General features: G+C 66.4%; 48 protein-coding genes and 1 tRNA gene (2 of these 49 cut by a window edge). 28 read left to right on the top strand and 21 right to left on the bottom strand.

Annotated elements, in window-relative coordinates; all coding sequences use genetic code 11:
• From metZ to C0V75_RS16575, 4 genes are all read left to right on the top strand, one after another.
• Positions 1 to 785 carry the 3' portion of an O-succinylhomoserine sulfhydrylase gene (metZ, locus tag C0V75_RS16590; RefSeq protein ID WP_101922073.1) on the top strand. The gene continues 394 nt to the left of window position 1, outside the view, so 785 of the gene's 1,179 nt are visible here — the last part of the coding sequence; the start codon falls outside the window, past its left edge; its stop codon occupies positions 783 to 785.
• Between the two features lie 200 nt (positions 786 to 985).
• Positions 986 to 2,077 carry a GTP cyclohydrolase FolE2 gene (gene folE2 / locus C0V75_RS16585; RefSeq protein WP_101922072.1) on the top strand — a complete coding sequence of 364 codons (1,092 nt, stop codon included), beginning with the start codon at positions 986 to 988 and terminating at the stop codon, positions 2,075 to 2,077.
• A gap of 55 nt (positions 2,078 to 2,132) precedes the next feature.
• Positions 2,133 to 3,581 carry a TrkH family potassium uptake protein gene (locus C0V75_RS16580; RefSeq protein ID WP_101922071.1) on the top strand — a complete coding sequence of 483 codons (1,449 nt, stop codon included), beginning with the start codon at positions 2,133 to 2,135 and terminating at the stop codon, positions 3,579 to 3,581.
• A 75-nt stretch (positions 3,582 to 3,656) separates the two neighbouring features.
• Positions 3,657 to 5,105: a TrkH family potassium uptake protein gene (locus tag C0V75_RS16575; protein WP_101922070.1), complete on the top strand. Its 1,449-nt coding sequence runs from the start codon at positions 3,657 to 3,659 to the stop codon at positions 5,103 to 5,105.
• 46 nt (positions 5,106 to 5,151) lie between these two features.
• Here the strand turns inward: C0V75_RS16575 and C0V75_RS16570 are convergent, their stop codons facing one another.
• The gene (locus C0V75_RS16570; protein ID WP_101922069.1) at positions 5,152 to 6,909 is read right to left on the bottom strand and encodes a serine protease; all 1,758 of its coding nucleotides are present in this window, start codon (positions 6,907 to 6,909) and stop codon (positions 5,152 to 5,154) included.
• Between the two features lie 140 nt (positions 6,910 to 7,049).
• Between C0V75_RS16570 and C0V75_RS16565 the strand changes: the two genes are divergently transcribed.
• The 9 genes from C0V75_RS16565 (at position 7,050) to glmM (ending at position 18,578) form a co-directional block, all read left to right on the top strand.
• Complete coding sequence (locus tag C0V75_RS16565; RefSeq protein WP_101922068.1) at positions 7,050 to 8,003, top strand: glycine--tRNA ligase subunit alpha; 954 nt, start codon at positions 7,050 to 7,052, stop codon at positions 8,001 to 8,003.
• Positions 8,000 to 8,527 (top strand): DUF6446 family protein, encoded by a 528-nt coding sequence (locus tag C0V75_RS16560; RefSeq protein WP_101922067.1) that lies wholly within the window; start codon positions 8,000 to 8,002, stop codon positions 8,525 to 8,527. Before C0V75_RS16565 ends, C0V75_RS16560 begins: the two co-directional genes overlap by 4 nt.
• Before the next feature lie 7 nt (positions 8,528 to 8,534).
• A complete protein-coding gene (locus C0V75_RS16555; RefSeq protein WP_101922066.1) occupies positions 8,535 to 9,224 on the top strand; it encodes an FkbM family methyltransferase in 690 nt (229 codons plus the stop codon).
• A 3-nt stretch (positions 9,225 to 9,227) separates the two neighbouring features.
• The gene (gene glyS / locus C0V75_RS16550; protein WP_101922065.1) at positions 9,228 to 11,543 is read left to right on the top strand and encodes a glycine--tRNA ligase subunit beta; all 2,316 of its coding nucleotides are present in this window, start codon (positions 9,228 to 9,230) and stop codon (positions 11,541 to 11,543) included.
• 171 nt (positions 11,544 to 11,714) lie between these two features.
• On the top strand, positions 11,715 to 14,279 hold the full coding sequence (locus tag C0V75_RS16545; protein WP_371410696.1) for a putative PEP-binding protein: 2,565 nt from the start codon (positions 11,715 to 11,717) through the stop codon (positions 14,277 to 14,279).
• Positions 14,280 to 14,509: 230 nt separating this feature from the next.
• Positions 14,510 to 15,157, top strand: coding sequence for a cell wall hydrolase (locus tag C0V75_RS16540; protein WP_371410695.1), 648 nt, complete (start codon positions 14,510 to 14,512; stop codon positions 15,155 to 15,157).
• Positions 15,158 to 15,271: 114 nt separating this feature from the next.
• Complete coding sequence (locus C0V75_RS16535; protein WP_101922063.1) at positions 15,272 to 16,180, top strand: dihydroneopterin aldolase; 909 nt, start codon at positions 15,272 to 15,274, stop codon at positions 16,178 to 16,180.
• Positions 16,181 to 16,227: 47 nt separating this feature from the next.
• On the top strand, positions 16,228 to 17,235 hold the full coding sequence (gene folP, locus C0V75_RS16530; protein ID WP_101922062.1) for a dihydropteroate synthase: 1,008 nt from the start codon (positions 16,228 to 16,230) through the stop codon (positions 17,233 to 17,235).
• A complete protein-coding gene (gene glmM, locus C0V75_RS16525; RefSeq protein WP_101922061.1) occupies positions 17,232 to 18,578 on the top strand; it encodes a phosphoglucosamine mutase in 1,347 nt (448 codons plus the stop codon). Before folP ends, glmM begins: the two co-directional genes overlap by 4 nt.
• Before the next feature lie 210 nt (positions 18,579 to 18,788).
• Here glmM and C0V75_RS23025 read toward each other — a convergent pair whose 3' ends face one another.
• Positions 18,789 to 18,965: a hypothetical protein gene (locus tag C0V75_RS23025; protein ID WP_158241862.1), complete on the bottom strand. Its 177-nt coding sequence runs from the start codon at positions 18,963 to 18,965 to the stop codon at positions 18,789 to 18,791.
• A 219-nt stretch (positions 18,966 to 19,184) separates the two neighbouring features.
• Here C0V75_RS23025 and C0V75_RS24205 point away from each other — a divergent pair, with 219 nt between their 5' ends.
• Both C0V75_RS24205 and C0V75_RS22770 read left to right on the top strand, forming a co-directional pair.
• Positions 19,185 to 19,673, top strand: coding sequence for a DUF4365 domain-containing protein (locus tag C0V75_RS24205; RefSeq protein WP_101922060.1), 489 nt, complete (start codon positions 19,185 to 19,187; stop codon positions 19,671 to 19,673).
• Positions 19,673 to 20,833: a hypothetical protein gene (locus C0V75_RS22770; RefSeq protein ID WP_143710440.1), complete on the top strand. Its 1,161-nt coding sequence runs from the start codon at positions 19,673 to 19,675 to the stop codon at positions 20,831 to 20,833. Before C0V75_RS24205 ends, C0V75_RS22770 begins: the two co-directional genes overlap by 1 nt.
• Positions 20,834 to 20,899: 66 nt before the next feature.
• Here C0V75_RS22770 and ilvC read toward each other — a convergent pair whose 3' ends face one another.
• Positions 20,900 to 21,922 (bottom strand): ketol-acid reductoisomerase, encoded by a 1,023-nt coding sequence (ilvC, locus tag C0V75_RS16515; protein WP_101922059.1) that lies wholly within the window; start codon positions 21,920 to 21,922, stop codon positions 20,900 to 20,902.
• Between the two features lie 129 nt (positions 21,923 to 22,051).
• Between ilvC and C0V75_RS16510 the strand changes: the two genes are divergently transcribed.
• The 3 genes from C0V75_RS16510 to C0V75_RS16500 all read left to right on the top strand — a co-directional run bounded on the left by C0V75_RS16510 (position 22,052) and on the right by C0V75_RS16500 (position 24,213).
• Positions 22,052 to 22,507: an Lrp/AsnC family transcriptional regulator gene (locus C0V75_RS16510; RefSeq protein ID WP_101922058.1), complete on the top strand. Its 456-nt coding sequence runs from the start codon at positions 22,052 to 22,054 to the stop codon at positions 22,505 to 22,507.
• Positions 22,504 to 22,962, top strand: coding sequence for an Lrp/AsnC family transcriptional regulator (locus C0V75_RS16505; RefSeq protein ID WP_101922057.1), 459 nt, complete (start codon positions 22,504 to 22,506; stop codon positions 22,960 to 22,962). Before C0V75_RS16510 ends, C0V75_RS16505 begins: the two co-directional genes overlap by 4 nt.
• 123 nt (positions 22,963 to 23,085) lie before the next feature.
• The gene (locus tag C0V75_RS16500) at positions 23,086 to 24,213 is read left to right on the top strand and encodes an aminotransferase class V-fold PLP-dependent enzyme (RefSeq protein ID WP_101922056.1); all 1,128 of its coding nucleotides are present in this window, start codon (positions 23,086 to 23,088) and stop codon (positions 24,211 to 24,213) included.
• A gap of 93 nt (positions 24,214 to 24,306) precedes the next feature.
• Here the strand turns inward: C0V75_RS16500 and C0V75_RS16495 are convergent, their stop codons facing one another.
• The 3 genes from C0V75_RS16495 to C0V75_RS16485 form a co-directional block, all read right to left on the bottom strand.
• Positions 24,307 to 25,506, bottom strand: a complete 1,200-nt coding sequence (locus C0V75_RS16495) for a UbiH/UbiF family hydroxylase (RefSeq protein WP_101922055.1) — start codon at positions 25,504 to 25,506, stop codon at positions 24,307 to 24,309.
• A 76-nt stretch (positions 25,507 to 25,582) separates the two neighbouring features.
• The gene (locus tag C0V75_RS16490) at positions 25,583 to 25,831 is read right to left on the bottom strand and encodes a hypothetical protein (RefSeq protein WP_101922054.1); all 249 of its coding nucleotides are present in this window, start codon (positions 25,829 to 25,831) and stop codon (positions 25,583 to 25,585) included.
• Positions 25,832 to 26,013: 182 nt separating this feature from the next.
• On the bottom strand, positions 26,014 to 26,664 hold the full coding sequence (locus C0V75_RS16485; protein ID WP_101922053.1) for a pyrimidine 5'-nucleotidase: 651 nt from the start codon (positions 26,662 to 26,664) through the stop codon (positions 26,014 to 26,016).
• A gap of 134 nt (positions 26,665 to 26,798) precedes the next feature.
• On the opposite strand from C0V75_RS16485, the gene C0V75_RS16480 reads away from it, so the two are divergent.
• Positions 26,799 to 27,434, top strand: coding sequence for a GntR family transcriptional regulator (locus tag C0V75_RS16480; protein ID WP_101922130.1), 636 nt, complete (start codon positions 26,799 to 26,801; stop codon positions 27,432 to 27,434).
• Here the strand turns inward: C0V75_RS16480 and C0V75_RS16475 are convergent.
• Positions 27,376 to 29,358 (bottom strand): glycosyltransferase family 2 protein, encoded by a 1,983-nt coding sequence (locus C0V75_RS16475; protein ID WP_101922052.1) that lies wholly within the window; start codon positions 29,356 to 29,358, stop codon positions 27,376 to 27,378. The two genes, C0V75_RS16480 and C0V75_RS16475, sit on opposite strands and share 59 nt — an antisense overlap.
• A 124-nt stretch (positions 29,359 to 29,482) precedes the next feature.
• On the bottom strand, positions 29,483 to 30,637 hold the full coding sequence (gene carA, locus C0V75_RS16470) for a glutamine-hydrolyzing carbamoyl-phosphate synthase small subunit (RefSeq protein WP_101922051.1): 1,155 nt from the start codon (positions 30,635 to 30,637) through the stop codon (positions 29,483 to 29,485).
• Positions 30,638 to 30,818: 181 nt separating this feature from the next.
• Between carA and C0V75_RS16465 the strand changes: the two genes are divergently transcribed.
• On the top strand, positions 30,819 to 31,277 hold the full coding sequence (locus C0V75_RS16465; RefSeq protein ID WP_101922050.1) for a GatB/YqeY domain-containing protein: 459 nt from the start codon (positions 30,819 to 30,821) through the stop codon (positions 31,275 to 31,277).
• Between the two features lie 60 nt (positions 31,278 to 31,337).
• Here C0V75_RS16465 and C0V75_RS16460 read toward each other — a convergent pair whose 3' ends face one another.
• The 7 genes from C0V75_RS16460 to lipB all read right to left on the bottom strand — a co-directional run bounded on the left by C0V75_RS16460 (position 31,338) and on the right by lipB (position 38,533).
• Complete coding sequence (locus C0V75_RS16460) at positions 31,338 to 32,219, bottom strand: bile acid:sodium symporter family protein (RefSeq protein ID WP_101922049.1); 882 nt, start codon at positions 32,217 to 32,219, stop codon at positions 31,338 to 31,340.
• 3 nt (positions 32,220 to 32,222) lie between these two features.
• On the bottom strand, positions 32,223 to 33,932 hold the full coding sequence (locus tag C0V75_RS16455; RefSeq protein WP_101922048.1) for an AMP-binding protein: 1,710 nt from the start codon (positions 33,930 to 33,932) through the stop codon (positions 32,223 to 32,225).
• A 129-nt stretch (positions 33,933 to 34,061) separates the two neighbouring features.
• Positions 34,062 to 34,568, bottom strand: coding sequence for a DUF2244 domain-containing protein (locus C0V75_RS16450; RefSeq protein ID WP_101922047.1), 507 nt, complete (start codon positions 34,566 to 34,568; stop codon positions 34,062 to 34,064).
• Between the two features lie 97 nt (positions 34,569 to 34,665).
• Entirely contained in the window at positions 34,666 to 34,917 is a 252-nt protein-coding gene (locus C0V75_RS16445) for a hypothetical protein (RefSeq protein ID WP_101922046.1), read from the bottom strand.
• A 138-nt stretch (positions 34,918 to 35,055) separates the two neighbouring features.
• The gene (ctaD, locus tag C0V75_RS16440) at positions 35,056 to 36,735 is read right to left on the bottom strand and encodes a cytochrome c oxidase subunit I (protein ID WP_101922045.1); all 1,680 of its coding nucleotides are present in this window, start codon (positions 36,733 to 36,735) and stop codon (positions 35,056 to 35,058) included.
• 291 nt (positions 36,736 to 37,026) lie between these two features.
• Complete coding sequence (locus tag C0V75_RS16435; protein ID WP_101922044.1) at positions 37,027 to 37,824, bottom strand: LytTR family DNA-binding domain-containing protein; 798 nt, start codon at positions 37,822 to 37,824, stop codon at positions 37,027 to 37,029.
• A 7-nt stretch (positions 37,825 to 37,831) separates the two neighbouring features.
• The gene (gene lipB, locus C0V75_RS16430) at positions 37,832 to 38,533 is read right to left on the bottom strand and encodes a lipoyl(octanoyl) transferase LipB (RefSeq protein ID WP_101922043.1); all 702 of its coding nucleotides are present in this window, start codon (positions 38,531 to 38,533) and stop codon (positions 37,832 to 37,834) included.
• A gap of 215 nt (positions 38,534 to 38,748) precedes the next feature.
• Here lipB and C0V75_RS16425 point away from each other — a divergent pair, with 215 nt between their 5' ends.
• The 8 genes from C0V75_RS16425 to C0V75_RS16390 all read left to right on the top strand — a co-directional run bounded on the left by C0V75_RS16425 (position 38,749) and on the right by C0V75_RS16390 (position 51,909).
• Positions 38,749 to 39,741: a bifunctional 2-polyprenyl-6-hydroxyphenol methylase/3-demethylubiquinol 3-O-methyltransferase UbiG gene (locus C0V75_RS16425; protein WP_158241861.1), complete on the top strand. Its 993-nt coding sequence runs from the start codon at positions 38,749 to 38,751 to the stop codon at positions 39,739 to 39,741.
• Positions 39,742 to 39,829: 88 nt separating this feature from the next.
• Positions 39,830 to 39,916, top strand: a tRNA-Leu gene (locus C0V75_RS16420).
• 297 nt (positions 39,917 to 40,213) lie between these two features.
• Positions 40,214 to 43,582, top strand: a complete 3,369-nt coding sequence (locus tag C0V75_RS16415; RefSeq protein WP_158241860.1) for a Hint domain-containing protein — start codon at positions 40,214 to 40,216, stop codon at positions 43,580 to 43,582.
• A gap of 171 nt (positions 43,583 to 43,753) precedes the next feature.
• Positions 43,754 to 47,122, top strand: coding sequence for a Hint domain-containing protein (locus tag C0V75_RS16410; protein ID WP_143710438.1), 3,369 nt, complete (start codon positions 43,754 to 43,756; stop codon positions 47,120 to 47,122).
• 247 nt (positions 47,123 to 47,369) lie between these two features.
• Positions 47,370 to 48,479, top strand: a complete 1,110-nt coding sequence (locus C0V75_RS16405; protein WP_173861091.1) for an ABC transporter ATP-binding protein — start codon at positions 47,370 to 47,372, stop codon at positions 48,477 to 48,479.
• Positions 48,480 to 48,552: 73 nt separating this feature from the next.
• Entirely contained in the window at positions 48,553 to 49,626 is a 1,074-nt protein-coding gene (locus C0V75_RS16400) for an ABC transporter substrate-binding protein (protein WP_101922039.1), read from the top strand.
• A gap of 62 nt (positions 49,627 to 49,688) precedes the next feature.
• The gene (locus C0V75_RS16395; RefSeq protein WP_101922038.1) at positions 49,689 to 50,957 is read left to right on the top strand and encodes an ABC transporter permease; all 1,269 of its coding nucleotides are present in this window, start codon (positions 49,689 to 49,691) and stop codon (positions 50,955 to 50,957) included.
• A gap of 13 nt (positions 50,958 to 50,970) precedes the next feature.
• Positions 50,971 to 51,909, top strand: a complete 939-nt coding sequence (locus C0V75_RS16390) for an ABC transporter permease (protein ID WP_101922037.1) — start codon at positions 50,971 to 50,973, stop codon at positions 51,907 to 51,909.
• 148 nt (positions 51,910 to 52,057) lie between these two features.
• On the opposite strand, the gene C0V75_RS16385 is transcribed toward C0V75_RS16390, so the two are convergent.
• The 6 genes in view from C0V75_RS16385 to C0V75_RS16360 are tightly spaced (at most 6 nt apart) and all read right to left on the bottom strand, a layout consistent with a single transcriptional unit that may run on beyond the window.
• Positions 52,058 to 52,996: an AEC family transporter gene (locus C0V75_RS16385; protein WP_101922036.1), complete on the bottom strand. Its 939-nt coding sequence runs from the start codon at positions 52,994 to 52,996 to the stop codon at positions 52,058 to 52,060.
• Positions 52,997 to 53,000: 4 nt separating this feature from the next.
• Positions 53,001 to 53,813 (bottom strand): MBL fold metallo-hydrolase, encoded by an 813-nt coding sequence (locus tag C0V75_RS16380; protein ID WP_101922035.1) that lies wholly within the window; start codon positions 53,811 to 53,813, stop codon positions 53,001 to 53,003.
• Positions 53,813 to 54,637, bottom strand: coding sequence for a TatD family hydrolase (locus tag C0V75_RS16375; protein ID WP_101922034.1), 825 nt, complete (start codon positions 54,635 to 54,637; stop codon positions 53,813 to 53,815). The genes C0V75_RS16380 and C0V75_RS16375 overlap by 1 nt, the downstream gene beginning before the upstream one ends.
• A 6-nt stretch (positions 54,638 to 54,643) precedes the next feature.
• A complete protein-coding gene (locus C0V75_RS16370) occupies positions 54,644 to 55,783 on the bottom strand; it encodes a DNA polymerase III subunit delta' (protein WP_101922033.1) in 1,140 nt (379 codons plus the stop codon).
• Between the two features lie 3 nt (positions 55,784 to 55,786).
• Positions 55,787 to 56,404, bottom strand: a complete 618-nt coding sequence (gene tmk / locus C0V75_RS16365; RefSeq protein ID WP_101922032.1) for a dTMP kinase — start codon at positions 56,402 to 56,404, stop codon at positions 55,787 to 55,789.
• On the bottom strand, positions 56,404 to 56,968 hold the 3' portion of the coding sequence (locus tag C0V75_RS16360) for a D-alanyl-D-alanine carboxypeptidase family protein (protein ID WP_101922031.1). It continues 620 nt past the right edge of the window; 565 of the gene's 1,185 nt are visible here — the last part of the coding sequence; its start codon lies beyond the right edge, outside the window; the stop codon is at positions 56,404 to 56,406. The genes tmk and C0V75_RS16360 overlap by 1 nt, the downstream gene beginning before the upstream one ends.

The raw sequence follows: 56,968 nt of genomic DNA, 5'->3' as shown, positions 1-56,968 counted from the left end.
ATGGGGCCGATCTGGACCAGTGGCGGGCCGCCGTGGTGCCGGGTACGAAGGCGGTGTTCTTCGAATCCATGTCGAACCCGACGCTGGAGCTGGTGGATATCCGTTCGGTTTCCGAGATTGCCCATGCGGTGGGTGCGGTTGTGATCGTGGACAATGTCTTTGCCACGCCGATCTTTTCCCGCGCGGTGGAGCAGGGGGCGGATGTGGTGGTCTATTCCACCACCAAGCATATCGACGGGCAGGGGCGCGCGCTGGGCGGGGTGGTCTGCGGGTCGAAGGAGTGGATCCGCAAGGTGCTGGAACCCTATATGAAGCATACCGGCGGGTCGATGAGCCCCTTCACCGCCTGGATGCATCTGAACGGGATGGCGACGCTGGATCTGCGCTGCCGGGCGATGGCGGAGGCGGCCTTGCAGGTGGCGCGGGCGCTGGAGGGGGAGGGCCGCGTGTCGCGGGTGATCTATCCGGGGCTGGAAAGCCATCCGCAGCATGATCTGGCCATGGCGCAGATGGGATCGGGCGGGACGCTGGTGACCTTTGAGGTCAAGGGCGGGAAAGAGGCGGCGTTCCGTTTCATGAACGCGCTTGAGATCGCCAAGATTTCCAACAATCTGGGCGATGCCAAGACGATTGCCACCCATCCGGCCACGACCACCCATCAACGGCTGCCGCAGGAGCAGAAGGACAAGCTGGGGATCACGCCCGGCCTGATCCGGCTGTCGGTGGGGCTGGAGGATGCCGAAGACCTGATCGCGGACCTGCGGCAGGCGCTGGCGCGGGCCTAGTCTCCGAAAGGGGTAGGTCAATGTCGGAAACGGGTGCAATCTGTGCGTCCGTCGTCATTTCATTGTGATGGCGGAACGCCTATATTCGACCTTCGTCCGGGCCTTCGGGGCGCGGGCGCGGTGATCCGAAGGGCCCTTGGCTGCGTAAAACCTGTTGACATTGACGGCGGGGGAACCCGCCCGAACCGAAAGGCAAGACCATGAATATCCATACCCCCGAACTTGACCGCCAGCCTTCCCGCGAAGAGGCGGAGGCGGCACTGGCCGTGCTGCGGCGCTGGGCGGGGAAGGCCTCGGATGCCGAGATCGCGACGCTGGATTCCTCGGTCGCCTATCTGATTCCGGGCGAGGGCTATCCGGCGCTGTCGCGCGCCTATCCGTCTGATTTCGTGGTGGATTCCGTCTACAAGGACAGCCTGCCCGACTTGCAGAACGGGCCTGCAAGCCTGATCCGGGGCGAGAAGGCGCTGATCCAGCATGTGGGGATTTCGAATTTCCGCCTGCCGATCCGCTATCGCACCCGCGACAATGGCGAGATCATGCTGGAGACCAGCGTGACCGGGACGGTCAGCCTTGAGGCCGAGAAGAAGGGCATCAACATGAGCCGCATCATGCGGTCCTTCTATGCCCATGCCGAACGGGATTTCAGCTTTGCCGTGATCGAGCACGCGCTGGAGGATTACAAGCGCGATCTGGAAAGCTTTGATGCGCGCATCCAGATGCGGTTCTCCTTCCCGGTGAAGGTGGGGTCGTTGCGGTCGGGTCTTTCCGGCTGGCAGTATTACGATATCGCGCTGGAACTGGTGGACGTGGCCGGGGTGCGCAAGAAGATCATGCATCTGGACTTTGTCTATTCCTCGACCTGCCCCTGTTCGCTGGAACTGTCGGAACATGCCCGCCGCACGCGGGGACAACTGGCCACGCCGCATTCGCAGCGGTCGGTGGCGCGGATTTCGGTGGAGGTGAAGCCGGGCAAGCGGCTGTGGTTCGAGGACCTGATCGACCTGGCGCGCGAGGCGGTGCCGACCGAGACGCAGGTGATGGTGAAGCGCGAGGATGAGCAGGCCTTTGCGGAGCTGAACGCCGCGAACCCGATTTTCGTGGAGGATGCGGCGCGGTCCTTCTGCCAGGCTCTGAAGGGCGACGGGCGGATCGGCGATTTCCGCATCGTGGCCAGCCATCAGGAAAGCCTGCACAGCCATGACGCGGTGAGCGTTCTGACCGAAGGCCCGACCTTTGCGGCGGAAAGCCTTGATCCGCGCCTGTTCCAGACGCTGTATCACGTCGGCTGATCCGACGCGTTGTCGTTGACCGGGGGCGGGCAGGGGCTGTAGCACTTGGCCCACCATGGTTGATTTCCGGCCCATCGCCTATGTTTTCGGTCGCATCCTGATCGTGCTGGCGATCCTGATGCTTGGGCCTGCCGCCATTGACTGGAGCGCCGGGGATGAGAATGCCTCGGCGCTGTTGTTTTCGGCGGTGATTACCGGGGGGATCGGGGGGCTGATCGCGCTGGCGACGGCCAATGGGCTGCGCGGGTCTTTCGATGTGCGGCAGGCCTATCTTCTGACGGCGGTGATCTGGTTCGGGCTGCCGGTCTTTGCCGGGCTGCCCTTCATGCTGGGCGTGCCGAACCTGCATTTCACCGAAGCCTATTTCGAGGCGGTGTCGGGCATCACCACCACGGGGGCGACGGTGATCTACGGGCTGGACGGGATGCCCGCGGGGATGAACCTGTGGCGGGGCCTGCTGAACGCGGCCGGGGGGTTGGGGATCGCCTTCGTGGCGATGATCTTCCTGCCGGTGATGCGGGTGGGGGGGATGCAGTTCTTCCGGACCGAAGGGTTTGACACTTTCGGCAAGGCGGTGCCGCGGGCGACGGACCTCGCCAAGCAGTTGCTGGGGGTCTATCTGGGGCTGATCGTGATTGCGGGGCTGACCTTCGCGGCGATCGGGATGAATGCGCTGGATGCGACGGTGCATGCGATGGCCGCCATCGCGACGGGCGGGTTTTCGCCGCGCGATGGGTCTTTCAACGAGTATATCGGGGCGGGGGAGTATCTGGGGGCGCTGTTCATGTTCCTCGGGAGCCTGCCCTATGTGCGCTATGTGCAGCTTGTGAACGGGGATTCGCGGCCGCTGTGGCAAGACAGTCAGGTGCGGGCCTATGTGAAGGTGCTGGGCCTTGCCGTGGGAACCGTCACGCTCTGGCGGTGGTTCACCTCGGACATGGAGTTCGAGGATGTCTTCCGGGAAAGCCTGTTCAACCTGACCTCGATCATGTCTTCTACTGGCTTCTTCTCGGGGTCCTTCCCGCTCTGGGATGGCTACATGCTGATCGTGGCTTTCGTGATCGGGATCATCGGGGCCTGTTCGGGGTCGAGTGCGTCCGGGCTGACCGTGTTCCGGGTGCAATTGGCCGCGGCGGCGCTGATCCAGCAATTGCGCCAGATCGTGACTCCGGGGCGGGTGAGCCCGGTGAAGTATGACGGGCGGACGGTCGGGGCGGATGTTCTGGATGCGCTGATGCTTTATGTTGCGGGCTTCATCCTGACTTTGGGCGTCCTGACCGTGGCCATGACCCTGACGGGGGTCGATACGACATCCTCGCTTTTCGCGGTTTGGACGGCGCTGGGGAATATCGGATACGGTTTCGGGCCCATGGTGGAGCGGACGGGGACCTTTGTCGATTTCCCGGATGCGGCGAAGTGGATCATGACGCTGGCGATGCTGCTGGGTCGGCTCGGGTTGCTGACGATCTTCGTGCTGGTGCTGCCGCGGTTCTGGCAGAGATAAAATTACGTAATTTACGTAATCAAATCACCCGTTCCCTGTGTTGACAGAGGCGGGGGCAGACCGCACTTTCGCCCCATGATTGATTTGAGACCCGTCGCCCATGTCTGCGGTCTGGTGACCGTCGCGCTGGGCGGGATGATGGGCTTTCCCATGATCCTTGACTGGACGGCGGGGGACCCGAACTGGCGGGCCTTCCTTCAAGCGGGGCTGATCTGCGTGCTGGTCGGGGGCGCAGTGGCCCTTGCCACGGCGAATGCGTTGCAGGCCGCGCTGACGGTGCCGCAGGTCTTTCTGATGACGGTGCTGACCTGGGTCGCGGCCTGTTTCTTCGGGGCGCTGCCCTTTGTTCTGGGGGCGCCGGGGGTCGGCTGGCTGGACGCGATCTTTGAGGCGACGTCGGGGCTGACGACGACGGGGGCCACGGTCTTTGTCGGCATTGATGACCTGCCGATGGGGGTGAACCTGTGGCGGGTGATGCTGCACTGGCTGGGGGGGCTTGGCATCGTCATCGTGGCGATGCTGTTCCTGCCGGTGATGAAGGTCGGCGGGATGCAGTTCTTCCGGTCGGAAGGGTTTGACACGCTGGGAAAGGTGCTGCCGCGCGCCCTCGATATCTCGGCCGCGCTGGTGCAGATCTATGTGGTGATTACGGTGGCCTGCGCGCTGACCTATGCGGTCTTGGGGATGAGCGGGTTCGATGCGGTGGCCCATGCGCTTTCGACCGTATCGACGGGGGGATTTTCGACCTCGGACCAGTCTTTTGCGAAATTCGCGGGGCCGCTGGAATATGCCGCCATCGTCTTCATGCTGCTGGGCAGCCTGCCCTTCATCCGCTTCATCCAGGCCTGGCAGGGGGATTGGCAGCCCTTGTGGAAGGACCGGCAGGTGCGGGCCTATCTGCGCTGGAACGCCTATGCGATCGGGGTGATCGTGGTCTATGAGGTGATGACGCATGACCTGCCGCTGGAGGTGGTCTTGCGGGAAGCCGCCTTCAACGTGGTGTCGATCTTTTCCGGGACAGGGTTCACGAGCGCCGATCTTTCGGGCTGGGGGGCCTTTCCCTTTGCGGTGCTGTTCATCACCGGGCTGATCGGGGGCTGCACCTCTTCGACGGGCTGTTCGGTGAAGGTGTTCCGCTGGCTGATCCTGCTGGAGGCGGCGAGGTTGCAGGTGCGGCGGCTGTTCGAGCCGAACCTGGTGGCGCGGCTGCGCTATGACGGGCGGGCGGTGGACGAGGATGTGCTGAATGCGGTGATCGCCTTCTTCACGCTGTTCATGCTGAGCTTCGGTCTGTTGGCGGTGGCGCTGTCGCTGGCGGGGCTGGAGGTGAAGACGGCGGTGACGGCGGCCTGGACGGCGATTGCCAATGTCGGCCCCGCCTTCGGGCCGGAGGTGCATCCGACCGGCGCGCTGCTGGAGTTTCCGGCGGCGGCGAAGGCCATCATGATCTTTGGCATGCTGATGGGGCGGCTGGAACTGGTCGCCGTCTATATCCTGTTCCTGCCGCGTTTCTGGCGGGGGTGAGTGAGGCCCGGCAGAAGCTGGCCCGGCAGGGTCAGGACCGACAGCATCAGTCCCAGCAGGAGACGAGGACCGTCATCCGTGCCGTCTGGCGGGCCAGGTCTTCGGGCGGGAGCGCGCCGCGGCGGGCGGATTGCGCCAGCGTGACGCCCTGCGTGGCCAGCGCTGCGGCAATGGCCGGGCCGGTCGCGGCGAAGGAGACGCCATCGGGCAGGATGCGGGCGGGGTCGTCGGAGGCGGGCAGGAGAAGCCCGAGGACGGCGCCGGTATTGTCCACCACAGGGCCGCCTGCATCGCCGGGAAGGGCGGTGAGGGCGAGGCGTTTCAGGCCCTGTTCGCCTTGCAGGCCTTGGCCTGCCTCCAGCGTGCCGAAGGTCAGGACGGGGGCGGGGAGCGCCTCGCCATAGCTGTAGCCGGCGACGGCGATCTCGGCCCCGATGCGATCGGGGGCAAGCTGGAATTCGGCAGTGGCGGGGGGCGAGACCGGGGTGGCGGGGGTCAGGAGGGCGATGCCTGTCGCGGGATCGGAGAGGGCGACGCGCGCCTCGGTCGTGGTGTCGAGCGTGATGCGGGCGCATTGCGCGACGGTGGCGGCGCTGGTCAGGACGCGGCCTTCGGCATCGACGAAGAAGCCGGAGGCGGAGAGGCGGGGCTTGCGCACCTCGAGCCCGGCGAGGAGCCCGGCCTTCGTGGCATCGTCCATCGGCACGATGCCGGGGTCGAGGGCGCGGTCGCCGACGGGGCGGAAGCTGGCCTCGACGGCGGGGAGGATGCGGTCGATGGGCAGGTCGGCGGCGGGGTTCCAGGTCACGATCCAGCCCTTGACCAGACCGCGCGACAGTTCGGCATAGGCTTGCGATACCACGGTCGCGCTTTCGCCCCGCAGGGTGAAGCTGCGTTCGCCGCGTTCGCGCGGGCCGGTGGTGGGCATGATGGTAAGGGTCTGGAGCGTGTCATAGAGCGCGTAGAGCGCGGCCTGGTCGCCGGGAAGCGAGATCAGCGTGATGCGCAGGTCATCCGACCCGTCCTTGGCGGTGAAATGGACGAAGGGCGGTTCGTAATGGTCGAAGGCGAGGAGGGCGGTGGGAAGGGTGACTTCGATGCCGGCCTCGGCCTCGGTGATCGTGTCGAGGCCGAGCGCGGCCTGTTCGGCCTGGTAATTGGCGACGAGGGTGCCGCGCTGGAGCGTGGTGAGGATGCCCGTCGGTTCGAACCCGTTCGCCTCTTGCCAGCCCTGCATGGAGGCGCGGGTGCCGCGCCCGAAGGCGCCGTCTATGGTGCTGTCGTAGAAGCCGAACCATTTGAGCGCGGTCTGGATCAATTCGCGTTCCTGCTGGGTGAGCAGGGATTCGGAGGCGCGGGCCTCTTCCACGCTTTCATCGGGCAGGGCCGGGTTCTGCGGGGCGGGGTCGGCTGCTGCCGCGTCTGCGGCGGTCGTATCGGGGGCGGGTTCGGGGGCGGGCGTCACGCTGCCTTCGGGGGGCCAGAACCGCGCGCGGTAATTCGACCCGTCGCTGACGAAACTGTCACGCGGAACGAGGTTTTCGCGTTTCAGGCTGTCGAGCCGCAGGGCGGCATCGGCGCGGTCGAAGGGGCCGAGCGCGATGACATGCCAGCCGGATGGCACCACGAAACCCTGCACATTGTCGAATAAGGCGGTCCAGGCCTCGGCCCGGTCGCGCGCCTGGGCGAGGTCGGGCTTGGCTTCGATCTGGAGATAGACCTCGCCGGCCTCTTGGGCAGATGCCGGACCCGGGGGGAGAAGAAACAGACCGAGGGTCAGGACGGCAAGAGCCAGACGGAGCATTCGACAATTCCATGTTCAGGGCGGGCCGGAGCCTAGCAGAGCAGCCACCGGATGCACGTGCTTTCCGGGACGGGTTTGCAAGGATTGACCCCTGTCAGCCTCTTGCCTATGGAGGGGGCGGTTTTCAAGAGGGCCCGGTCATGGCTGACAGCGCGACGCTTCCCCGCAGCTTTCAGGAGATCATCCTGCGTCTGCAAGCCTATTGGGCCGCCAAGGGCTGTGCGGTGCTGCAACCCTATGACATGGAGGTGGGGGCGGGGACCTTCCATCCGGCGACCACGCTGCGCGCGCTGGGGTCGAAGGCATGGGCCGCGGCCTATGTGCAGCCGTCGCGCCGCCCGACGGACGGGCGCTATGGCGAGAACCCGAACCGGTTGCAGCATTACTATCAGTATCAGGTCATCATCAAACCCTCGCCCCCGGATTTGCAGGAGCTGTATCTGGGGTCGCTGCGGGCGATCGGGCTTGATCCGGCGGTGCATGACATCCGCTTCGTCGAGGATGACTGGGAAAGCCCGACGCTGGGCGCCTGGGGCCTGGGCTGGGAGGTCTGGTGCGACGGGATGGAGGTGAGCCAGTTCACCTATTTCCAGCAGGTCGGCGGGCATGACTGCCGCCCGGTTTCGGGCGAGCTGACCTATGGGCTGGAGCGGCTGGCGATGTATGTGCTGGGGATCGACCATGTGATGGAGATGCCCTTCAACGATCCGCAATCGCCCATCCCGTTGAAATACGGCGACATCTTCCGCCAGACGGAAGAGGAATACAGCCGCCACAATTTCGACGGGGCGACGACCGAGATGCTGTTCCAGCATTTCAAGGATGCCGAGGCCGAATGCGAAAGGCTGCTGGCCTTCGACGCGATTGACCCGAAGAACGGCAAGCGGATCGTGATGGCGCATCCGGCCTATGACCAGTGCATCAAGGCCAGCCATCTGTTCAACCTGCTGGACGCGCGGGGGGTGATCTCTGTCACCGAGCGGCAGGCCTATATCGGGCGGGTGCGGGCGCTGGCCAAGAAATGCGCCGATGCTTTCGTGACGACCGAGGCCGGTGGCGCATCTGGGGGCGCTTCGGGGGGGGCGGCGGCGTGAATGGCAAGATCGTCGGGGGCGCCATCGTGCTGATCGGGCTGGTCGCGGGGATCGCGATGTACTGGTTGCAGGTCCATGCCTTCTACGAGGAGGTGACCTTCGAGCCGGGGGCGGAAATCCGCCTGACCCTGATCGAGGGCGGGGTGGCCGAGCCGATCATCGCGGAAGAGGTGACGGGGATCGACAGCGAAAGCAGCCCGATCCGGTTCCGCGCCTGTTTCCGCACGCCGATGACGCAGGCGATGCTGACCGAGACCTATCGCATCTATGAAGATGCTGTGCCGAATGTCGCGCCGGGCTGGTTCGACTGTTTCGACGCGGCGGCGATCGGTGCGGCGCTGGAGAAGGGGGAGGCGATCGCCTTCCTCTCGGAAGCGGAGATCCATCCCGGCGTGGACCGTGTGGTCGCGGTCTTTCCCGATGGCCGGGCCTTTGCCTGGCATCAGTTGAACGCCTGCGGGCAGGCCGCCTTCAGCGGCGGGTCCGGTGCGGGCGCGTGTGCGCCTGCCAGTTCCAGTCCCTGAGGTGTTCATGCCGGACCCCGCCCCCCGCCCCCGGACGGCCATCGAACGATCCCGCGACCGGGCCTTTCGGCATCCCGGCAATGACGGGCGGCGCGCCTATGCCAAGGGGATGCTGCAAGGCATCGTGTCGATGCTGGGGCCGCGCGATGTGGTGGTGGATTGCGGGGCCAATATGGGCGCGGTGACGGAACTGCTGGCCGATAGCGGCGCGCGGGTCCATGCCTTCGAGCCTGACCCCTATACCTTTGCCAGGCTGCGGGCGGGGCTGGCGGGGCGCGACAACATCACCTTCCATCAGGCCGCCGTCGGGGCCGTGGCAGGCACGTTCCGGTTGCAGCGCGCCGAAGGCTGGGAGGCCAATCCCGATGGCGCCTCCGTCTCGTCCAGCATCGTGGCGGGCGGGCGGCGGATGGCGGATGCCGAGGGGGTGGATGTCACCGTCATCGACTTTCCCGCCTTCCTGCGCGGGCTGGTGGCCGAGCATGGCCGCGTGGCCTTTGTGAAGATAGATATCGAAGGGGCGGAACTGGACTTGCTGGAGGCGATGGAGGGGACGGACCTCTTCGACCATATCCAGCTTCTGGTGGCCGAAACCCATGAGAAGAAGTTTGCCCATCTCGCCCCCCGTTTCGCCGCCCTGCGCGCGCGGATGGCGGCGCGTTTCCCCATCACCCGCGTCAATCTCGACTGGATCTGAGCCATGCCTGACCTGCTCATCGAACTCTTCTCCGAGGAAATCCCTGCGCGGATGCAGGGGAAGGCGGCGGCGGACCTGAAGAAGCTGGTCACTGACGGGCTGGTGGAGGCGGGGCTGACCTATGCGGGGGCGGGGGCCTTTTCGACGCCGCGGCGGCTGGTCCTGTCGGTGGAGGAGCTGACGGCGGAAAGCCGCCCGGTGCGGGAAGAGCGGAAGGGGCCGCGGGTGGATGCGCCTGCGGCGGCGCTGGAGGGGTTCCTGCGGTCCACGGGGCTGACGAAGGACCAGTTGGAGATACGCGACGACAAGAAGGCGCAGGTCTATTTCGCGGTGGTGGAAAAGCCGGGGCGCAAGGCGGATGCGATCGTGGCCGAGGTGCTGGACAGCGTGATCCGCAATTTCCCCTGGCCCAAGTCGATGCGCTGGGGGGCGGGGTCGTTGCGCTGGGTGCGACCGTTGCAGTCGATCCTCTGCCTGATGGTGGATGAGGCGGGCGCGCGGGTGGTGGACCTTGAGGTTGACGGCATCCGGGCGGGGAATACGACGGAGGGGCATCGCTTCATGGGGGCGGGGCGGTTTGCCGTCGCCTCCTTCGAGGATTACCGGGTGAAGCTGTCCCGCGCCAAGGTGATGCTGGATGCGGCCGAGCGCGAGGCGCAGATCTGGCAGGAGGCCACCAACATGGCCTTTGCCGCCGGGTTGGAGGTGGTGGAGGATCGCGGCCTGCTGACCGAGGTGGCCGGGCTGGTGGAATGGCCCGTGGTGCTGATGGGGCAGATCGGCGAGGAATTCCTTGGCCTGCCGGCGGAGGTCTTGCAGACCTCGATGAAGGAGCATCAGAAGTTCTTTTCGGTGAAAAACCCGAAGACGGGGCGGATCGAGCGTTTCATCACGGTCGCCAATATCGAGGCGGCGGATGGCGGGGTGGCGATCCTGAAGGGCAACCAGAAGGTGCTGGCGGCGCGGCTGTCGGATGCGCGCTTCTTCTGGGAGAATGACCTGCGGGTGGCGAAGGGCGGCATGGGCGAATGGGCCGAGGGGCTGCGGTCCGTGACCTTCCACAACAAGCTGGGGTCGCAGGCGGAGCGGATCGACCGGATCGCGGCGCTGGCGCGGGAGATTGCGCCCTTGGTGGGGGCGGATGCGGCGATGGCCGAACAGGCGGCGCGGGTGGCGAAGCTGGACCTGCGGTCGGGGATGGTGGGCGAGTTTGCCGAATTGCAGGGCGTGATGGGGCGGTATTACGCGCTGGAGGCGGGACTGCCTGCGGCGGTGGCGGATGCCTGCCGGGATCATTACTCGCCGCTGGGGCCTTCGGACGCGGTGCCGGTGGAGCCGGTATCAGTGGCCGTGGCGCTGGCCGACAAGATCGACACGCTGACCGGGTTCTGGGCGATTGACGAGAAGCCGACGGGGAGCAAGGACCCCTTCGCGCTGCGGCGGGCGGCGCTGGGGGTTATTCGGTTGGTTTTGGGGAATGGGGTGAGGGTGCGCCTTCACGATGTGTTTGAAAATCGGTTCATGGATGCTCACGCGAGGAATTTCAAGGAAGTTCGGGAGAACATTCGCGCAAGCCTTGTCGCAGACTTGATGGCTGGACGACGTTCTGCGGCTGAAACTGAGACTGCTCTCACGAACCCGGATTGGCTGCACGCGTTCGAGTACATGGAGGCTGCCGCAGCCGTACCTGACAGTGTAAATGAACGTGACCTTGTTGCCGCAGAAAAGGTCGCTGATGCATATGTCTCTCACTATAGTGGGGTCGAATGGAGGAACAGTGAGGTTCCAAAAATTCGTGACCTTCTCGCCTTCTTCCACGACCGCCTGAAGGTCTTCCTCCGCGATCAGGGCATCCGGCATGACGTCATCGACGCCTGCCTCGCCATGCCCGGCAATGACGACCTGACGCTGCTGGTGAAGCGGGCGCAGGCGTTGCAGTCCTTCCTGTCCTCGGAGGATGGCACCAACCTGCTGCAAGGGTTCAAGCGGGCGAACAACATCCTGAGCCAGGCGGAAGCCAAGGACGGGGTGGAGTATTCCTTCGGCGCGGACCCGAAATTTGCCGAGAATGACGAGGAGCGGGCGCTGTTCAACGCGCTGGATGTGGCGGAACAGGCCATCGGCCCCGCGATGAAGGCCGAGGATTTCGCCGCTGCTATGGGGGCGATGGCGCAGTTGCGCGCGCCGATCGACGCTTTCTTTACCGCCGTGCAGATCAACACCGACAACCCCGTGGTGCGGCGCAACCGGTTGAATCTGCTGCATCGCATCCGGGCGATCTGTGCAGGGGTGGCGGATCTGACGAAGGTGGAAGGCTGAGCATCGGGGGGGATGGGCAGGATTGCCCATCCTACGGGGGCAAGGGTCGGGATGTAGGATGGGCAGGATTGCCCATCCTGCCTTACAGAATTCCGGGCAATGTCAGGCTTGATTGACAGCCCGCATGGCGTATCCTGCATGTGCAAAGGAAAGGTCGCCGCAGTGCAGAAGATGGACGTGCTTCCCGATTTCGCCGAGGTGACGCCTTCGGCGCGCATCCAGACCACGGCCCATGGCTGGCGGGCCAAATGCCTGCAACGCCTTGTGCGGCTGGACCTGCCGGTGCCCGAGACGGTGGCGCTGCCTGCCGCCACGATCCGCGCCATCGCGGCGGGGCATCCGGTGGATGTGGAGGCGATTCTGGCGCATTTCGGGGATGACACGCTGATCTCTGTCCGGCCCAGCCCGGTGAACCCCGATTGGGGTGGGCCGGCGACCATCCTGAATGTGGGCATGAATGCCGCGCGCCATGCGATGCTGGCGGAACGGCATGGGCAGGCGGCGGCGGATGCGCTCTATCTGCGCTTCGTGCAGGCCTATGCGACGCATGTGGCGCGGCTGGACCCCGACATGTTCGAGAACCGTGCGGCGAGTGCCGAGGCGCTGCGCGATGCGCTACGGGTCTATGAGCTGGAGATGGACGAGGAATTCCCGCAGGAGCCGGCGCGGCAACTGGCCGAGGTGCTGCGCTCCATGGCGCGGGCCTGGGAGGGGACGACGGCGCGGCTTCTGCGCCAGGCCAAGGGCGCGCCGGAGGATGCGGGGCTGGGCCTTGTGGTGCAGGAGATGGCGCAGGGGATCGGCAAGGGGGTGTCTGGCTCTGGCGTGATCCAGTTCGTCGATCCGGTGACGGGGCTGCCGCAGGTGACGGGGCGCTATCTGGGGCAGAGCCAGGGGCGGGATGCGCTGAAGCGGACCGAGGCCATCTATCTGACTCGCGATCCGCGCGGGCCGTCACTGGAGGAGCTGGCGCCGGGGCTGTTTGCCGATCTCCTGCGCTTTGGCGCCTCGTGCCGGGTGAAGCTGCGCGAGGAGATGCAGATCGAATTCACCATCGAGGACGGGCATCTGTCGGTTCTGGATGCGGTGAAGGTGGCGCGGTCGGCGCGGGCGGGGTTGAAGATCGCCGTGGCGCTGGCCGAGGACGGGGTGATTTCCGAGGCGGAGGCGGTGCTGCGGGTGGAGCCGCGGGCGCTGTCGGAGCTGTTGCATCCGCAGGTGGACCCGCGGGGCGGGCGCGATGTCTTCGTCAAGGGGATCGCGGCCAGCCCCGGTGCGGCGACGGGGCGAATCGTGTTTTCGTCCCAGGCGGCGCAGGCCAGTGCGGCGCGGGGCGAGCCCTGCATTCTGGTGCGGCGCGAGACGGCGCCGGAGGATATTCGCGGGATGCATTCGGCGGTGGGTGTGCTGACCGAGCGGGGGGGGATGACCTCGCATGCCGCCGTGATCGGGCGGGGGCTTGGCCTGCCCTGTATCGTGGGGGCGTCGGACCTGAAGCTGGATGCGAAGGACCGGAAGCTGACCGCGCCGGACGGGCGGGTGTTCCGCGAGGGCGACATCATCACCGTGGACGGGACGGCGGGCGAGGCGCTGGCGGGGGCGGCCGAGATGCTGGCGCCGGCGCTGGACGATTCCTTCCGCAAGCTTCTGGGCTGGGCGGACCAGCATCGCGATATCGGGGTGCGGGCCAATGCCGACACGCCGCAGGATGCGGCCACGGCGCGGCAGTTCGAGGCGCAGGGAATCGGGCTGTGCCGGACGGAACATATGTTCTTTGAGGAAGACCGCCTGATCGTGATGCGCGAGATGATCTTTGCCGATACGCCCAAGGACCGGGCGGCGGCGCTGGCGCGGCTTTTGCCGATGCAGCGGGACGATTTCGTGCAGCTTTTCGACATCATGCAGGGGCTGCCGGTCTGCATCCGCCTGTTCGACCCGCCGCTGCACGAATTCCTGCCGCAGTCGCGCGAGGGGTTGCGGGAACTGGCCGAGGCGCTGGACCGGCCCCTTTCGGAGGTGACGCGACGGGCCGAGGCCCTGGCCGAGTTCAACCCGATGCTGGGGATGCGCGGGGTGCGGCTGGGGGTCGTGCTGCCGGAAATCTATGACATGCAGGCGCAGGCCATCTTTGAGGCGACGGTGGAGGTGGGGCGGCGCGGCGCGGCGGTGGTGCCGGAGATCATGATCCCGCTGGTCAGCGCCCGGCGCGAGGTGGAGCTGGTCAAGACCCGCGTCGATGCGGTGGCGGCCAAGGTGCGCACCAAAGCGGGGGCGGATTTCGCCTACAAGCTGGGCGTGATGGTGGAGACGCCGCGCGCCGCGCTGCGGGCGGGCGAGATCGCGCAGCACGCGGCCTTTCTGTCCTTCGGGACGAATGACCTGACGCAGATGACCTATGGCCTGTCGCGCGACGATGCGGGGCGGTTCATGAATACCTATGTGCAGCAGGGCGTGTTCCCGGAAGACCCGTTCCATATCCTGGACGTGGACGGGGTGGGCGAGCTTTTGCATATCGGGGCGGAGCGGGGGCGGCGGACGCGCGGCGACCTTGTCCTGTCGATCTGCGGCGAGCATGGGGGGAACCCGGAATCCATCGCCTTCTGCCGCAAGGCGGGGTTCGACTATGTTTCCTGCTCGCCCTATCGGGTGCCGCTGGCCCGGCTTGCGGCGGCACATCTGGCCTTGCAGGAACGCATGGAGACTCCAGATACGCGAGTGCAATCGCGCAAAAAGTGATTCAAGATCATGTGGTTGCGTGGTGAAGCTGCGCTACTGCATTAAGTGATTTCGGCGGATATCCGCCGAAACTTGTCTGATTTTGGTTGCAATTTTGCCACATTGGTAGACTCGCGGTCCCTGAGTCGTTTACCCCCGCGCCTCGCCATCGGTGGCTTGACCGGTGGCGGAGGGAAACAACCGGGGCACACGAGACAATGCGCTTGCAAACAGGCTGGATCGCGGGGGCAATGGCCGCCGTCTTCCTGAATGGAGCGGCCTTCGCCGAGGTGACGGTCAGCCAGTCCAACGATCCGACCGTCGCCTTGGGCGGGACGATGAGCACGCTGCTGGGGGCCGAGAAACAGGCCCTTGCCGCCCTTCCGGGGCAACGCCTGACCGAACTTGCGGTGGGGCCGAAGGTGGAGACGCGGACGACGCCCGCCACGCCTGCGGTGCCGACCGTGATCCGCTATGACGATGCCTGGCTGGCGACGCTGCCGGCACCCCAGGGCGATGCCGAATGGGAATGCCTGAGCAAGGCCATCTATTTCGAGGCGCGGGGCGAGACGCTGCGCGGCCAGTTCGCAGTGGCGGAAGTGATCCTGAACCGGGTGGACAGCCCGGATTACCCGCGCAGCATCTGCGGTGTGGTGCAGCAGCGCGGCGGCGGCGGGTGCCAGTTCAGCTATGTCTGCGACGGCCGGGCCGACCGGATGCGGGACCCCGAAGCCGTCTGGAGGGCCGAGCGCATCGCTCGGGTGATGATGGATGGCGCGCCGCGCGCCCTGACGATGGGGGCCACGCATTTCCATACCCGCTGGGTCCGGCCCGGCTGGGCGCGGCGCTTTCCGCAGACGGCGGCGATCGGGGCGCATCTCTTCTACAAACAGCCCTGAGGGGGTGCGGACCGAGTCGCCTTGGTTGCGCATTCTGCCGGGATCGGACATGGAAGTGTGAGGGGCAGGGGCTATCCTGCCCCTGTTTCTTTGCGCGCCGAAGGAGGCGAGACCATGACCAGCGACATCCGCCTTGCCTTCGCGCATCCTGAAGAGCGGGCCGTCGCCTCGGCCAGTGCCGACCCGCGCGACCGCATCTCGCTGCGCGACCATGTGGTCGAGGTGGAGATCGGCGCCTTCCAGCAGGAGCGCGGGACGCGCCAGCGCATCCAGTTCAATGTGGTGGTCGAGGTGCGGCCGCAGCCGCAGCCGCTGGATGACGATGTGGACAAGATCCTGAGCTATGACCGGATCACCGAGGCCATCGCGGCCGAGCTGGCGGCGGAACGGCTGAACCTTCTGGAGACGCTGGCCGAGCGGGTGGCAGAGCGCATCCTGGCCGAGCCGCAGGCAATGCGCGCCTTCGTGCGGGTGGAGAAGCTGGATCGCGGTCCCGGCAAGCTGGGGGTGGAGATCGTGCGGTCGCGCGCCGAGGCGCCCTTGCGGGCGGTGGGGAAGGACGGGGTGGAGGCGGCGGTGCATCCGCTGGTCGTGTTCCTCGACAATGCGGCGATCCATGCGGCGGACCTGTCGGCGCGGCTGGACGCGTTGCAGGCGCGCGGCGTGCCGGTGATCCTGACGGTGGGGCTGCCCGATGAGGCGCGGCCCGAGACGGGGCACAAGCCGACGCAGCGGCGGATCGACCTGCTGGCCATCGAGCAGAACGCCTGGACGCTGGCGGCGCGGGATGACCGCTGCGTGGTGGTGGCGACGCGGACCGAGATCGACTGGGCGGTGAAGCGCGGGCAGATGATCGTCTGGGCGCCGTCCAAGCTGGTGCTGGATGCGGTGGACGGGCCGCAGAGCCGCGATCCGGTGGCGCTGGCGCTGTGGCTGGCCGAGGTGATGGCGGCGAGCGGGATCGTCGTTCACGGGGATGTTGCAGTCCCGGCAGGAAGCCGCGTGCCGGTGGAGCGCGGCTGAGTCGGGCAGGTCTTGCACGGGCGCGGCGCTGCGCCTAGGCAGGGCGCATGGAATATTACCGCCCGATTGCATCTGTCGATCCTTGCCGCCCTGCGGGGGCGCTGCCGCTTGCCGGCGGCTGGTGCTGGTTTGCGGAGGTGGAGGTGCTGCGGCGTGATGCGCCGCCGCGCGTGGTGCCGCTGTCGGCCCTTGCAGGTGAGGTGCGCGACCGGCTGAGCGCGCCGCGGCCGGCCTTTGGTGGCATGGAGATGGATGCGCCACGGATCATGGGCATCCTCAATGTGACACCGGACAGCTTTTCCGACGGGGGGAAGTTCCTGGCCCCCGAGGCGGCGCTGGCGCAGGCGCGGGCGATGGCCGCGGCGGCGGATATGCTGGACATCGGCGGCGAAAGCACGCGGCCCGGCGCGGCGGAGGTGGAGGTCGCCGAAGAGGTGGCGCGGACGGCGCCGGTGATTGCGGCGCTGCGCGACGGGGGCCTTGGGTGCCCCATCTCCATCGACACGCGGAAAGCGCCTGTGGCGCGGGCGGCGCTGGCGGCGGGCGCGGGCATCGTGAACGATGTAGCGGCCATGGGGTTTGATCCTGCGATGGCGTCGGTCGTGGCGGAAGCGGGCGCGCCGGTCATCCTGATGCATTCCGTGGGCACGCCCGCGACGATGCAGGATGACCCGCGCTATGAGGATGTGCTGCTGGACGTTTACGATTTCCTGAAGGCGCGGATCGCTGTGGTCGAGGCGGCGGGGATTTCGCGCGACCGGATCATGGTCGATCCCGGAATCGGGTTCGGCAAGACGGCGGCGCATAACCTGGCGCTGATCCGGCGGTTGTCGCTGTTCCATGATCTGGGGGTGCCGGTCCTGCTGGGCGCGTCGCGGAAGCGGTTCATCGGAGCGATTGGTGGCGAAGCCGTGGCGGAACAGAGGGTTGCGGGATCGCTGGCGGTGGCGCTGGCGGGGGTGGCGCAGGGCGCGCAGGTGCTGCGCGTGCATGACGTGGCCGAGACGCGGCAGGCGCTGCGGCTGTGGCAGGCGGTGAATGGAGTGGGGACATGACGCGGAAACTGTTCGGAACCGATGGCGTGCGGGGGAAGGCGAATACCTACCCGATGACGGCGGAAATGGCGCTGAAGCTGGGGGCGGCGGCCGGGCGGTTCTTTCGGCGCGACGGGAGTTCGGTGCATCGGGTGGTGATCGGCAAGGATACGCGGCTGTCGGGCTATATGCTGGAGAACGCGCTGACGGCGGGGCTGACCTCGACGGGGATGAATGTGCTGCTGCTGGGCCCGGTGCCGACGCCCGCCGTGGGGTTCCTGACGCGGTCGATGCGGGCCGATCTGGGGGTGATGATTTCTGCCAGCCACAACCCGCATTACGACAATGGAATCAAGTTCTTTGGCCCTGACGGGTTCAAGCTTTCGGATGAGGCGGAGGCGGAGATCGAGGCGATCCTTGAGGGCGAGATCCGTCCGGCGCGGCCGGAGAAGATCGGGCGGGCGAAGCGGATCGAGGATGCGAAGGGACGCTATCAGGAGTTCGTCAAGACGACGCTGCCCTCGGGCGTGCGGCTGGATGGGATCAAAGTGGTAATAGATTGCGCGAACGGGGCGGCCTACAAGGCGGCGCCGGAGGTGCTGTGGGAACTGGGGGCGGAGGTCATTCCGGTGGGGGTTTCGCCCAACGGGACGAATATCAACGACCGCTGCGGATCGACCCATGTGGAGACGGCGGCGGAGGCGGTGGTGGCCCATGGGGCGGATGTGGGCATCTGTCTGGATGGTGACGCGGACCGGGTCATGATCCTGGATTCCCACGGAAAAGTTGCCGATGGCGATCAGATCATGGCGCTGATGGCGCTGCGCTGGGCGGCGGAGGGGCGGCTGCGGGGGGGGGCTTTGGTGGCGACGGTGATGTCTAACCTGGGGCTGGAGCGGCGCTTGGGGGAGGCCGGGCTGCGGCTGGAGCGGACGGCGGTGGGGGACCGCTACGTGGTGGAGCGGATGCGCGAGGGCGGTTTCAATCTGGGAGGCGAGCAGTCGGGGCATATCGTCATGACGGACTATGCCACGACGGGGGACGGGCTGGTTGCCGGGCTGCAATTCCTGGCCGAAATGGCCCGGACGGGGGAGAGCGCGGAGCGGTTGTCGCGGCAATTCGAGACGGTTCCCCAAAGACTTAGCAATGTGCGCTATGGCGAGGGCAAACGGCCGCTGGAGGATGCGGGGGTGCAGGCGGTGATCGCGGCGATGGAGGAGAAGGTGGTCGGGAAGGGCCGCATCCTCATTCGCAAATCGGGAACCGAGCCGCTGGTCCGGGTGATGGCGGAATGCGAGGATTCCGCCCTTCTGGACGAGGTTGTGGGGACGATCGTGGCGGCGGTGGAGCGGGCGGCGGGGTGATTTCGGCCGTGCCGCAAAGCGTGCCGCAAACTGTGCCGCAAACTGTGGCCACGCAGCGCGCGGTCAGGCGGGTTTTGCGCAACGCAGGGATAGCGCTGGTTTATCGCTGCGCCTTGCACCGATAGGCGCGGTCCCGGCGGGGCCGGGCTGCGGGGTGGTGGGTGGAGGCCCCGGATCACGTCCGGGGCGGGGTCTCGGGACAGGCCCGCGTCACTCTTCCTTGGTCGCGGAACGGGAGTCTTCGCTCTCCGTCTCGGTCGCCTCGTCATTGGCGGGGGCGGCGCTGCGGGGCCGGTTCCAGGCCGGTTTGCGGCGGGAGCCGGGAGGGGCCTTCTGCGACAGGAATTCGGCGAGGTTGAACGGGGTCTTGGGGGTGGAAACGCCCATCGGTCTGTCCTTTCCGGACATTCGGGCCGGGGCTGCGGGGCGCGGGGCCCAAGGGCGGCGCATCCCGGACCCCCAACGGCCCGTCACGCCCCCCGTGTTCGGAGGGCTGTAGGGGGTATGCGCCTTTTGTGGGGGGAAAGATAGGGACTAGTAAGGGGGCTGTGCATTTGGTGAATTTGATGGCATCGTGAGTGCGTTAGACGGTTGTGGAGTGATCTCATGCTATTGGCGGAATCTGACATCCAAGAACAGCTTTCAGTCGTCTACCTGAAAGCCCTAGCGAGTGCCGCCGGATTTGTTTTTGCTGAGCAAAATCTGGACCGAACTGGAACGGACTTAATTGTGCGGGGTGGATTGCATGGTTTTCCGCAAATAGATTGGCAGATAAAGGCTACAAAAAACCTAGGATCTGAGGATAACGGGTATTTCTCGTTTCCTTTAAAGAAGCGCAACTATGACCTTTTAATTGAGCCTTCTGGTCATCCGAGACTTCTGATGGTCTACGAGATGCCCCGCGATAGATCCCAATGGCTTGAGAGTGATCGGAACCAATTGGTGATGCGAAAGTGCGCTTACTGGGTGTCATTGAGTGGTTTACCACAGAGTGAGAACGACGTAAGTGTTACGATCAGGGTCCCGAGTTCGCAAGTGTTGTCAGTGTCTGAACTAACAAGACTGATGGGCCTCGCTAAGGACGGAAGAATCTGATGCGTTCGCTGATTGTGGATGAGGACGCGATTGCTGCAGTTTCTCCTGCGGCGATTGCTGCGTTTGCGCGTAGTTTGGGTTGGGAGGTTCAAGGAAGATACCGAGATTTCGCTGATATCTATTCCAATAAGGATATGGGTGCCGAAACGCTCATTCCAAAGAGCTCAAGAATCGTAGATTATGTGTCAATCGTCTCAACGTTGCTTGAGGTCTTTTCGGAGCAGATGGGTCGCGATCAAGAGGAAGTGTATCACCGCTTGATCGATGCTGAGAACGATGTATTCCGAGTTAGAGCAATAGATGCATATGACGATGGTTCAATTGGAGTAGAGGCTGGAATCAGCATGATTGAGCAAGCGAAGGAAGCTTTGCTTGCCGCTGCATGCTCGATTTCCTCTCCGCAACCCGTTTATCGAGCGGGAGCGAATAAGGAAGCAATGGACTTTCTTAAGACGGTGCGTCTTGGGCAGACTCGGCAAGGTAGCTATGTAGTAAACTTACTAAGCAAGGTTCCGCCGACTTTGCAGCATACGCTTGTTGAAGAATGGGCGCCTTTGGCTGATGAGCCAATTGAGCGCCGTGTTTCTAGAAGGCTAGTGGATGGACTGGCGGCGCTTCGTGGCGCGGCTGAGGAAGTTGGAAGTGGCCGCGGGCTTGAAACATTTGAGGCGTCTGTTGCAAATGGAGTAAGCGCTAATCTATGTGAGGCGCTGGCAAGGATGATAGGTTCAGTTAACAGAATTGAGTTGTCATTAGAATGGGCATTTACCCGCCCAGTTCCAAAAAAGATTTCGCGCTTCAACTTTGGTGATGACGACGCTGCTATATTTAGGGAGGCGGCACGCAAGCTGAGGGAAAAACGCCCCCGCCCTTCGGTCACGTTGTATGGTGTAGTCAATAAGCTGGCCAGAAAGCAGGAAGACTATGATGGGACCGTGTCTTTGAAGGCAGACATCGACGGTCAGTTGCAGTCAGTTACGGCGTCACTTGACCAAGCGAACTATGAGGCCGCTGTGATGGCGCACAGATCTAAGTTTCCGGTTGTGGTAAATGGTGACCTTGAAAGAATTGGGTCACGCTGGCACCTTACAAATGCAAATGTGAAAGCAATAGAGGCCACTGTTGATGAAGACGCGACTGATTTAGACGCGGACTTCTGAACGTTAATATGGGCTACAGGGCGGCCCTCCCGGACCGCCCCCCCCAATCGCAACCGACGCTAAAGATCAGTTCCGTGCGCGGTCCACCATCTTGCCCTTGGCGATCCAGGGCATCATGGCGCGCAGCTTCTCGCCGACCTTTTCGATCTGATGCTCGTCATTGATGCGGCGGGTGGCCTTGAAGAAGGGCTGGCCCACGGCGTTTTCCTGCATGAAGTCGCGCACGAATTTGCCGGTCTGGATGTCGGTCAGCACGGCCTTCATGCGGGCCTTCGTTTCATCATAGGGCAGGATGCGCGGACCCGAGACGTATTCGCCATATTCGGCGGTGTTCGAGATCGAGTAGTTCATGTTCGCGATGCCGCCTTCGTAGATCAGGTCCACGATCAGCTTCACCTCGTGCAGGCATTCGAAATAGGCCATTTCGGGCTCATACCCGGCCTCGACCAGGGTTTCGAAGCCCATGCGGATCAGCTCGACCAGACCGCCGCAGAGCACGGCCTGTTCGCCGAAGAGATCGGTTTCGCATTCCTGGCGGAAGTTCGTCTCGATGATGCCCGAGCGGCCGCCGCCGATGGCGGAGCAGTAGGAGAGGCCGATTTCCATGGCCTTGCCGGTGGCATCCTGATGGACGGCGACGAGGCAGGGGACGCCGCCGCCCTTGGTGTATTCGCCGCGGACGGTGTGGCCGGGGCCCTTGGGGGCCATCATGATGACATCGACGCCCTTCTTCGGCTCGATCAGGCCGAAATGGACGTTGAGGCCATGGGCAAAGGCGATGGCGGCGCCTTCGCGGAGGTTGTCATGGACATATTGCTTGTAGGTGGCGGCCTGAAGCTCGTCGGGCATGGTGAACATGATGAGGTCGCACCAGGCGGCGGCTTCGGCGATGCCCATGACTTTCAGGCCTTCAGCCTCGGCCTTCTTGGCGGAGGGGGAGCCTTCGCGGAGGGCGACGACGAGGTTCTTGGCGCCGCTATCGCGGAGGTTGAGGGCATGGGCGTGGCCCTGGGAGCCGTAGCCGAGGATGGCGACCTTCTTGTCCTTGATGAGGTTCACGTCGCAGTCACGATCATAATAGACGCGCATTGTGGCGATCCTTTTTGCTGAAGATGGCGGCAGGATAGGGATTTTTCTCGTGGAGGCCGTGCAATGTTTGATGTTTCTGGCGGTTTGTGGGAAGGATCATGCGTTGGATGGCGGTTTGGTGGATGGATCATGCTTGACGAGACGGATCGGCGGATCCTGCGGCAGTATCTGGCGGAGCCGGGGATGGCGCGGGCGGAGCTGGCGGCGCGGGCGGGGGTGACGGTGGCGACGCTGTGGCGGCGGCTGGAGCGGATGCAGGCGGCGGGGGTGATCCGGGCGGAGCGGGCGGTGATCGACTGGCGCGCGCTGGGCTATGGGGTGGAGGTGTCGTTGCGGTTCACGCTGGACAAGACGGACCCGCGGGCCTTTGACGCCTTCATCGCGGCGGCGCGGGAGGTGCCGGAGGTTCTGGCCATCGAGACGTTTCTGGGCCGGGTGGATGTGCGGCTGAACGTGATCGCGCGGGATATGGCGCATTATCAGGAGATCTATCGGGCGCGCATCCTGACCCTGCCGCATATCGCGGAGCTGGAGGCGTTGATGCTGATTTCCACCATCAAGGAGGGGGAGGCGGTGCCGCTGTGATTGATCTGGATGATGTGGACCGGGCGATCTGCCGGGCGCTGGCGGGGGATGGGGGGCTGTCGGCGGGGGAATTGGGGCGGCGGCTGGGGTTGAGCCAGCCGGCGGCCTGGCGGCGGGTGAAGCGGCTGGAGGAGGCGGGGGTGATCGCCGGGCGGCGGGTGGAGGTGGACCGCGCGGCGCTGGGGTTCGGGGTGACGGTGTTCCTGGGGGTGAAGCTGGCGACGCGGGGGCGGGTGTCGTTGGAGGATTTCGAGCGGGCGGTGGTGGCGATCCCGGAAGTGCAGGTGGTGCAGCATGTGCTGGGGCTGTTCGATTACCGGCTGCGGGTGGTGGCGCGGGATATCGCGGATTTCGAGCGGGTGCTGCGGCGGCGGATCATGACGCTGCCGGGGGTGGGGAATGTGGAGGCGAATGTGCTTTTGACCGAAGAGCGGCGGCCGGGGCCGCTGGGCTAGGGGGCGGTCTCTGCTCTGCCTGACGGATGCGTCGGTGGGACGCTTTGCGACATGTCGGAAACAGGCTGGTTTCCGGCGCGGGGCGCGCCATATTGGGCTGGAAAGACAGGGAGTAGAGAGACCATGACCACGCTGCCGCATGCACATATCGACCCGGAGGGATTGCAGGAGTTTTCGGTCGTCTTCACCGACCGGAGCCTGAACCACATGTCGGCGCGGTTCCAGGGGGTGATGAGGGATGTGTCGGGCCTGCTGAAGGAGGTCTATCACGGATCGGCCGTGGCGCTGGTGCCGGGCGGCGGGACCTATGCGATGGAGGCCGTGGCGCGGCAGTTCGGCAAGGGGTCGGTGCTGGTGGTGCGGAACGGCTGGTTTTCCTTCCGCTGGACGCAGATCTTCGAGGCGGGCGGGTTCACCGCGCAGACGACGGTGGTGATGGCCCGGCAGACCGGGAACGATCCGCGCGCGCCCTATGCGCCGCCGCCGGTGGAGGAGGTTGTCGCGAAGATTCGCGAGGTGAAGCCCGAAGCCGTCTTTGCCCCGCATGTGGAGACGAGCGCGGGGATCATCCTGCCCGACGACTATATCGCCAAGGTGGCCGCTGCCGCGCATGAGGTGGGGGCGATCATGGTGCTGGATTGCATCGCCTCGGGCTGCATCTGGGTGGATATGGTGGCGACGGGGGTGGATGTGCTGATTTCCGCCCCGCAGAAGGGATGGTCGGCCTCGCCCTCGGCCGGGGTGGTGGTGCTGTCGCCGTTGGGCGAAGAGCGGCTGGCGGCGACGGACAGCAATTCCTTTGCCCTCGACCTGAAGAAATGGCGGGCGATCATGGCGGCCTATGAGAATGGCGGCCATGCCTATCATGCCACCATGCCGACCGATGCCATTCTGGGTTTCCGCGACGCGATGCTGGAAACCAAGGCCATGGGCTTTGCCGCCGCCAAGGCGGCGCAATGGGAATTGGGGCAGGCGGTGCGCGGGCTGCTGGCGAAGAAGGGCGTGCCTTCGGTCGCGGCGGAGGGCTATCAGGCCCCCGGCGTGGTGGTGAGCTATACCGACCAGCCCGAGGTGCAGAACGGCGCGAAATTCCGCGCCGAAGGCTTGCAGATCGCGGCGGGCGTGCCCTTGCAAGTGGGCGAGGGGCCGGAGTTCAAGACCTTTCGCCTTGGGCTCTTCGGGCTGGACAAGCTGAAAGACGTGCCGGCCACGGTGGCGCGGCTGGAGCGGGCTGTCGAAGCGGTTCTTTGACCCTCGCGCCTGCGCGGCTTGCCGCGCGGGGCGAAAAATCTTCGTACGAAGATTTTTCGGAGGGGAAGAATTTTCGGATGAAAATTCTTGCGCTTAGCGGACGCCGAGCCCTGCGCGCATGAGCGTCTTGCGCACCGGGGCGACGGAGTAGAGCGCGTTCAGCACCGTCGCCCGCAGGTCGCGCAGGCCTTGCGCGCCCATCATCGAGGCGCGGTTGAGCGCGTCGATCCCCGTGACGCGGGCCTGCACCTCCAGATGGCGGGCGCGGTGATAGGCGTCGAGCATCCTGGCGCTGCCAAGCTGCGCGCGGTCGGCCTGTGCGAGGTCCAGAAGGACGCGCAGATCGGCGAGTGACATGTTCAGCCCCTGCGCCCCGATGGGGGGCACGACATGCGCGGCCTCGGCCATCAGGGCGGTGCGTTCGCCCGCCATGCGGTCGGCGATCTGGCTGATGATGGGCCAGACCGAGCGGCGGCTGACCAGTGTCAGCGGCCCGAGGATATGGCAGGAACGGGTGTTCATCTCGGCCTCGAATTCCGCCACCGGGAGCGCGGCGAGGCGTTCGACATTCGGCCCCGTCTCCATCCAGACGATGGCGGAACAGGGCAATCCGTCCCGATCCGGCAGGGGGACGAGGGTGAAGGGGCCGCCGGAGCGGTGGATTTCGGTCGAGATATTGCGGTGGGGGATCGGGTGGGTCACGGCGAAGGCGAGCGCCTTCTGGCCATAGCGGGTGGTTTTCACCGGGATCTCCAGCGCCTCGCGCATGGCCGAGTTGCGGCCATCGGCGGCGATGACGAGGCGGGCGGCGATGCGGCTGCCGTCGGAGAGGGTGGCGAGCGCCTCGCTCTCGCGCGTCAGGAGGCGGGTGGTGGCGAGGCCGGGGCGGAAGGAGACGTTCGGGAGGTCGGCAAGGCGGGCGACCATCTCGCGCCGCAGGAGCCAGTTGGGCAGGTTCCAGCCGAAGGGTTGATCCGAGATGTCGGCGGCGTCGAAATCCTTGACGATGCGGGGGTCGGGATGTTCGCCGCCCGCGTCGATGATGCGCATGATTTGGAGGGGGGCCGCGTAGGGGGCGAGGCGGGCCCAGAGGCCGGCTGCTTCCAGCACGGGGAGGGAGGGTTGCAGGATGGCGGTGGTGCGGAGGTCGGCACCGTCATCCTCCATCCGGGTGACGGGCGGCTCGGGATCGACGCAGATCACGGAGAAGCCGGCAGAGCCGAAGGCGGCGGCGGCTGTGAGGCCGGCCACGCCGCCGCCGGAGATCAGGATATCGGTCGTTTCGCGGGTCATGCGCGCCTCCGTCTTGTCCCTGAGAGATACGCCTGTGGCGCGGGAAGGCGAAGCGACAAAGTGCCCCTGCGGCGGATCAGGGCAGGGTGATCCAGATCAGCAGCGTGAACATCACCGGCACGAAGGCGACGGCGGTGAGGACGAGGGCGGCGAGGCCCCAGGTCTGGATCGCGAGGACAAGGAGGGTGAGGAGGATGGTCAGCACATAGTAGATCGTGCTGATGTCGCGCGAGATGTCGCGGGCGATATGGCCGATCACGGGGGTGGCGTGGAGGATGCGGCTGGCGAGGCTGGGCTGGGCGGGGGCGGCAATGGCAAGGGACATCTGGGACTCCGGTTTTACTTTCGGGTATCTGGGGCGGATCGGGTGGAAGTCCAAGACATTCTTGCTGCGGTGCGGCGTCGCAGGGGGCGACATCTGACGCAAGTGTCGCGCCGATTTCCGGCACTGACGTCGGTGGGGGCTGGGGGCAGGGCGGGTGGGCGGGATCTGGGTCAGAACTCGTGTCAGCGGCGGATGAGCTGCCCGAGGAAATCCGACAGGTCGGGGCTGTGGTGGTGGATGTGGTCCGCCGGTTCGGGTTCGGGCGCGATATGGACGGTGCGCATGCCCATGGCGTGGGGGGCGGCGAGGTTGCGGGCGTCATCTTCGAACATCGCGGCTGTGGCGGGATCGAGCCGGTCGAGCGCGAAGACCGTCTCGAAGGCCTGACGTTCGGGCTTTGGCCGGTACTTGGCGTGTTCCACGCCATAGACCGCGTCGAAGAGGCCGGTGAGGCCGCGGGCGGCCAGAACGCGATGGGCATAGGGCGTGTCGGCATTGGTATAGACGATGCGGCGGCCGGGCAGGGCGGCGATGTGTCGGGCCAGAACGGGATCGGGGGAGAGGACGGAGAAGTCGATGTCATGGACATCGGCCAGGTAGGCCTCGGGGTCGATGCGGTGTTCGGCCATGAGGCCCGCGAGGGTGGTGCCGTAGCGCTGCCAATAGGAGGCGCGCAGATGGTCGGCATGGGCGCGGTCCACGCCGAGGGCCTGCATCACCCAATTGGTCATGCGGACCTCGATCTGGTCGAAGAGGCGCATGTGGGGCGGGTAGAGGGTGTTGTCGAGGTCGAAGACCCAGGTGCGGATGTGGCGGAACTGTTCTGCGGGCATGAACCCTAGCTAGCCCGAAGGGGCGGGCGCGGCAATGGGGGCGGTTGAAAGGGGCGGGGACGGGGGGTAGTGTCACAAACGGTATACAATCGTATCCGGGCCGGATGGCCCGGCTGAAGCGGGACGGAGGCGACGTGCAGAAGGATGCCTATACGCTGATCCTCGAGGCGATCGAGGCGGGGCTGTACAAGCCCGGCGATCGGCTGGTGGAATCGGAACTGGCGGAGCGGCTGGGCGTGTCGCGGACGCCGGTGCGCGAGGCGCTGCAACGGCTGGAGACGCAGGCGATGCTGACGCGGGACGGGCGCAGCCTGATCGTGGCCTCGCTGGACCATAACCAGTTGGCCGAGCTTTATGCGGTGCGGACAGAGCTGGAGGGGCTGGCGGCGCGGCTGGCGGCGCGGCATGCGACGGAAGAGGAGATCCGCGTCCTGAAGGGGATGGTGGAGGATGACCGCGCGCTTCTGGGCGGTGATCCGAAGCTGTTGAGCCGGGCGAACAAGCGGTTTCACAAGCAGATTCATCTGGCGAGCCACAACCGGTTCCTGGTCCAGCAGCTTGACCTCGTGCATCGGTCGATGGCGTTGATGGCCAATACCTCTTTCGCCGCCGAAGGCCGGGACGAGGTGGCGCTGGCCGAGCATGACCAGATCGTCAAGGCGATCGAGGCGCGGGATGGCGATGCGGCCTATCAGGCGCTGCGCCAGCATATCAGCAAGGCCTTCGAGACCCGGCTTCGGGTGGAGGCGGGCGAGATACGGATGCGCTGAGGGCGGTCGTTGGCGGAGCCGGGGCGCGGGCGCTGTCGGGCGGGGTGTCCGGTTGGGCCGCGCCTGCCGGATGGACAGGGATGGTGTCATCGTCATGGAACTGTCCGTGGCGCGTCTTGTCCCAGTGGAAGGGGCGGAGGGGCGCCTCGCCGATTGCCTTGATCGCGGCGATGGTGGCGAGCAGGCCGTAGGGTTTGAGGAGGAGAAGCCACCAGCCCGGCCCGCCATGCCGGGTGCGGCGCATGGCGAGGATGACGAGGGCATATTCCGTCAGCCGGATCAGCAGGAGCGAGAGCGACACCTGCGGCGGCACGTCGAGCGGCAGCCAGTCGCGCCCGAGGAGGGGCAGGCTGTAGAGCCAGAGCAACAGGATCAGCGGCCCGAGCGCGCCATGGATCAGCGAGCCGAGCAGCAGGGCCTGCACGGCGAGGAAGCGGCGCAGCCCCAGATCGCGCAGGAGCCTGCGGGGCGCGCGCATGTGGACGAGCCATGTCATCAGATAGCCCTTGGTCCATCGGGAGCGCTGCTTGATCCAGGGGCGGATGCGGCAGTTCGCCTCTTCCATCGTGCTGCTGTCGAGCGTGGCGGTGCGGAAGCCCATCCGGGCGAGGCGCAGGCCGAGATCGGCGTCTTCGGTCACGTTATGGGCATCCCAGCCGCCTGCGGACTCGATCCGGTCGCGGCGCAGGAAAAGGGTGGTTCCGCCAAGGGGCATGGGCAGGTTCAGCCGTTCCAGCCCCGGCAGGAAGAGGCGGAACCAGAGCGCGTATTCCATGGTGAAGCAGCGCGCCATCCAGTTGGTGCGGGGGTTGTAGAAGTCGAGCGCGCCTTGCAGGCAGGCCAGATCGGGCGGGGCTGCGGCAAAGGCGGCGGCCACCTTGCGGAGTTGGTCGGGATCGGGGGCATCTTCGGCATCCCAGATGCCGACGATCCCGCCCTTGCAGAAATCGAGGCCGAAATTCAGGGCGCGCGGTTTGGTGCGGACCTGGCCCTGCGGCACGGCGAGGACGCGCACCCCCTGCGGGAGGGTGGAGGCGGCCAGGATGGCACGGGTGGGGTGATCATCGGCCTCGGTCAGGATGAGGATGTCGAGCCGGTCGGCGGGATAATCGAGCCGGGCGAGGCGGCGCAGGAGGCGGGTGGCAATCTCGGCCTCGCCATAGAGGGGGATGAGGACGGAGATCATGGGAAGCAGGTCATCGGGCAGGGCGTCTGGCGCGCTGGGCGGGGGGCGGCGGAGGGTAGCGATACAGGCCAGAAGCTTGAGCGCGAAAAGCGCATAAAGGCTGCAAAGGCCGAGAAGCAGCAGCGCAGTGGCGGCGGCGAGAGGGGCGAGGAGGAGGCCGGTCAAGGTGGCAAGGAAGGCCCCGGCCATGACGAGGGCGATGCTGCGATGAGGCAGGCTGCGGGCGCTGTGTTGCGGGGGCAGGGCATATTCGGCGGAATGAGCGAGGGCGGCGCCGCCATGGGCCAGAAGTGCGGCCTCGATCCGATGGCGGGGGCAGGGCAGGGGGCGGGTCTTCGGGCCGAAGCAGGCGGAAAGGGCGGCGCGGTGGGTTTCGAAGGCCATGGGGGTGGCGGTCAGGATCAGGATTTCGCCGTCGCGCGACTGCCAGGGAAGAAGGCCCTGCCGCAGGCAGAGATGGGCGCCGTAGCGCGTGACGAGGGCGATGTCGGGCGGGACGGCGAGCGGATCGAAGACGGGGGCGGGGACGGAGGCGGGTACGGGGGCCGGGGCCAGGGTCGCGGGTGGCAGACGCGGCGCGGCAGGGAGGAAGGCGGCGGCGGCTTCGGCAAGGCCGGAGGCGGTGGGGTGCGGATCGGGCAAGGCGGGGCCGCCGAAGGGGGGGCGGTCGGCATTGCGGCGCGATGGGCGCGGCGAGGCAGCCGCGCCGACCGGGCGGTCGGGTGGGGGGGAGGGCATGGGGTCTGGCTCCTGCGAGGCGGGGCCAGACTGGACCGGAGTGGGTTAAGGGGGGATTAAGCGAAACCGGTTAATTCGCGCAAAAGTTGCGCGACTGTCCTGCCTTGCGGGAGGTGCGGGCGAGTCAGGCGGCGCGGCGGTCGCGCAGCGCGGCGGCGAAGCGTTCGAAGAGGTAATAGCTGTCTTGCGGGCCGGGCGAGGCTTCGGGGTGGTATTGGACCGAGAAGATGGGTTTCCCATCCACGGCGATGCCGCAATTGGACCCGTCGAAGAGGGAGACATGCGTCTCGCTGACGCCTTTGGGGAGGGTCTGGCTGTCCACGGTGAAGCCGTGGTTCATCGAGGTGATCTCCACCTTCCCGGTGGTGAGGTCTTTCACGGGATGGTTCGCGCCGTGATGGCCGTGGTTCATCTTGACGGTCTTGGCGCCGAGCGCGAGGGCCAGCATCTGATGGCCAAGGCAGATGCCGAAGAGGGGCAGGTCCTTGGCGAGGACGCCCTGGATCATCGGAACGGCATAGGCGCCGGTCGCGGCGGGGTCGCCGGGGCCGTTGGACAGGAAGACGCCTTCGGGGTTGAGCGCCAGCACATCCTCGGCCGTGGCGGTGGCGGGCAGGACTGTGACGTCGCAGCCCGCCGAGGCGAGGCAGCGCAGGATGTTGCGTTTCGCGCCGTAGTCGATGGCGACGACGCGGAAGCCATCGCCCTTGCGTTCGCTATAGCCTTCGGGCCAGGCCCAGCGCATTTCGTTCCAGCGGTAGGATTGGGCGCAGGTCACGTCCTTGGCGAGGTCGAGGCCGACAAGGCCCTTCCAGGCGCGGGCCTTGGCGACGAGGGCGCCGATGTCGAAATTGCCTTCCGGATCATGGGCGAGCGCCACATGGGGCGCGCCCTGCTGGCGGATGGCGCGGGTCAGGCGGCGGGTGTCGATGCCGCCGATGCCGATGCGGCCCTTCTGGGTGAGCCAGTGGGTGAGTTCATCCCTGGAGCGCCAGTTGGAGGGTTCGGTCGGGTCCCATTTCACCACCATGCCGGCGGCGACGGGGGTGCCCGTCTCATCATCCTCGGGCGTGACGCCGACATTGCCGACATGGGGGAAGGTGAAGGTCACGACCTGCCCGGCATAGGAGGGATCGGTCATAATTTCCTGATAGCCGGTCATCGCGGTGTTGAACACCAGCTCGGCCACCGTTTCGCCCGTGGCGCCGAAGCCCTTGCCGTAGAAGACCGTTCCGTCCGAGAGTGCGAGGCATGCGGTCGGTTTCGCAGAAGCGGGCATGGGCGACTCTCCTATCGGCAAATTGCGCGGACACTAGTGGCGATGGGGGGCCGGGTCAAGGCTTTGGGGGAAAAGGAATATTCAAGAATTTCAATCGGTTGATCCGGAAGGGCGCTGTTGTGGCGCGGCGCGGGACAGGCTATGGTGGCGCTTCATGCCAACCTTTGGGGAAAGGTGACAGATGTCGTTGCGCGAAAGGCTGCAAACCGCGCTGAAAGAGGCGATGAAGGCGAAGGAGGCGGATCGCCTGTCCACGCTGCGCCTGATCAACGCCGCCATCAAGGACCGCGAAATCGCCAGCCGGAGCGAGGCGTCCGAGATGGAGGTGGGCGATCCGGAAATCCTTGCCATCATGGGGAAGATGGTCAAGCAGCGCCAGGAAAGCGTGCGCGCCTATGAAGAGGGCGGGCGGCTGGAACTGGCCGAGAAGGAAATGAACGAGATCCGGGTGATCGAGGAGTTTCTGCCCCGGCAACTTGGGCCCGAGGAGGTGGAGGCGGCGGTGAAGGCCGCGATCGCCGAGGTGGGGGCCAGCGGCATCCGCGACATGGGGCGGGTGATGGCGGTGCTGAAGGGGAAATATACCGGCCAGATGGATTTCGGCGCGGTGGGGCCGAAGGTGAAGGACCTGCTGGCCTGAGATTACGCTGCGGATCTTGCGGGGCGGGGGCCGGCTGGCCCCCGCCCTTTGCCTTGCCCGTCAGAGCAGGGATTTCGGCAGGGTCTGCTGCGACCGCGCGTCGATGCTGCGGAACCAGAAGGTGAGCAGGCTGGACGAGATCACGATGAAGAGCGAGTAGAGCACGGGGATGGCGAGGATCTCCTGCTGCTGGCTGCCTGCGAAGGTCAGCACGACCAGCGCCACGGCCAGCGGGCCGTTCTGGATGCCCGTCTCCAGCGCCACGGTGCGGGCATCGCGCGGCGTCTGGCGGAGGAGGCGCGAGAGGCCGTAGCCGCAGAGGAAGCCACACAGGCCAAGGGCGATGGCGGCGAAGAAGACCGAGGCGGGCGTGCCCAGCAGGAAGCCCCAGTTGCGCGGCACCCAGGACACCAGGAGGAAGACGATGAAGATGATCCCCAGCGCCGAGCCGCCCAGTTCCACCAGCGCGCCGACATTCGCGTTCCAGCGCCGCAGCGCCATGCCGATGGCGACAGGGACGAGAAGCAGGAAGAGCGTGACGATGATGTTCTCTGCCGGGATATCCACGTTCAGGCCGGTCGCGTAGATGACGAGCAGGATGGGGATCAGCAACACGCCGAAGAGGGTGGAATTCACCGTCATCAGCACCGAAAGCGCCAGATTGCCCTTGGAGAAATAGGTGAAGATGTTCGAGGTCGTCCCCCCCGGCATGCAGCCCATGATGAGAAGGCCGATCTTGACCGGTTCGCTGACCGGCAGGGTCAGGGCAAGGGTGAAGGCGATCAGCGGCATGAAGCCGTATTGTGACACAAGCCCGATGAAAAGCCCGTAGGGCCGTTTCAAGGCGGAGGTGAAATCGCGCGGGGTGAGGGAGGCCCCCATGCCCAGCATGATGACGGCGATCATCAGCGCGAGGATGGCCTGTTCCAGCGGTCCGACCATGGCTCAGGCCCCTTTCATCTGGGAAAGCGCCTCGTCCCGGAGGCTGCGGCGCAGGATCTTGCCGACATTGGTCTTGGGCAACTCGTCGCGGAAATGGATCTGGCGGGGCACCTTGTAGGCGGTGAGGCTTTGCTTGCAATGGGCGCGGAGGTCGGCCTCGGTCACGCTGTCGTCGCGGCGGATGACATAGGCGCGGACGAATTCGCCCGCCGCGCCATCGGGCACGCCGATCACGGCGCATTCCTGCACGGCAGGGTGGCGGGCGAGGCAATCTTCCACCTCGTTCGGATAGACGTTGAAGCCCGAGACGAGGATCATGTCCTTCTTGCGATCCACGATGCGGAAATAGCCGTCGGCATCCATGACTGCGATGTCGCCCGTGCGCAGGAAGCCTTCGGGGCAGATCGCGGCGCGGGTCTCGTCAGGGCGGTTCCAGTAGCCCTGCATCACCTGCGGGCCGCGGATAGCGAATTCGCCGGGCGTGCCGGGGGGCACGTCCTGACCGGTTTCATCCAGCAGCCGGACATCGGTGGAGGGCATGGGAATGCCGATGGAGCCGGTGCGCGCCGCGCCGATCGGGTTGCCGGTGGCCACGGGAGAGGTTTCGGTGAGGCCGTAGCCTTCGACGATCTCGGTTCCCGTCAGCGCGCGCCAGCGGTCGGCCACCGCGCCATGCAGCGCCATGCCCCCCGCGAAGGAGGCCTTGAGCTTGCGGGGCGGGGCGTCGGTGAACCAGTATTCGTTCATCAGCCCGTTGAAGAGCGTGTTGACCCCGATGATCCAGGTGATCGGGTAATTCTCAAACGCGCGCTTGAGGTTCGAGAGCGGGCGGGGGTTCGGGATCAGGAGGTTGCGGGCGCCGAGGTGGAAGAAGCCCAGAAGGTTCAGCGTGAAGGCAAGGATGTGATAGGTGGGGATGGCGGTCAGCACGACCTCCTTTCCCGGCGCGACATGCGGATTGATGAAGGTCATGGCCTGGGCCATGTTCATCAGGAGGTTGCGATGCGTGAGGATCGCACCCTTGGCGACGCCGGTGGTGCCACCCGTATATTGCAGCACGGCGATGGCGGTTTCCGACAGGTCGGAGTCATAGGCCTTGCGCGGCAGGCGCGCGCCTTCGGCCAGCGCCTCGGGCAGGCGGGTATGGGGCAGGGTGATGGCGGGGATGGAGCGGTCCCAGTGCTTTTGCACCAGACCGATCACGCCGCGCACGGCGCGGGGCATCAGTTCCGCCACGCGGGTCACGACAACCTTGGGCAGGGGGACGATGCGGCCCGCCTCGGCCAGCTTGTCGGTGAACATGTCGGTGATGACGATCACCTTGGGTTGGGCATCGGCGATCTGATGCGCCATCTCGGCGGCGGTATAGAGGGGGTTGACGTTGACCAGCACGCAGCCGGCCTTGAAGGTGCCGAAGGCCACGACCGGGACGGTCAGGGAGTTCGGGGTCTGCAAGGCGACGCGGTCGCCGGGTTGCAGGCCTGCTACCTCGCGCAGCCAGGCGGCGAAGGCATCGGAGAGGCGGTCCACCTCGGCAAAGCTGAGGTCGCCATACATGCCGTTGGGCATGACGACGGTATAGGCGGTGCGGTCCCCTTCGCGGGCGGCGGTGTCGCGGACAAGCTGGCCGAGCGTCCGGGCCAGGGGGGCCGTCACTTCGGCAGGCACGCCGGATGGATAGGCCCCCGCCCAGGGGCGCGTTGCAATGGTCACGTCTGTCTCCTCCCACAGTCACGTAGCGGCGGGTCTGCGCCCGCCTTGACCGTTCAATCTGGGCATGACCTGCCCGTCTGGGAAGGGGAAATCGCGGCTTTTCGCGAAAGTGACGTTGCGGCGCGGCGGTCAGCGCAGGCGGGAGAGGCGGGTCTGCAACTCGTCCCGCAGGGCGAGACGTTCCTCTTCCGACAGGAAGGCGCCCAGTTCCACCTCGCGCCCGTTGCCCTTGAGGGTGAGGTAGTTCGGGACCGGGCCGCCGCTCTGATGCAGTTGGACCGAGACCCAGTGGGGATTGGCCTGCCAGTCCTGCCGCCGCCCGCGCGGGCCGTGGCGGGTGAGGGAGAGCGCGTCGCGGGTGAGGGTGAGGTCTTCCACGATCTCGGCATCGCGGTAGGAGCGCGAGAGGGCGGCCCACATGCCCCAGATGGCCAGCGCGAAGAAGGGCAGGATGCCCCAGAGGACGGGCGATCCGAGGACGGCCAGCATCGGCACGAGGATCAGCGCGCAGGTGGCGCCGATGAAGAGGACGAAGCCCTTGCGGGGAAGGGATCGGTAGGGCCAGAGGTGGAGGCGGGCCTGAGTGTCATCTGCGTGAGCGGCGGTGTCGGGGGTGGGCAACCATTCGTAGGGCATGGGCGACAGGGTAGCGTCGGGGATGGTGAAGGGAAGGGGGTGCGGCAGGGCTTCGCAGCCTGCCGCCTCCGGGGGGCGGGCCTGACGCCGGGGGGCGTCAGCAGGTGCCGCTGAAGAGCCAGTTTCCGCTGAGGACCTGAAGGTTGAAGTCGCGCGGCAGGGCGCCGCCGCAGACCTGCGCGCCGACCATCTGGCGCAGTTCGGCCTCGGACCAGTCGGGGCCAGCATGGCCGCTGAACCGGCCGTTGCCGTCATTGTCGATGTTCAATTCGTTGGAGGCCGGGCCGGAGACGCAGCCGGCGAGCGCGAGGATCAGGGCGAGGGAGGCGAAACGCGGAATACGGGTCATTGGAAACGGGGTCCTTGGCGGTTGCACGACAGGGGAAGGCTATGGTCGCGGCGGGCGTCTGTAAATGGAGAGGATGCCGGGGGCGAAAAGCAGAAGGCCCCGGAAGTTCCGGGGCCTTCTTTCCTTTGCGACCTTGCCTCAGTGGGCGTGGCCCTTGTCCCAATCGGATTGCTTGGGAAGCGTCTCGAAGGTGTGTTCCGGCGGCGGGGAGGACAGGGTCCATTCCAGCGTATCGGCATGTTCGTTCCAGTAGTTGTTCTCGGTCACGCGCTTGCCGAAGAACAGGGTGTAGAAGACGATGCCGATGAAGAACACGAAGGAGGAGAAGGCGATCATCGCGCCGAGCGAGGACCACCAGTTCCAGTAGGCGAAGGCTTCCGGGTAGTCGATGTAGCGGCGCGGCATGCCCTGACGGCCCAGGAAGTGCTGGGGGAAGAAGGTCAGGTTCGAGCCGATGAACATCGCCCAGAAGTGCAGCTTGCCGGCCCATTCCGGGTATTGGCGGCCCGACATCTTGCCCATCCAGTAATAGATGCCCGCGAAGATGCCGAAGACGGCGCCCAGCGACATCACGTAGTGGAAGTGGGCCACGACATAGTAGGTGTCGTGATAGGCGCGGTCCACGCCCGCCTGAGACAGCACGATGCCCGTGACGCCGCCGACGGTGAAGAGGAAGAGGAAGCCGAAGGCCCAGAGCATCGGGGTTTCGAAGCTGACCGAGCCGCCCCACATGGTGGCGATCCAGGAGAAGATCTTGATGCCGGTGGGCACCGCGATGACCATCGTGGCCAGCATGAAATAGGACTGCTGCTGGAGCGACATGCCCACGGTGTACATGTGGTGCGCCCAGACGACGAAGCCCAGCACCCCGATCGCCACCATCGCATAGACCATCGGCAGGTAGCCGAAGATCGGTTTGCGCGAGAAGGTGGCGATGACCTGCGAGATGATCCCGAAGGCGGGCAGGATGATGATGTACACTTCCGGGTGGCCGAAGAACCACAGGATGTGCTGGTAGAGGACCGGGTCACCGCCGCCCGAGGGCGTGAAGAAGGTGGTGCCGAAGTTGCGGTCCGTCAGCAGCATGGTGATGGCACCGGCCAGAACCGGCAGGGCCAGCAGGATGAGCCAGGAGGTGACGAAGATCGACCAAGCGAAGAGCGGCACCTTGTGCATCGTCATGCCGGGGGCGCGCATGTTCAGGAAGGTGGTGATCATGTTGATCGCGCCGAGGATCGAGGAGGCACCCGAGAGGTGCACCGCGAAGATGGCGAGGTCCATGGCATAGCCGCCTTCGGCGGTGGTGGAGAGCGGCGGGTAGAGAACCCAGCCCACGCCCGCGCCCGGCCCGAGCTCGCCGCCGCCGCCGGGGGCGAAGAGCGAGGCCACGGCGAGCGAGGTGCCCGCGACATAGAGCCAGTAGGACAGGTTGTTCATCCGCGGGAAGGCCATGTCCGGCGCGCCGATCTGGAGCGGCATGAAGTAGTTGCCGAAGCCGCCGAAGAGCGCGGGGATGACCACGAAGAACATCATCAGGATGCCGTGGGCGGTGATCGTCACGTTCCAGATATGGCCGTTGGGCGTGCAGGTCGCGGCGGCGTCGGCCACGAGGCGCAGGCCTTCCTGGCACATGTACTGGACGCCGGGATTCATCAGCTCCATCCGCATGTAGACGGTGAAGATGACCGAGATCAGGCCGACGATGCCGCCGGTGAAGAGGTAGAGGATCCCGATGTCCTTGTGATTGGTGGACATGAACCAGCGGGTGAAGAAGCCCCGCTCGTCATGTTCGTGGCCATGAATGGCTGCGTCCGCCATTGGCGTCTCCCGTTCTTGCGCTGTCCGCGGGTTTTCCCGTCGGCCGTGTTCCCTTGCGTCCGGCTCCGCTGGGCGGAGTCGGGGCGACGGTCCGGTGATAGCCCGCGTGGATCAGCGAGGCAACGGAGGAAATTGATCCAGATCAAGATGAAACGTCGCAGGGCGGGGGGCGGACCGGCGCGGGAAAGGGCGAGGTGCAGCGCGTTCAGGGGGGGGCGGGCGGCGACCCTTTCCCGCGACGCGACAGGGGCGGCGGCGCGGAGGGCCTGGCCTTGCGCAGGGGGCGGGCGGTCAGCGGCGGGGGAGGAGGCCCGCTTCCTCCAGCGCGGCGACATGGCCCCGGCTGACGGGAAGTTCGAGGCCCGAGCGGGTGGTGACGACGGCGCGGGGGCCGTCGCGGCGCACGGCGGCGATATGGTCCAGCGCCACCCAATGCGAGCGGTGCAGGCGCAATCCCTCGGTGGGTGCCGCTTCGGCGATGGCGTCGGAAAAGCGCAGAAGGATCATGGCGCTGCCCCGGTCGGTGGTGACGCGGGTATAATGATCGGTCGCCTCCAGCGCGGCGATGGGCGCGCGGATCTCGTCCGGCAGGCGGTCGAGCAGCCGGGGCCGGGCGGCAAAGGGGGGCAGGGCCGGGGCGTTCGGCTGATCGGTGAAGAAGGCGATGTAGGTGGCAAGCGAGATCACCGTCGAGATGGCGATGATGGAGAGGACGAGGGGCGTCTCTTCGATGGTAAGGTCGCCGGGGCTGAGGAGGAGGGCGTTGATCGTGAAGACGATGGCGCTGACCGGTAGGCCGCTGATCGCGCCCGAAAGGATCGAGGCGATCCATTTGGGCGGGCCGTAGGAATGGATCACGTCGCAGCCCACGAAGCCCACGACGAAGCCCAGCGTGCCGGTGGTGAGGACGATGGCATACCAGTAGATCACGCGGTGCAGGAGGGGCAGGCTGTCGGCGGTGCCGAAGGGGCCGGCGAGGCCGAGGACGGCGGCCAGCGCGAGGAGGAAGGCCCAGAAGCCCTTGCTGCGCAGGATCGGTGCCATTTCGTCGAGCGAGGTGGAGATGATCGGGGCAGGGATGAGGGCCATGATCGCCTCAGGGGATGATGCAGGCGGCAGGGGCGCGGCCGTCGGGATGAAGGCCGCCCTCGGTGGGGAAGAAGCGCGGGAAGGTCGCCATCAGCGCGGCGTCGAGATCGGCCATGGTGACGGGCAGGCCGAGATCGACGAGGCTGGTCACGCCATGGTCGCGGATGCCGCAGGGGATGATGCCGGAGAAATGCGACAGGTCGGGTTCCACATTGATCGAGATGCCGTGGAAACTGACCCAGCGGCGCAGCTTGACCCCGATGGCGGCGATCTTGTCTTCGGCCGGGCTGCCGTCGGGGGAGGGGGCGCGGTCGGGGCGGGTGACCCAGACGCCGACGCGGCCGGGGCGGATTTCGCCGCGGATGTTGAATTCGGCCAGCGTGGCGATGACCCAGTTTTCCAGCGCGCGGACGAAGCAGCGCACGTCGCGGCCACGGGCGCCGACATCCAGCATGCAGTAGATCACCCGCTGGCCGGGGCCGTGATAGGTGTATTGGCCGCCGCGTCCGGTTTCATGGACGGGGAAGCGGTTGGGATCGGTGAGGTCGGCAGGCTTTGCCGAGGTGCCTGCCGTGTAGAGGGGCGGGTGTTCCAGCAGCCAGACCGCCTCGGTCGCCGAACCTTCGGCAATGGCGGCGGCGCGGGTTTCCATCGCGGCGAGCGTGGGAAGATAGGGGCTGAGCCCGGGCAGGTGGGTCCATTCGACCATGTTATCGCCGGGGCGCGGGCGCCCCCTCCTCTGGCTTGATCCATGAAATAAGGAGTGTGAAGGCGACTGTCACGGTGGCAAAGCATCCCTGCGCAAGAAAATTATGCGCCGGATGCGGCGGCGGGGGCGTGCCGGTTCCTGCTTTCTCTCTTGTGCCGGGCGCAAACATTGCGCAGATGGCGGGCGGAAGCGGGGGCGGGCGGAGGAGTGGCGCCATGGCAGAGGGCTGCGTTCTGTGCGGCGCGACGGGGACGGAGGTGGTGTCCCGGACGGATCGGCATGGCCAGCCGTTGATGACCGTGCTCTGTTCGGGCTGTGGCGTGCTGCGCAACGATCCGGTGCCTACGGCGGAGGAACTGGACCGGTTCTACCGCAAGGATTACCGCGAAAGCTACAAGGGGGCGACGGAGCCGCGGCTGCGGCAGGTCTGGCGCAATCTGGAGCGGCTGAAGGTGCATTTCATCGAGTTCCGCGACATCTATGCGCGGGGCGGCGACTGGCTGGATCTGGGCGCGGGGAGCGGGGAGTTCACCTTCTTGGCCCGGCATCTGGGGGCCGAGATGACGGCGGTGGAGCCGCATGAGGGCTATGCCGCCTATTGCCGCGAGAAGCTGGGGCTGGATGTGGCGGGGCGGACGCTGGAGGAATGCGACTTTCCCGAGGGGCGTTTTGACCTGATCCGGCTGAGCCATGTGCTGGAGCATATGCGCGATCCGGTGGCGTCGCTGTCGGTGCTGCGCGGTTGGCTGAGGCCGGGGGGCGTGCTTTATATCGAGGTGCCGAATATCGAGGCCGAGGCGCGCAACAGGTTGCAGGGGCGGCTGTTCCATTACGGGCATATCTACAATTACAACCCGCTGACGCTGCGCCATGTGGCGGCGCGGGCGGGGCTGGTGGAGATGCCCGAGACGGCGGCGCGTTGCGCCGGGCGCTGCGCGGCCTTCTTCACCGCAGACGAGGGCGGGTTGCAGGCCGACGAGGCGCTGATCGCCAATGCCGCGCGGATGCGCGAGGTGATGCGTGGCCACAACAGCCGCCGTCTGCCGGAGCCGGAAGAGGGCACGGTGCTTGGCCGCTTCCTGCGGTCGATGACGGCGCGGCTGCGCGAGGCGCGGGCCGGGCAGCGGATGAAGACGCATCGCGCCATCGCCGAGGCCGCCGCCGCCGATCTGGAGCGCAGCCTGAAGCAGGTGATGGGGCGCGGCTGAACCGGTTGGGGCGGGTGAAGCGGGGCGCTTTTTTCCTCTTTCCTTCCCCGGAGCGCTTCGCTAAACAGCCGCCACCAAGCCGGATCGTGCGGATGTGGCGGAATTGGTAGACGCGCAGCGTTGAGGTCGCTGTGGGGTAACTCCCGTGAAGGTTCGAGTCCTTTCATCCGCACCATCCGGCTGGTCGTGACCGGCGCGACCGTGGCGGCAGAGCGCCAGATCCCTCCCCCCCCTTGTGAAACCTGCGACGGCCCGGGCTGGCCTGGCCCCTTGCTGCGGGGCCGGCGGAAACTTGTTCAGGCTTGCGGCCCGCATGTGGCGAGGCAGGGGCAAAAGCGGCCGCTCAGGGGCCCGGCGCCACAATTGCCACAATTCGGCCATAATTTGCCCCCTTAAGAATGTGTTAACCCGGCAGAAGTCCGGGATTGGTCCGACCCGGCCTCAGATCGGGCGGTATGGCGCGAGCGGTGGAATGGCCACATATGTGATCGACGGCTATGCCGTCGGTGCCATCGTCGTTGCGGGGGGAGGGACCCCCGTTGTCGGGTCAACCTTCCGGTTGGACGCGAACTGGTCTGCATCCACTGCCGCCCTGACGATCACCGTCACCGATGACGACACGGTATTTTCCGGTTCGGCGGCGGCGGTTCTTGACGGGACGCAGACGGGGGTTGTGGTCACGGCGGCGGGGGCGACGCTGGCCTCGGGCACGATCCGGCTGGGCAATGGCTTTGTCGTCACCGACCCCGTGCTGGGGAGCGTCAGCCTTTACCAGGTCATCGTCGGCAGCACGGTGGTGGGCTATGTCTCTTCGGCGCCGTTGCAGCCGGGGGTGCAATACACGGTAGCCACCGTCACCCCGACCACGGCGGCGGGCGTGCCCTATGCCAGCCTCGCCATCCTGGATTACGAGCAGTCGCTGGACAACAGCCTGACCGGCGGCAGCGGCAATGACTCGCTGCGGGGCGGGGCGGGCAATGACACGCTGTCGGGCGGGGCGGGGAATGACACGATCCTGGGTGGGGCCGGGAATGACGTCATCACTGGCGGGCCGGGCAGCGACAGCCTGTCGGGCGAGGATGGCGACGACACGTTCATCGTTACCACCGGCAGCCAGGCGGATTCGATCTTTGGCGGGACCGGGACCGACACGATCAGCTTTACCACCGCCGGGACGGGGGCGAATGTCGTCTTTTCCGGCACGGGGAACGGGAACCAGAACCTTGTCGGCGTGACGGCGGTCGCCTTCACGGGCATCGAGGCCATCGACGGCACCGGGTTCAATGACACGCTGAACGCGGCGCTGAGCGGTGGCAGTGTCACCCTATGGGGCAATGGCGGGGCGGATACCATCTCCGGCGGATCGGGCGGTGATGCGCTGTTCGGCGGGACCGGTGCGGACAGCCTGGCGGGGAATGCCGGGAATGACCTGCTGGATGGCGGCGACGATGCCGACAACCTGTTCGGCGGGAGCGGCAACAACACGCTGTTCGGTGGGTCGGGCAATGACCGGCTGGAGGCGACGACCGGGCTGGACCAGCTTTTTGGCGGGCTGGGGGTGGACAGCCTGTTCGGCGGGGACGCGGCTGATACGCTGGATGGCGGCGATGACGCGGATTCGCTTTATGGCGGGGCCGGGGATGACTCGCTGGATGGCGGGGCGGGGAATGACCTGCTGGATGCCGGGTCGGGGAATGACACGATCCGCGGCGGGCTGGGCAATGATTCCATGGTCGGCGGCACCGGGGATGACCGGTTCCTGCTGGAAACCGGGGGCGGGACGGACACGATCGGCGGCGATGGCGGCACCGATACGGTGGATACCACGCTGATCACCGCCGGGGCGACGATCACTTATAGCGCGACCGGCATCGGGACGGTGTCGGCGAGCGGGACGACGGTCAGCTTCACCTCGGCCGAGCGGGCGCTGACCGGGGCCGGGAACGACACGATCTTTGGCGGGACCGGGACGGAATTCGTCGAGACGGGTGAGGGCGCGGACAGCCTGTTCGGCGGCGGCGGGGTCGATACGCTCTATGGCGGGGCAGGGGATGACCTCGTCGATGGCGGGTCGAGCGGCGACACGCTTTATGGCGGTGACGGCAATGACACGCTGATCGGCGGGACGGGGAGCGACTCGCTGTTCGGGGATGGCGGGGATGACCGTTTCGTCGTCGCGGCGGGGGACGGGTCGGATACGCTGTTCGGCGGGACCGGCAATGATACGGTCGATTTCAGCGGGTTCACCACGGCGGTGGAGGTCGATTATTCCGGCGCCGGGGCGGGGACGATCGACAGCAGCGCCGGGACCACGACCTTTTCGGGGATGGAGGTCCTTCAGACCGGGTCAGGCAATGACACGATCATCGGGGGATTGGGGTTTGAGACCGTCTTTGCCGGGGCGGGGAATGACCAGATCTTCGGCGGTGGCAGCGCGGACAGCCTTTTCGGCGGCGACGGGCAGGATTTGCTGGAAGGCGGGGATGCCAATGACACGCTGATCGGCGGGGCGGGGATCGACACGCTTTATGGCGGGACCGGTCTTGACGTGATCGACTATTCCGCCAGCGACGCGGCGGTGAACATCAACCTGCGGACCTGGACGGCGACGGGCGGCCATGCGCAGGGCGACGTGCTGGCCGGGGTGGATGGCGTCGTCGGGTCGGCCTTCAACGACACGATCATCGGCTTCGACGACGAGGGGCTGAGTTCCGCCGACTTCTATTTCAACCAGTTCGAGGGCGGCGCGGGCAATGACGTCATCGAGGGCCGGGGCGGCAGCGATGCGCTGTTCGGCGGCGCGGATGATGACACCGTTCTGGGCGGCGACGGCAATGACACCGTCAGCGGCGGCGATGGCAATGATGTCCTGAGCGGGGATGCCGGCAACGACACGATGTCGGGCGGTGCGGGCAATGACACGCTGGCCGGTGGCGCGGGCAATGACACGCTGGCGGGCGGGTCGGGGCGGGACATCTTTGCCTTTTCGGCGGGGGGCGGGAGGGACCAGATCAACGATCTGGACCTGACGCTGGTCGAGGGACAGTTCACCGACCGGATCGACGTGTCGGCGCTGGTGGATGCGACCGGCAATCCGGTCAACTGGGCGGATGCGGTGGTCACCTCGGACGGGGCGGGGGGATCGCTGATCACCTTCCCCGGCGGCGAGATCATCCGGCTGGTGGGGATTGACCCGTCGCTGATTTCGACCAAGCCCGCGCTGGTGGCGCTGGGCGTGCCCTGTTTCGGGACCGGGACCCTGATCCTGACGGAGCGGGGCGAGGTGCCGGTGGAGGCGATCCGGGCGGGCGATCTTGTGATGACGCTGGATCACGGGTTGCAACCGGTGATCTGGGCGGGCGGGCGGCATCTGGACCGCGCGGCGCTGGCGGCGGAGCCACTGCTGCGGCCGGTGCTGATCCGCGACGGGGCGCTGGGCAACCGGGGGGATGTGCTGGTTTCGCCCAATCATGCGGTTCTGGCCGAGGTGGACGGGCAGGAGATGCTGGTCCGGGCCAAGCATCTGGCCGAGACGGGGGATGCGCGGTTCCGCATTGCCAAGGGGCGGCGCGAGGTGGGGTATCACCACCTTTTGCTGGAGCGGCACGGGATCGTTTTCGCGCAAGGCATGGCGACGGAGACGATGTATCCCGGCCCGATCGCGGTGGCGGCGCTGGGTGCAGAGGTGGCGGCGGAGATCGCGGCGGCCTTCCCGCTGCTGGCCCCTGTCCTGGCGGGCGTGGTGGCGGCGGAGTGGCTGTATGGCCCGACCGCGCGGCCCATGGCCAAGCGGCGGCAGCTTGTTTCCGGCCCCAATCCGAACCGCCGCGCGGCGGCCTGATGCCGCCTGATGCCGGCCGTCGGGGCGGATCTGCGAGGAAGTCGCAGAAAATCGTGACCTGAGCCTTAACCGGGCCCTTTCCCTGCCGTCTTGGCATATGGGAACGGTGCAACCTCAGTTTGCGGGGTTCCGCCCTCCTGCGTCCTTGAGTGGTAGCGGAAGCGGTCGGTCATGCCAGTATTCAACCTTACGGGGTTTTCGCCCTCCAGCGTCATCGTCAATGGGGGCGGCCCGTTGCAGGCCGGCTCCAGCGTCATGCTGGACCCCAGTTTTTCGACGGCGACCGACCGGCTGAATTTTTCCGTCACGGATGATGACGACGTTTTCTCGGGCGGCACGGGGGCGCAGCAGGACAGCAACCAGACGGCCGTGGTCACCAATGCGGCCGGGCAGACGGTGGCGAATGGCCTCGTCCGGGTGGGCAATGCCTATACCCTGAACACCGGCGACCGTGAGTTCATGGTCTATGAGGTCTATGTCGGCCAGACGCTGGTGGGCTATGTCTCGGACCTTGATCTGCAACCGGGGATCAGTGCGACGGTGACCTCCGTCCAGTCGGCGACGGCGGCCGAGCCGCGCTATGGCGACATCCGGGAGCAGACCTACAACCCGGCCGGCGACAATGACGTCGATGGCGGGACGGGCAATGACAATGTGCAGTCCGGTGCCGGGAACGACAGGGTCAGGGGCGATGGTGGCAATGACACGATCGACGGCGGCAGCGGCAATGACAGGATCGAGGGCGATGCCGGCAATGACGTCCTGACGGGCGGGACCGGGGCGGACCTGATCTATGGCGGCGATGGCAATGACCGGGTCATCCTGGCGATGCAGGACGGGGCCGATACGCTGTATGGCGGGAACGGGACCGACACGCTGGATGGGAGCGGGCTGACCGGGAACGTCACCCTTACCTTCAACGGCACGGGCAGCGGCACGATGACCGGGGCGGCGGGAAGCGATGAATTCTATGAATTCGAGCGCTTCGTGCTGGGGTCCGGCAATGATTCCGTCTTTGGCGGATCGGGGGCGGACAGCGTCGATGCCGGGGCGGGCAATGACTCGCTCTCGGGCGCGGGCGGGGCGGATACGCTGGCCGGGGGAGCGGGCAACGACACGCTGCGCGGCGGCACGGGGAACGACCAGCTTTGGGGTGGCGACGGGGATGACCTCTTTGTCATCGTTTCCGGCGACGGATCGGACACGATCACGGGCGGGTCGGGGAATGACACGCTGGACATGTCGGGCTTTACCACGGGGGTAACGCTCAATGCCTCGGGCGAGGGGGCGGGGACGGCCTCGGGCGGGGGCGGGACGACCAGCTATTCGCAGGTTGAAACGGTGGTCACCGGATCGGCGGGGGATTCGCTGACCGGCGGCAGTGGCAACGACATCTTTGACACCCGGGCCGGGGCGGACACGATCTTTGCCGGGGCGGGCAATGACCGGCTGTTCGGCGGGGATGGGACGGATTCGCTCGATGCCGGGGCGGGGGATGACTGGGTCGAGGGTGGGAACGACGGCGACACGGTCTTTGGCGGCATCGGCAACGACTCCGTCTATGGCGGAGCGGGTGCGGATTCGCTGGATGCCGGGGCGGGGAATGACCTTGTGGATGCCGGGACCGAGAATGACACGGTCTTTGGCGGCACGGGCAATGACTCCATCTTTGGCGGGGCGGGGACGGATTCGCTGGATGCCGGGGATGGCGACGACCTGGTGCAGGCCGGGATCGGCGATGACATCCTGTTCGGCGGGATCGGGACAGATCAGCTTTTCGGCGGTGACGGCAATGACTCGGTGGATGGCGGGGATGGCAACGACCTGCTGGATGCCGGGGCAGGGAACGACACGCTGTTCGGCGGCGCGGGGGATGACACGGTTCGCGGCGGGGCCGGGTCCGACACGATGGTCGGCGGGTCGGGGACCGACCGGCTGGACTATTCCGATGCGACGGCGGGGGTGTCGGTCAATCTGGAGACCAACGCCACGGGCGGCGGCGCGGCAGGGGATTCGATCAGCGGCTTCGAGGATCTTCAGGGATCGGCGCTGAATGACACGCTGACGGGGAACGGGGACAACAACCGGCTCTGGGGCGGGGCGGGGGAAGACCGTCTGTTCGGCGGGGCGGGGAATGACAGCCTGTCGGGGGGCGATGGCAACGACTCGCTGGATGGCGGGGCGGGCAATGACACGCTGGCGGGCGGGGCCGGGGCGGATACGCTGCGTGGCAGCACCGGGATGGATGTGGCCGATTATTCGGCCAGCGATGCGGCGATCAACATCAACCTTTCGACCTGGAGCGCATCGGGCGGCCATGCGCAGGGCGATGTCCTGAGCGGGATCGACGGCATCATCGGGTCTGCCTTCAACGACACGATCACCGGGTTCGACAATTTCGGAACGGAGAGTTCGGACTGGTTTATCAACACCCTCTACGGCGGGGCGGGCGAGGATCTGATCGACGGTCTGGCGGGGAATGACATCCTGTCGGGCGGGGCGGACAACGATACCGTTTTCGCCGGTCTGGGCGACGATACCGTTGATGGCGACGAGGGGAATGACCGGCTGTTCGGCGGGGCCGGGAATGACACCATCCGCGGCGGAACCGGGAATGACTCCATCACCGGTGGCGAGGGGGCCGATACTCTGAGCGGGGGGGAGGGGCGCGATGTCTTCTTCCTGACCACGGGCGGCGGGTCGGATGCGATCACGGATTTCGACGTGACGCTGGTGGACGGTCTTTTTGCCGATCAGTTGGACGTGTCGGGGCTGGTGGACGAGCAGGGCAATCCGGTGCGGCTGCGCGACGTGACGGTGACGTCGGACGGGGCGGGCGGGTCGATCCTGAGCTTTCCGGGCGGGGTGTCGATCCGGCTGGCAGGAGTGGATGCGGCGGTGTTCCAGAGCCGCCCGGCGCTGGCGCAGATCGGGATTCCCTGTTTCGGGACCGGGACCCTGATCCTGACGGAGCGGGGCGAGGTGCCGGTGGAGATGATCCGGGCGGGCGACCTTGTGATGACGCTGGACCACGGGTTGCAGCCGGTGATCTGGGCGGGCGGGCGGCATCTGGACCGCGCGGCGCTGGCGGCGGAGCCGCTGTTGCGGCCGGTGCTGATCCGCGACGGGGCGCTGGGCAACCGGGGGGATGTGCTGGTTTCGCCCAATCATGCGGTTCTGGCCGAGGTGGACGGGCAGGAGATGCTGGTGCGGGCCAAGCATCTGGCCGAGACGGGGGATGCGCGGTTCCGCATCGCCAAGGGGCGGCGCGAGGTGAAGTATCACCACCTTCTGCTGGAGCGGCACGGGATCGTTTTCGCGCAAGGCATGGCGACGGAGACGATGTATCCCGGCCCGATTGCCGTGGCGGCGCTGGGCGCAGAGGTGGCGGCGGAGATCGCGGCGGCCTTCCCGCTGCTGGCCCCTGTTTTGGCGGGCGTGGTGGCGGCGGAGTGGCTGTATGGCCCGACCGCGCGGCCCGTGGCCAAGCGGCGGATGATTTTTTGTGCAACACCTGCCCGGCAGAGGGCCGCGGCCTGAGGCAATTTGTCCGGGCCCGTGCCGCGCTGCGGCATGAGCAAGGGGCAGGCAAGGCGGGGCGGAAGGCGATTTTCCCGCCACCCGCATTCAAACTGCCGCATTGGATGGCGAATGGGTCGCAAACTGGCCTGTTTTCCCGCATTCGCGGATGATAGCCCCGATCCATGACAAGCCGGTTGCAATGCCGGGACGCATTGGCTTTAGTCATGTGAATATGAGCGGGACAACCGCCGAGAAGACCGGGGAGATGCCATTGGCCGCCACGCGCCAGAACGACGGCTTCGTCGTGTTCGACCATGTTCAGAAAAGCTACGATGGCGTTTCGCTTGTCGTGAAAGACTTGAACCTGACCATCGGCAAGGGCGAGTTCCTGACGATGCTTGGCCCTTCGGGCAGCGGCAAGACGACCTGCCTGATGATGCTGGCAGGGTTCGAGACCGCCACGAATGGCGAGATCCTGCTGGATGGCCGCCCGATCAACCAGGTGCCGCCGCACAAGCGCGGGATCGGGATGGTGTTCCAGAATTACGCGCTGTTCCCGCATATGACGGTGGGCGAGAACCTTGCCTTTCCGCTGGAAGTGCGGGGGATGGGCAAATCGGAGCGCGAGGCGAAGATCAAGCGCGCGCTGGACATGGTGCAGATGGGGGCCTTTGCCAACCGTCGCCCCGCGCAGCTTTCGGGCGGGCAGCAGCAGCGGATCGCGCTGGCACGCGCGCTGGTCTTTGACCCCAAGCTCGTGCTGATGGATGAACCGCTTGGCGCGCTGGACAAGCAGTTGCGCGAACATATGCAGTTCGAGATCAAGCATCTGCATGAATCGCTTGGAATTACCGTGGTTTACGTGACCCATGACCAAGGCGAGGCACTGACGATGTCGGACCGGATCGCCGTCTTCAACGATGGGCGCATCCAGCAGCTTGCGCCGCCGGCGGACCTGTATGAACGGCCCGACAACAGTTTCGTGGCGCAGTTCATCGGCGAGAACAACCGGCTGGAAGGCACGGTGGAAGAGATCAAGGGCGGGCGGGCGCTGGTGCGGCTGGCCACCGGCGAGTTAATCGACGCGACGCCCGTGAACGTGTCGTCCAAGGGACAGAAGACGCTGGTGTCGATCCGGCCCGAGCGGGTGGAGTTCAAGCCCGACCTTCTGCCCCCCGACGCGCATCTGATCGAGGCGGAGGTGGTCGAGGTCATCTATATGGGTGACCTGTTCCGCACCGTGCTGAAGGTGGCGGGGCATGATGATTTCGTCATCAAGAGCCGGAACACGCTGGGCCAGCGCGTGCTGACCCCCGGCGAGAAGATCAGGATCGGCTGGGCGCCGCAGGATGCGCGCGCGCTCGACCCGGTCTGACAGACTGCCCTGTCCGCAGGGGCGGGGCCAATGACAACAGAGCAGTTCTGTTCAACATGGGAGCTAACCAACGATGAAGAAAATCCTGATCCTCACCACCGCCCTGACAGGCTTTGCCGTTTCGGCAGGCGCGCAGGAACTGACGGTGATGTCCTGGGGCGGCGCCTATGGCGAAGCCCAGACCGAAGCGCATGTGAAGCCCTGGGCCGCCGCGTCGGGCTTTGCCGCCAAGATGGTGGACAGCGACAACCCGGCGACCCCGATCAAGGCCATGGTCGAAGCGGGCAATGTGACCATCGACGTGGCCTCGCTGGAATATGCCGATGCGATCCGTCTGTGCGACGAAGGCATGCTGGAGCCGATCGACATCGCTTCGCTGCCTGCCGGTGCCGATGGCACGCCCGCGGCTGACGACTTCCTGGCGGGCGCCGTGACGGAATGCGGCGTGTCGACCGATATCTGGTCGAACGTCTTTGCCTATGACAGCTCGAAACTGACGGGAACGGTGCCGACGACCGCCGCTGATTTCTTCGATCTGGAGAAGTTCCCCGGCAAGCGCGGCCTGAAGAAGGGCGCGAAGGCCGTTCTGGAATTCGCGCTGATCGCCGATGGCGTGCCGGTGGGCGAAGTCTATGACGTTCTCTCCACCCCGGAAGGTGTGGACCGCGCCTTTGCGAAGCTCGACACCATCAAGTCGGAAGTCGTCTGGTGGGAAGCCGGGTCGCAGGCGCCGCAGCTTCTGGCAGATGGCGAGGTGGTGATGACGACCGCCTATAATGGCCGGATCTTCAACGCCGCCATTGCCGAGAACAAGCCGTTCGAAATCGTCTGGGACGGCCAGATCTACGAAAACGAGATGTATGCGATTCCGAAGGGCGCGCCGAACAAGGACAAGGCGCTGGAATTCATCGCCTATGCCACCTCGACCGAAGGTCTGCGCGCGCAGGCGACCTATATCTCCTATGGTCCGGCGCGGAAATCGGCGCTGGCCGAGGAACTGATCTACAAGGACGGCAAGACCGTCATGGGGCCGCATCTGCCGACCGCGCCCGAGAACATGACGAATGCGCTGGAAACCTCGGCCGAGTTCTGGGTGGACCGGAACGCGGAACTGAACGAGCGCTTCAACGCCTGGCTCGCGCAGTGATCTGACGACAGGGGGGCGCGGGCAATCCGCGCCCCCATTCTCTTTCCCGACGGACCTGACCCATGGCCGATGTGACCGCTGCCGCCGCCCCGAGCATGGCGCCCCTGACGACCGCCGACGGACGCCCCCTGAAGGCCGCGCTGGCCGCGGCGCAGGCGCGGGCGAAGCGGCGGGCCTTTCTGCTGGTCCTGCCCTTGCTGGCCTTTGTCGTGCTGACCTTCATCATCCCGATCGGGCAGATGCTGGACCGGTCCTTTCACCATGACGGGTTTTCGGCCAATGCCCCTGCGGTATCGGCCTGGTTCGCCGCCAATCCGCCGGGCACCGAGCCCGACGAGGCCGCCTATGCCGCGCTGGCCGAGGATTTCCGCGGGATGAAGGCGAACAAGACGGCGGGCGAGGCGGGGACGCGGGTGAACTATACCCTGCCGGAGACCCGGTCGCTGATCACCAAGACGGCGCGCAATGCCGATGATCTGGCGCCGCCCTACAAGGAGGCCTTCCTTGCCATCGACGACCGCTGGGACGATCCGGCCGTCTGGCAGGCGATGCGGTCCTCGTCCAGCGAGTTCACGGCCGATTTCTACCTCTCTGCCCTTGATCTGGAACGCGCCGAGGATGGCAGCATCCGGCGAGTGGAAGAGAACGGGCGGATCTATGTCTATCTTTTCGTGAAGACCTTCCTGATTTCCGCGCTGATCACGCTGATCTGCCTGCTGCTGGCCTTTCCGGTTGCCCATCTGCTGGCCACGCTGCCGATGGCGAAGGCGAACCTTCTGATGATCCTGGTGCTTCTGCCCTTCTGGACGTCGCTGCTGGTGCGGACGACAAGCTGGATCGTGCTGTTGCAGGGCGAAGGGGTGATCAACGATCTGCTGATCGCGCTCGGGTTCATCGGGGATGATGGGCGGTTGAAGATGATCTACAACCAGACCGGCACGATCATCGTGATGACCCATGTGCTGCTGCCCTTCATGATCCTGCCGCTTTATTCGGTGATGCGGGTGATCCCGCCGAGCTATGCCCGCGCCGCCCGCAGCCTTGGGGCGACAAGCTGGACCACCTTCCGGCGCATCTACCTGCCGCAGACCCTGCCGGGGATCGGGGCGGGGGCGCTGCTCGTCTTCATCCTTGCCGTCGGGTATTTCATCACGCCCGCGCTGGTGGGGGGGGCGGATGGTCAGCTCATCTCGAACCTGATCGACTTCCACATGAAGAATTCCAACTGGTCGATGGCGGCGGCGCTGTCGGCGATGCTGCTGGCGGGGGTGCTGGTCCTTTACTGGCTCTATGACCGGCTGATCGGCATCGACAACCTGAAACTCGGCTGAGGGAGCGCGGATCATGGCCCTGCCCATCTATGCAAGCCCCCTGGAGCGGATCTGGCATTACACCTATCTGGTGCTCTGCACGGCGATCTTCATCTTCCTGATTTCGCCCATCCTTGTGGTCATTCCGCTGTCCTTCAATGCGGAGCCCTATTTCACCTTCACCGAGGCGATGCTGACCTTCGATCCGGTGGGCTATTCGCTGCGCTGGTATGATGCGCTCTTGACGCTGGGGATGCAGGCGCCGGATGCGCTGCGCGACGGGGCCTGGTGGCGCGACATGTGGGAAAACTCCACCTGGGTGCGGGCGGCGAAGAATTCGATCATCGTGGGCTTCTGGTCCACGATCCTTGCCACCGTTCTGGGCACGCTGGCGGCGCTGGGCCTGAGCCGGCCGGAAATGCCCTATCGCCGGGTGGTGATGGCGATCCTGATCAGCCCGATGATCGTGCCGATCATCATCATCGCGACGGGGCTGTTCTTCTTCTATTCCAACCCCTGCTCGATCCTCGGCTTCGAATGCGGGCGGCTGACGAGCACCTATCTGGGCGTGATCCTGGCCCATACCACGCTGGGCATCCCCTTCGTCATCATCACCGTGACGGCGACGCTGTCGGGGTTCGACCAGTCGCTGATCCGCGCCTCGGCGAGCCTTGGGGCCTCGCCCTCGCGGACCTTCTTCAAGGTGATCATGCCGCTCATCCTGCCGGGGGTGGTGTCGGGTGCGCTCTTTGCCTTCGTGACCAGCTTTGACGAGGTGGTGGCGGTGCTGTTCATCGCGGGGCCGGATCAGCAGACCATCCCGCGGCAGATGTGGAACGGCATCCGCGAGGCGATCTCGCCTGCCATTCTGGCGGTGGCGACGATCCTGGTCGTGATCTCCATCGCGCTGCTGGCAACGGTGGAACTGCTGCGGCGGCGGTCAGAGCGGCTGCGGGGCGTGACGCCGCACTGAGCCGCCGGGTGAGCCACCGGGGCGGGGCGAAAAATCTTCAGTGAAGATTCTTCGGGGGGGCCGGGACGGAAAAATCTTCGGATGAAGATTTTTCGGGGGTGGGAAGAATATTCGGATGAAAATTCTTCCGGCGCGGCGTGCGGCCGTGTCAGGGCAGGATCTGAAGCCAGAGCCAGATGGTGCCGATGGACAGCGCGGTGGCGATGAGAACGGTCGAGGCTGCGACCCGTTTGCCCACGCCGTAGAGATTGGCGAAGATATAGGCGTTCACGCCGGGGGCCATGGCGGCGGTCATCACGGCCGAGCGCAAGGCAGGCGTGTCGAGGTCGAAGGCGAAGCGGCCCAAGCCATAGGTCAGGGCCGGGTGCAGCACCAGCGAGCAGGTGGTGAGCATCGCGATGATGCGGAAGTCGCCATCGGGCCGGTAGCGCAGGAGAACGCCGCCCAGGCCGAAGAGGGCCGTGGGGATGGCTGTCCCGGCCACAAGGCCCACCGCCGACCAGGCGACATCGGGCAGGGGCAGGCCCGAGAGGTTGACGGCGAAGCCTGCGGTGATGCCCAGGACGAGGGGTTGCGAGAAGATCGCCTTGACGATCTGTCGCGTGAGCGCCGCGCCGGACAGGCCCTGTCCGCGCGTTCGCGCCCATTCCATCAGCGCGATGCCGAAGCCGTAGAAGACGGGTGAATGGATGGAGATGATGGCAAAGTTGCCGGCCAGCGCCTCGGCCCCATAGGCGCGTTCGGTGATCGGCACGCCGAGCAGGAGCGAATTGGAGAAGAGGGCCACGAAGCCGATGGCGGTGGCATCGGTGAGCGGGCGGCGGAAGACCAGGATCGCCGCGGCGAAGGCGGTGAAGAAGGAGGTGAAGGCGGCGAGGTAGAAGGCGAGGAAGAGGCCGGGCTGATAGGTGGCCGAAAGGTCCAGCCGCGCGATGGAGGAGAAGAGGAGTGTGGGGGCGGCGAAGTTCTGGGCATAGCGCATCAGCGCATCCACCGCCTCGGGCCCGAAGAGGCGGGCGCGGGCGGCGGCATAACCGAAGCCGATCACCAGAAAGACGGGCAGGATGACGTCGAGAAGCGCGTTCACAGCCTCAGGCCTGATTGCCGTATTCGATGACCATCCCGTCATGGGCGGGGCGGATATGGGGCGGGAGTTCCGCCTCCATCTCGGCGAAGTCGAGGTCGTGATGCATGTTGGTGATCACGGCGCGGGTGGGGCGGGCGCGGGCGATCCAGTCCAGCGTCAGGGCCAGATGGGCATGGGTCGGATGCGGCTTGCGGCGCAGCGCATCGACGATCCAGCAGTCGAGACCGGCGAGATGGGGCCAGCTTGACTCGGGGATGTCCACCGCATCGGGCAGATAGGCCAGCGGGCCGATGCGGAAGCCGAGCGCATCCATGCTGCCGTGATGGGCGGTGAAGGGGGTGAAGCGGAGCGTGCCGCCTGCGCCTGCGATATGGATGTCGCCCTCGATCAGGTTGAGGTCGAGGATGGGCGGGTAGGGGCTGCCTGCGGGCTGGACAAAGGCATAGCCGAAGCGGGAGACCAGCGCCTCTTGCGTGGGGCCATCGGCCCAGACGGGCAGGCGGCGGCGCAGGTTGAAGACGATCTGGCGCAGGTCATCCAGGCCATGGACATGGTCGGCATGGGAATGGGTATAGACCACGGCATCCAGCGTGCCGATGCCTGCGTCGAGGAGTTGCTCGCGCATGTCGGGCGTGGTGTCGATCAGGACGCGGGTGATACCGTCCGGCGTTTCGCGTTCCACCAGAAGCGAGCAGCGGCGGCGGCGGTTCTTCGGGTTGAACGGGTCGCAGGCGCCCCAGTCGCCGCCGGGCGGGCCGAGGCGGGGCACGCCCCCGGAGGAGCCGCAGCCGAGAATGGTGAAGCGCAGCGTGGCCATCAGGCGGCCTTTGCCTTGCGCGCGGCGCGGGCGAAGAGGCGGTCGAAATTCGCCGTGGTCTGGGCGGCGAATTCGGCTTCGGTCATGCCGTAGAGCGCGGCCCCGGTCCTGGCGGTGAAGGCGGTATAGGCGGGTTCGTTCCTTTTGCCGCGATGGGGGATCGGGGCGAGGTAGGGGCTGTCGGTTTCCAGAAGGATCCGGTCCACGGGGGCGGCGGCGAAGATGTCGCGCAAGTCCTGCGATTTGGGGAAGGTCGCGATGCCGGACATGGAGAGGTAGAAGCCGAGGTCGAGCGCGGCCCTGGCCAGCGCCGCCCCGGAGGAAAAGCAGTGCATGACGCAAGAATAGGGGCGTTCGCGGAAGCCTTCGGTCAGGATCGCCGCCATGTCGTCATCCGCCGCGCGGGCGTGGATGATGAGGGGAAGGCCCGTTTCCTGCGCCGCGAGTATGTGGAGGCGGAGCGAGGTCTTCTGCACCTCGGCGCTGTCGGCAGTGTAGTGGTAGTCGAGGCCGGTTTCGCCGATGCCCACGAATTTCGGGTGGCGGGCGAGGGCGATGAGCTGATCCACGGTGACGAGTGGTTCTTCGGCCGCGCTCATCGGGTGGGTGCCTGCGGCGTAGAAGACGCCCTCATGCGCCTCGGCGATGGCGCGGACGGCGGGTTCGTTTTTCAGCCTTGTGCAGATCGTGACCATGCGGGTGACGCCTGCGGCGCGGGCGCGGGCGATGACGTCGGGCAGGCCTTCCGCGAAATCGGGAAAGTCGAGATGGCAGTGGCTGTCGACGAGTTCGGGCCGAAGTTCGGGCGGGGTATCGGAGGTCATGGACGCTCACCTCTGGGCGAGCGTTCCCGCCGTCTTTTCAAGGGTCAGAACCATATCCATGAGAAGCGCGGCAGGGTCAAGGTTCACCGCCTTGCCGCGGCGCGCGCGCTGGGCCAGCGATTGGGCGATTTCGGCCCAGTGGCGGGCGGCCTCGGGGTGGTCGGCAAGGCGGGTGAGGAGGGCGGATTCGCCCTTTGCGGCCTCGGGCGGAAGCTGGCGGGTGGCGGCGGCGCGGGCGAGGCGGGTGAGGAAAAGGTCGATCAGCGAGAGGATGAGGTCGAACTGCGCCTCGGCCCCCCGGCCTGCGCCAAGCTCGGCCAGTGCGAGGGCGCGGGGGCGGTCGAGGCGGGGGAGGGAGGCGAAGAGGTCGATCAGCAGGGCGTAGAGCTTCAGCCCGTCGAGATTGGTGAGGCGGAAGGCCTCTCCCACCGAACCGCCGGCGAGTTCGGCCAAGGCCTGGGCCTGATCCTCGGCCACCTCGCCCCCGGCGGCGGTGAGGGCCTGGGCGAGCGCATCGGGGGCGAGCGCGGAGAGGCGCAATTCGCGGCAGCGTGAGCGGATGGTTGGCAGCAGGCGGTGGGGTTGATGTGCGACGAGGAAGAAGGTTGCCCCGGCGGGCGGTTCCTCGAGCAGTTTCAGGACGGCATTGGCGGCGGAGGTGTTCAACTCGTCGGCGGCGTCGATGATCGCCACGCGGCGGCCGCCATCGGCGGCGGACATGGAGAAGAAGGATTTGAGCGCGCGCGCCTCTTCGACGGTGATTTCCTGCCGCAGGCGGCTGTTCTTGTCATCCCAGGGGCGACGGAGGAGGAAGAGCCGGGGTTCCGACAGGGCGCGGAGGCGGCGGGCGAGGGGGGTGTCCTCGGGCGTGTCGAGAGTTTCGGGCGGGGCGGGCGCGCCGAAAAGGCCGCCGTCCTCGGCGGGGGCATCGAGCAGGAAGCGTGCGATGCGCCAGGCGAGCGTGGCCTTGCCGACGCCGCGCGGGCCGGAGATGAGCCAGCCGTGATGCAGGCGGCCGGAGGAGAAGGCGGAGAGGAAGGTCGCCTCGGCGGCCTCATGGCCGAAAAGGCGGGCGGTTTCGCGCGGATGGGGGGCGCCTTCGATGCGGTCGGGTTCGGGGATGTCCTCGGGGGCGGTGGTGGCCATGGGTCAGCCCAGATGCGGCAGGACGGCGGCGCGGATATCGGCGGCGACGCTGTCGGCATCCCGCGCGCCGTCGATCAGGCGAAAGCGGGGATGGCGGGCGGCCAGGTCGAGAAAGCCCGCGCGCATCCGGGCCTGGGTGTCGAGGCCCATGTCTTCGAAGCGCAATTCGGTGCCGGCGCGGGCGCGGGCGCGGGAGAGGCCGATGGCGGGGTCGATGTCCACGAGGATGGTGAGATCGGGTTCGGTGCCGATCATCAGGTCATGCAGACGGTCCACGGTGGCGACCAGATCGCCGCGCGTGATGCCCTGATAGATGCGGGTGCTGTCGGCGAAGCGGTCGGTGATGACGATCTCGCCCCGCGCCAGCGCCGGGCGGATGGTCTTTTCCAGATGGTCGCGGCGGGCGGCGGTGAAGAGCAGGATTTCGGTTTCCGCCGACCAGCGGTCGGGATCCCCTTCCAGCACGAGGCGGCGGATTTCCTCGGCCCCCGGTGAGCCGCCCGGTTCGCGGGTCAGCGTCACGGCATGGCCATCGGCGCGCAGGCTTTCGGCCAGACGGCGGGCCTGCGTGGATTTTCCCGATCCGTCGATGCCTTCGAAGCTGAGGAAGAGGCCGGGCATCAGGAGGCCGGGGCCGGGACATCCGAGAGATAGCGCTGCATCAGCACCTGCGCGGCGGTCGTCAGCCGCTTGGTGAAGCCGCCCTGGGCGACATCGCCCTCGGCGACCAGCGGGATGCGGGCATCGGGCAGTTCGGGGACATGGACGATGAGTTCGCCCATCGGCTGGCCTGCGGTGACGGGGGCGTTGACTGGCCCGGTGAAGACCACCTCGGCTGTCACGCTATCTTGCACCAGCGCGGGGACGAGGAGGCGCACGTCATTGGCCGGGACGAGACCCACAGTTTCCGCCGCGCCCATCCAGACCGGCGCCTCGGCGACGCGGGTGCCTGCGGTGACGAGGGTCTTTTCGGCGAATTGACGGAAGGCCCAGTTGACGATGGCCTCGGATTCCTCGGCCCGGTCCTTGTCGGAGGCAAGGCCGGTGATGACGAAGATCACGCGGCGGTCGCCCATGGTGGCCGAGCCAACAAGGCCATAGCCGGCCTCGGAGGTGTGCCCGGTCTTGAGCCCATCGGCCTGCCAGTCGGCGGCGGCGATCCGCAGGAGCGGGTTGCGGTTCGAG

The organism is Tabrizicola sp. TH137 (assembly GCF_002855575.1).
Lineage (GTDB): Bacteria > Pseudomonadota > Alphaproteobacteria > Rhodobacterales > Rhodobacteraceae > Paragemmobacter.
This window is presented reverse-complemented; position numbering and strand designations above follow the sequence as displayed.

What these genes read in the sequence shown, in the direction of transcription:
- C0V75_RS16555 (WP_101922066.1), top strand. Translation starts at nt 8,535, where the DNA reads ATGCCGGACCCCGCCCCCCGCCCCCGGACGGCCATCGAACGATCCCGC.
- C0V75_RS16490 (WP_101922054.1), bottom strand. Translation starts at nt 25,831, where the DNA reads ATGTCCCTTGCCATTGCCGCCCCCGCCCAGCCCAGCCTCGCCAGCCGC.
- C0V75_RS16475 (WP_101922052.1), bottom strand. Translation starts at nt 29,358, where the DNA reads ATGCCCTCCCCCCCACCCGACCGCCCGGTCGGCGCGGCTGCCTCGCCG.
- C0V75_RS16540 (WP_371410695.1), top strand. Translation starts at nt 14,510, where the DNA reads ATGGCCGCCGTCTTCCTGAATGGAGCGGCCTTCGCCGAGGTGACGGTC.
- C0V75_RS16375 (WP_101922034.1), bottom strand. Translation starts at nt 54,637, where the DNA reads ATGACCTCCGATACCCCGCCCGAACTTCGGCCCGAACTCGTCGACAGC.
- C0V75_RS16465 (WP_101922050.1), top strand. Translation starts at nt 30,819, where the DNA reads ATGTCGTTGCGCGAAAGGCTGCAAACCGCGCTGAAAGAGGCGATGAAG.
- C0V75_RS16570 (WP_101922069.1), bottom strand. Translation starts at nt 6,909, where the DNA reads ATGCTCCGTCTGGCTCTTGCCGTCCTGACCCTCGGTCTGTTTCTTCTC.
- C0V75_RS16370 (WP_101922033.1), bottom strand. Translation starts at nt 55,783, where the DNA reads ATGGCCACCACCGCCCCCGAGGACATCCCCGAACCCGACCGCATCGAA.
- C0V75_RS16450 (WP_101922047.1), bottom strand. Translation starts at nt 34,568, where the DNA reads ATGCCCTACGAATGGTTGCCCACCCCCGACACCGCCGCTCACGCAGAT.
- C0V75_RS16410 (WP_143710438.1), top strand. Translation starts at nt 43,754, where the DNA reads ATGCCAGTATTCAACCTTACGGGGTTTTCGCCCTCCAGCGTCATCGTC.
- C0V75_RS16445 (WP_101922046.1), bottom strand. Translation starts at nt 34,917, where the DNA reads ATGACCCGTATTCCGCGTTTCGCCTCCCTCGCCCTGATCCTCGCGCTC.
- glyS (WP_101922065.1), top strand. Translation starts at nt 9,228, where the DNA reads ATGCCTGACCTGCTCATCGAACTCTTCTCCGAGGAAATCCCTGCGCGG.
- lipB (WP_101922043.1), bottom strand. Translation starts at nt 38,533, where the DNA reads ATGGTCGAATGGACCCACCTGCCCGGGCTCAGCCCCTATCTTCCCACG.
- C0V75_RS16415 (WP_158241860.1), top strand. Translation starts at nt 40,214, where the DNA reads ATGGCCACATATGTGATCGACGGCTATGCCGTCGGTGCCATCGTCGTT.
- C0V75_RS16400 (WP_101922039.1), top strand. Translation starts at nt 48,553, where the DNA reads ATGAAGAAAATCCTGATCCTCACCACCGCCCTGACAGGCTTTGCCGTT.
- C0V75_RS16545 (WP_371410696.1), top strand. Translation starts at nt 11,715, where the DNA reads ATGGACGTGCTTCCCGATTTCGCCGAGGTGACGCCTTCGGCGCGCATC.
- C0V75_RS16485 (WP_101922053.1), bottom strand. Translation starts at nt 26,664, where the DNA reads ATGCCCGCAGAACAGTTCCGCCACATCCGCACCTGGGTCTTCGACCTC.
- C0V75_RS16405 (WP_173861091.1), top strand. Translation starts at nt 47,370, where the DNA reads ATGCCATTGGCCGCCACGCGCCAGAACGACGGCTTCGTCGTGTTCGAC.
- C0V75_RS22770 (WP_143710440.1), top strand. Translation starts at nt 19,673, where the DNA reads ATGCGTTCGCTGATTGTGGATGAGGACGCGATTGCTGCAGTTTCTCCT.
- tmk (WP_101922032.1), bottom strand. Translation starts at nt 56,404, where the DNA reads ATGCCCGGCCTCTTCCTCAGCTTCGAAGGCATCGACGGATCGGGAAAA.
- C0V75_RS16495 (WP_101922055.1), bottom strand. Translation starts at nt 25,506, where the DNA reads ATGACCCGCGAAACGACCGATATCCTGATCTCCGGCGGCGGCGTGGCC.
- carA (WP_101922051.1), bottom strand. Translation starts at nt 30,637, where the DNA reads ATGCCCGCTTCTGCGAAACCGACCGCATGCCTCGCACTCTCGGACGGA.
- ilvC (WP_101922059.1), bottom strand. Translation starts at nt 21,922, where the DNA reads ATGCGCGTCTATTATGATCGTGACTGCGACGTGAACCTCATCAAGGAC.
- C0V75_RS16500 (WP_101922056.1), top strand. Translation starts at nt 23,086, where the DNA reads ATGACCACGCTGCCGCATGCACATATCGACCCGGAGGGATTGCAGGAG.
- C0V75_RS24205 (WP_101922060.1), top strand. Translation starts at nt 19,185, where the DNA reads ATGCTATTGGCGGAATCTGACATCCAAGAACAGCTTTCAGTCGTCTAC.
- folE2 (WP_101922072.1), top strand. Translation starts at nt 986, where the DNA reads ATGAATATCCATACCCCCGAACTTGACCGCCAGCCTTCCCGCGAAGAG.
- C0V75_RS16565 (WP_101922068.1), top strand. Translation starts at nt 7,050, where the DNA reads ATGGCTGACAGCGCGACGCTTCCCCGCAGCTTTCAGGAGATCATCCTG.
- ctaD (WP_101922045.1), bottom strand. Translation starts at nt 36,735, where the DNA reads ATGGCGGACGCAGCCATTCATGGCCACGAACATGACGAGCGGGGCTTC.
- C0V75_RS16535 (WP_101922063.1), top strand. Translation starts at nt 15,272, where the DNA reads ATGACCAGCGACATCCGCCTTGCCTTCGCGCATCCTGAAGAGCGGGCC.
- C0V75_RS23025 (WP_158241862.1), bottom strand. Translation starts at nt 18,965, where the DNA reads ATGGGCGTTTCCACCCCCAAGACCCCGTTCAACCTCGCCGAATTCCTG.
- C0V75_RS16460 (WP_101922049.1), bottom strand. Translation starts at nt 32,219, where the DNA reads ATGGTCGGACCGCTGGAACAGGCCATCCTCGCGCTGATGATCGCCGTC.
- C0V75_RS16380 (WP_101922035.1), bottom strand. Translation starts at nt 53,813, where the DNA reads ATGGCCACGCTGCGCTTCACCATTCTCGGCTGCGGCTCCTCCGGGGGC.
- glmM (WP_101922061.1), top strand. Translation starts at nt 17,232, where the DNA reads ATGACGCGGAAACTGTTCGGAACCGATGGCGTGCGGGGGAAGGCGAAT.
- C0V75_RS16395 (WP_101922038.1), top strand. Translation starts at nt 49,689, where the DNA reads ATGGCCGATGTGACCGCTGCCGCCGCCCCGAGCATGGCGCCCCTGACG.
- C0V75_RS16580 (WP_101922071.1), top strand. Translation starts at nt 2,133, where the DNA reads ATGGTTGATTTCCGGCCCATCGCCTATGTTTTCGGTCGCATCCTGATC.
- folP (WP_101922062.1), top strand. Translation starts at nt 16,228, where the DNA reads ATGGAATATTACCGCCCGATTGCATCTGTCGATCCTTGCCGCCCTGCG.
- C0V75_RS16510 (WP_101922058.1), top strand. Translation starts at nt 22,052, where the DNA reads ATGCTTGACGAGACGGATCGGCGGATCCTGCGGCAGTATCTGGCGGAG.
- C0V75_RS16425 (WP_158241861.1), top strand. Translation starts at nt 38,749, where the DNA reads ATGGCAGAGGGCTGCGTTCTGTGCGGCGCGACGGGGACGGAGGTGGTG.
- C0V75_RS16575 (WP_101922070.1), top strand. Translation starts at nt 3,657, where the DNA reads ATGATTGATTTGAGACCCGTCGCCCATGTCTGCGGTCTGGTGACCGTC.
- C0V75_RS16390 (WP_101922037.1), top strand. Translation starts at nt 50,971, where the DNA reads ATGGCCCTGCCCATCTATGCAAGCCCCCTGGAGCGGATCTGGCATTAC.
- C0V75_RS16435 (WP_101922044.1), bottom strand. Translation starts at nt 37,824, where the DNA reads ATGGCCCTCATCCCTGCCCCGATCATCTCCACCTCGCTCGACGAAATG.